The organism is Arsukibacterium tuosuense, assembly GCF_900215315.1.
In the GTDB taxonomy this organism is placed as follows: domain Bacteria; phylum Pseudomonadota; class Gammaproteobacteria; order Enterobacterales; family Alteromonadaceae; genus Alishewanella; species Alishewanella tuosuense.
In genome coordinates this window covers 1-57671 of sequence record NZ_OBEB01000009.1, presented here as the reverse complement: position 1 = coordinate 57671, position 57671 = coordinate 1, and the positions used below count along the sequence as shown (strand labels likewise).

At 49.5% G+C, this 57671-nt stretch carries 54 protein-coding genes (1 of these 54 running past the window's edge); 32 read left to right on the top strand and 22 right to left on the bottom strand.

Annotated features, from left to right (window positions below; all coding sequences use genetic code 11):
• A protein-coding gene (locus CRO03_RS16635; protein ID WP_097112792.1) for a putative metalloprotease CJM1_0395 family protein crosses the window boundary here: on the top strand, positions 1-330 show its 3' end. Its footprint begins 558 nt before the window's first position; the window shows 330 of its 888 coding nt (coding positions 559-888); its start codon lies off the left edge, out of view; it ends in the stop codon at positions 328-330.
• A gap of 27 nt (positions 331-357) precedes the next feature.
• On the opposite strand, the gene CRO03_RS16630 is transcribed toward CRO03_RS16635, so the two are convergent.
• Complete coding sequence (locus tag CRO03_RS16630; RefSeq protein WP_097112791.1) at positions 358-2679, bottom strand: Tex family protein; 2322 nt, start codon at positions 2677-2679, stop codon at positions 358-360.
• Between the two features lie 74 nt (positions 2680-2753).
• Between CRO03_RS16630 and greB the strand changes: the two genes are divergently transcribed.
• The 5 genes from greB (at position 2754) to CRO03_RS16605 (ending at position 9746) form a co-directional block, all read left to right on the top strand.
• On the top strand, positions 2754-3260 hold the full coding sequence (gene greB / locus CRO03_RS16625; RefSeq protein ID WP_212682442.1) for a transcription elongation factor GreB: 507 nt from the start codon (positions 2754-2756) through the stop codon (positions 3258-3260).
• A gap of 62 nt (positions 3261-3322) precedes the next feature.
• A complete protein-coding gene (locus CRO03_RS16620; protein ID WP_097112789.1) occupies positions 3323-3532 on the top strand; it encodes a hypothetical protein in 210 nt (69 codons plus the stop codon).
• A gap of 85 nt (positions 3533-3617) precedes the next feature.
• Positions 3618-4346, top strand: a complete 729-nt coding sequence (ompR, locus tag CRO03_RS16615; RefSeq protein WP_097112788.1) for an osmolarity response regulator transcription factor OmpR — start codon at positions 3618-3620, stop codon at positions 4344-4346.
• The gene (gene envZ / locus CRO03_RS16610; protein ID WP_097112786.1) at positions 4346-5659 is read left to right on the top strand and encodes a two-component system sensor histidine kinase EnvZ; all 1314 of its coding nucleotides are present in this window, start codon (positions 4346-4348) and stop codon (positions 5657-5659) included. The genes ompR and envZ overlap by 1 nt, the downstream gene beginning before the upstream one ends.
• A gap of 355 nt (positions 5660-6014) precedes the next feature.
• Positions 6015-9746 carry a S8 family serine peptidase gene (locus tag CRO03_RS16605; RefSeq protein ID WP_097112785.1) on the top strand — a complete coding sequence of 1244 codons (3732 nt, stop codon included), beginning with the start codon at positions 6015-6017 and terminating at the stop codon, positions 9744-9746.
• Positions 9747-9805: 59 nt separating this feature from the next.
• Here CRO03_RS16605 and hslO read toward each other — a convergent pair whose 3' ends face one another.
• Both hslO and hslR read right to left on the bottom strand, forming a co-directional pair.
• Positions 9806-10651, bottom strand: coding sequence for an Hsp33 family molecular chaperone HslO (gene hslO, locus CRO03_RS16600; RefSeq protein WP_097112783.1), 846 nt, complete (start codon positions 10649-10651; stop codon positions 9806-9808).
• Positions 10652-10661: 10 nt separating this feature from the next.
• Positions 10662-11072, bottom strand: a complete 411-nt coding sequence (gene hslR, locus CRO03_RS16595) for a ribosome-associated heat shock protein Hsp15 (protein WP_097112782.1) — start codon at positions 11070-11072, stop codon at positions 10662-10664.
• 168 nt (positions 11073-11240) lie between these two features.
• On the opposite strand from hslR, the gene gspC reads away from it, so the two are divergent.
• From gspC to CRO03_RS16535, 12 genes are read left to right on the top strand one after another with little or no spacing between them, the layout of a single operon-like run.
• Entirely contained in the window at positions 11241-12176 is a 936-nt protein-coding gene (gene gspC / locus CRO03_RS16590; protein ID WP_245861701.1) for a type II secretion system protein GspC, read from the top strand.
• Positions 12177-12206: 30 nt separating this feature from the next.
• Positions 12207-14315, top strand: a complete 2109-nt coding sequence (gspD, locus tag CRO03_RS16585; RefSeq protein WP_097112778.1) for a type II secretion system secretin GspD — start codon at positions 12207-12209, stop codon at positions 14313-14315.
• Positions 14315-15826 carry a type II secretion system ATPase GspE gene (gspE, locus tag CRO03_RS16580; protein WP_097112777.1) on the top strand — a complete coding sequence of 504 codons (1512 nt, stop codon included), beginning with the start codon at positions 14315-14317 and terminating at the stop codon, positions 15824-15826. Before gspD ends, gspE begins: the two co-directional genes overlap by 1 nt.
• Positions 15826-17046 (top strand): type II secretion system inner membrane protein GspF, encoded by a 1221-nt coding sequence (gspF, locus tag CRO03_RS16575; RefSeq protein WP_097112775.1) that lies wholly within the window; start codon positions 15826-15828, stop codon positions 17044-17046. Before gspE ends, gspF begins: the two co-directional genes overlap by 1 nt.
• 1 nt (position 17047) lies before the next feature.
• Positions 17048-17491, top strand: coding sequence for a type II secretion system major pseudopilin GspG (gene gspG, locus CRO03_RS16570; protein ID WP_097112774.1), 444 nt, complete (start codon positions 17048-17050; stop codon positions 17489-17491).
• Complete coding sequence (gene gspH / locus CRO03_RS16565) at positions 17491-18078, top strand: type II secretion system minor pseudopilin GspH (RefSeq protein ID WP_097112772.1); 588 nt, start codon at positions 17491-17493, stop codon at positions 18076-18078. The genes gspG and gspH overlap by 1 nt, the downstream gene beginning before the upstream one ends.
• The gene (gspI, locus tag CRO03_RS16560; protein ID WP_097112771.1) at positions 18078-18446 is read left to right on the top strand and encodes a type II secretion system minor pseudopilin GspI; all 369 of its coding nucleotides are present in this window, start codon (positions 18078-18080) and stop codon (positions 18444-18446) included. Before gspH ends, gspI begins: the two co-directional genes overlap by 1 nt.
• Entirely contained in the window at positions 18439-19167 is a 729-nt protein-coding gene (gspJ, locus tag CRO03_RS16555; RefSeq protein ID WP_097112770.1) for a type II secretion system minor pseudopilin GspJ, read from the top strand. The genes gspI and gspJ overlap by 8 nt, the downstream gene beginning before the upstream one ends.
• Entirely contained in the window at positions 19167-20153 is a 987-nt protein-coding gene (gene gspK, locus CRO03_RS16550) for a type II secretion system minor pseudopilin GspK (RefSeq protein ID WP_097112769.1), read from the top strand. Before gspJ ends, gspK begins: the two co-directional genes overlap by 1 nt.
• A complete protein-coding gene (gspL, locus tag CRO03_RS16545; RefSeq protein WP_097112767.1) occupies positions 20150-21340 on the top strand; it encodes a type II secretion system protein GspL in 1191 nt (396 codons plus the stop codon). The genes gspK and gspL overlap by 4 nt, the downstream gene beginning before the upstream one ends.
• Entirely contained in the window at positions 21337-21807 is a 471-nt protein-coding gene (gene gspM / locus CRO03_RS16540; protein WP_097112766.1) for a type II secretion system protein GspM, read from the top strand. The genes gspL and gspM overlap by 4 nt, the downstream gene beginning before the upstream one ends.
• 1 nt (position 21808) lies before the next feature.
• Positions 21809-22552, top strand: a complete 744-nt coding sequence (locus CRO03_RS16535; RefSeq protein ID WP_097112765.1) for a type II secretion system protein N — start codon at positions 21809-21811, stop codon at positions 22550-22552.
• 22 nt (positions 22553-22574) lie between these two features.
• On the opposite strand, the gene yrfG is transcribed toward CRO03_RS16535, so the two are convergent.
• Positions 22575-23264: a GMP/IMP nucleotidase gene (gene yrfG / locus CRO03_RS16530; RefSeq protein WP_097112763.1), complete on the bottom strand. Its 690-nt coding sequence runs from the start codon at positions 23262-23264 to the stop codon at positions 22575-22577.
• Between the two features lie 59 nt (positions 23265-23323).
• Here yrfG and nudE point away from each other — a divergent pair, with 59 nt between their 5' ends.
• From nudE to CRO03_RS16510, 4 genes are all read left to right on the top strand, one after another.
• Complete coding sequence (gene nudE / locus CRO03_RS16525; protein ID WP_097112762.1) at positions 23324-23911, top strand: ADP compounds hydrolase NudE; 588 nt, start codon at positions 23324-23326, stop codon at positions 23909-23911.
• The gene (gene cysQ, locus CRO03_RS16520) at positions 23889-24719 is read left to right on the top strand and encodes a 3'(2'),5'-bisphosphate nucleotidase CysQ (protein WP_097112761.1); all 831 of its coding nucleotides are present in this window, start codon (positions 23889-23891) and stop codon (positions 24717-24719) included. The genes nudE and cysQ overlap by 23 nt, the downstream gene beginning before the upstream one ends.
• A gap of 214 nt (positions 24720-24933) precedes the next feature.
• Positions 24934-26532, top strand: a complete 1599-nt coding sequence (gene pckA, locus CRO03_RS16515) for a phosphoenolpyruvate carboxykinase (ATP) (protein ID WP_097112760.1) — start codon at positions 24934-24936, stop codon at positions 26530-26532.
• A gap of 176 nt (positions 26533-26708) precedes the next feature.
• Positions 26709-27854: a Kelch repeat-containing protein gene (locus CRO03_RS16510; RefSeq protein ID WP_097112759.1), complete on the top strand. Its 1146-nt coding sequence runs from the start codon at positions 26709-26711 to the stop codon at positions 27852-27854.
• 10 nt (positions 27855-27864) lie between these two features.
• On the opposite strand, the gene CRO03_RS16505 is transcribed toward CRO03_RS16510, so the two are convergent.
• Both CRO03_RS16505 and CRO03_RS16500 read right to left on the bottom strand, forming a co-directional pair.
• Positions 27865-28887 (bottom strand): CNNM domain-containing protein, encoded by a 1023-nt coding sequence (locus tag CRO03_RS16505; RefSeq protein WP_097112758.1) that lies wholly within the window; start codon positions 28885-28887, stop codon positions 27865-27867.
• A 110-nt stretch (positions 28888-28997) separates the two neighbouring features.
• The gene (locus CRO03_RS16500) at positions 28998-31802 is read right to left on the bottom strand and encodes a TonB-dependent receptor (RefSeq protein ID WP_097112756.1); all 2805 of its coding nucleotides are present in this window, start codon (positions 31800-31802) and stop codon (positions 28998-29000) included.
• Positions 31803-31975: 173 nt separating this feature from the next.
• On the opposite strand from CRO03_RS16500, the gene CRO03_RS16495 reads away from it, so the two are divergent.
• On the top strand, positions 31976-33493 hold the full coding sequence (locus CRO03_RS16495; protein WP_097112755.1) for a ParB-like protein: 1518 nt from the start codon (positions 31976-31978) through the stop codon (positions 33491-33493).
• Here CRO03_RS16495 and CRO03_RS16490 read toward each other — a convergent pair.
• The 3 genes from CRO03_RS16490 to CRO03_RS16480 form a co-directional block, all read right to left on the bottom strand.
• Complete coding sequence (locus CRO03_RS16490) at positions 33490-34281, bottom strand: UDP-2,3-diacylglucosamine diphosphatase (RefSeq protein WP_097112753.1); 792 nt, start codon at positions 34279-34281, stop codon at positions 33490-33492. The two genes, CRO03_RS16495 and CRO03_RS16490, sit on opposite strands and share 4 nt — an antisense overlap.
• 114 nt (positions 34282-34395) lie before the next feature.
• The gene (locus tag CRO03_RS16485) at positions 34396-34629 is read right to left on the bottom strand and encodes a YheU family protein (protein WP_097112752.1); all 234 of its coding nucleotides are present in this window, start codon (positions 34627-34629) and stop codon (positions 34396-34398) included.
• The gene (locus CRO03_RS16480) at positions 34626-35651 is read right to left on the bottom strand and encodes a hydrolase (protein WP_097112751.1); all 1026 of its coding nucleotides are present in this window, start codon (positions 35649-35651) and stop codon (positions 34626-34628) included. The genes CRO03_RS16485 and CRO03_RS16480 overlap by 4 nt, the downstream gene beginning before the upstream one ends.
• Positions 35652-35703: 52 nt before the next feature.
• Here CRO03_RS16480 and CRO03_RS16475 point away from each other — a divergent pair, with 52 nt between their 5' ends.
• The 3 genes from CRO03_RS16475 (at position 35704) to CRO03_RS16465 (ending at position 39244) form a co-directional block, all read left to right on the top strand.
• The gene (locus CRO03_RS16475; protein WP_097112750.1) at positions 35704-36207 is read left to right on the top strand and encodes a hypothetical protein; all 504 of its coding nucleotides are present in this window, start codon (positions 35704-35706) and stop codon (positions 36205-36207) included.
• Positions 36207-37757 (top strand): GMC family oxidoreductase, encoded by a 1551-nt coding sequence (locus CRO03_RS16470; RefSeq protein ID WP_097112748.1) that lies wholly within the window; start codon positions 36207-36209, stop codon positions 37755-37757. The genes CRO03_RS16475 and CRO03_RS16470 overlap by 1 nt, the downstream gene beginning before the upstream one ends.
• 98 nt (positions 37758-37855) lie before the next feature.
• Entirely contained in the window at positions 37856-39244 is a 1389-nt protein-coding gene (locus CRO03_RS16465) for a GGDEF domain-containing protein (RefSeq protein ID WP_097112747.1), read from the top strand.
• A 7-nt stretch (positions 39245-39251) separates the two neighbouring features.
• Here the strand turns inward: CRO03_RS16465 and CRO03_RS16460 are convergent, their stop codons facing one another.
• Both CRO03_RS16460 and CRO03_RS16455 read right to left on the bottom strand, forming a co-directional pair.
• Positions 39252-40040: a CLCA_X family protein gene (locus tag CRO03_RS16460; protein WP_097112746.1), complete on the bottom strand. Its 789-nt coding sequence runs from the start codon at positions 40038-40040 to the stop codon at positions 39252-39254.
• Between the two features lie 5 nt (positions 40041-40045).
• Positions 40046-41704: an NAD(P)/FAD-dependent oxidoreductase gene (locus CRO03_RS16455; RefSeq protein ID WP_097112745.1), complete on the bottom strand. Its 1659-nt coding sequence runs from the start codon at positions 41702-41704 to the stop codon at positions 40046-40048.
• Between the two features lie 337 nt (positions 41705-42041).
• Between CRO03_RS16455 and fdxA the strand changes: the two genes are divergently transcribed.
• Positions 42042-42365 (top strand): ferredoxin FdxA, encoded by a 324-nt coding sequence (gene fdxA / locus CRO03_RS16450; RefSeq protein WP_097112744.1) that lies wholly within the window; start codon positions 42042-42044, stop codon positions 42363-42365.
• Positions 42366-42391: 26 nt separating this feature from the next.
• On the opposite strand, the gene CRO03_RS16445 is transcribed toward fdxA, so the two are convergent.
• From CRO03_RS16445 to CRO03_RS16435, 3 genes are all read right to left on the bottom strand, one after another.
• Positions 42392-42538: a DUF3149 domain-containing protein gene (locus CRO03_RS16445; RefSeq protein WP_097112893.1), complete on the bottom strand. Its 147-nt coding sequence runs from the start codon at positions 42536-42538 to the stop codon at positions 42392-42394.
• 102 nt (positions 42539-42640) lie between these two features.
• The gene (locus tag CRO03_RS16440) at positions 42641-43138 is read right to left on the bottom strand and encodes a TIGR02444 family protein (RefSeq protein WP_245861699.1); all 498 of its coding nucleotides are present in this window, start codon (positions 43136-43138) and stop codon (positions 42641-42643) included.
• A gap of 34 nt (positions 43139-43172) precedes the next feature.
• Positions 43173-45080 carry an ATP-binding cassette domain-containing protein gene (locus CRO03_RS16435; protein ID WP_097112742.1) on the bottom strand — a complete coding sequence of 636 codons (1908 nt, stop codon included), beginning with the start codon at positions 45078-45080 and terminating at the stop codon, positions 43173-43175.
• Between the two features lie 156 nt (positions 45081-45236).
• Here CRO03_RS16435 and CRO03_RS16430 point away from each other — a divergent pair, with 156 nt between their 5' ends.
• Positions 45237-45443, top strand: a complete 207-nt coding sequence (locus CRO03_RS16430; protein WP_097112741.1) for a YheV family putative zinc ribbon protein — start codon at positions 45237-45239, stop codon at positions 45441-45443.
• A 42-nt stretch (positions 45444-45485) separates the two neighbouring features.
• Here the strand turns inward: CRO03_RS16430 and CRO03_RS16425 are convergent, their stop codons facing one another.
• Positions 45486-45713 carry a SlyX family protein gene (locus CRO03_RS16425; RefSeq protein ID WP_097112739.1) on the bottom strand — a complete coding sequence of 76 codons (228 nt, stop codon included), beginning with the start codon at positions 45711-45713 and terminating at the stop codon, positions 45486-45488.
• Positions 45706-46677 carry a WD40 repeat domain-containing protein gene (locus CRO03_RS16420; RefSeq protein WP_097112738.1) on the bottom strand — a complete coding sequence of 324 codons (972 nt, stop codon included), beginning with the start codon at positions 46675-46677 and terminating at the stop codon, positions 45706-45708. Before CRO03_RS16420 ends, CRO03_RS16425 begins: the two co-directional genes overlap by 8 nt.
• 104 nt (positions 46678-46781) lie before the next feature.
• Between CRO03_RS16420 and bamJ the strand changes: the two genes are divergently transcribed.
• Positions 46782-47510: a BamJ family beta-barrel-assembly machinery protein gene (gene bamJ / locus CRO03_RS16415; protein ID WP_097112737.1), complete on the top strand. Its 729-nt coding sequence runs from the start codon at positions 46782-46784 to the stop codon at positions 47508-47510.
• 62 nt (positions 47511-47572) lie between these two features.
• On the opposite strand, the gene rsd is transcribed toward bamJ, so the two are convergent.
• Positions 47573-48058: a sigma D regulator gene (gene rsd, locus CRO03_RS16410; RefSeq protein WP_097112736.1), complete on the bottom strand. Its 486-nt coding sequence runs from the start codon at positions 48056-48058 to the stop codon at positions 47573-47575.
• Positions 48059-48221: 163 nt separating this feature from the next.
• On the opposite strand from rsd, the gene nudC reads away from it, so the two are divergent.
• Together nudC and hemE are read left to right on the top strand one after the other, a co-directional pair.
• Positions 48222-49019 (top strand): NAD(+) diphosphatase, encoded by a 798-nt coding sequence (gene nudC, locus CRO03_RS16405; RefSeq protein ID WP_097112735.1) that lies wholly within the window; start codon positions 48222-48224, stop codon positions 49017-49019.
• Positions 49020-49645: 626 nt separating this feature from the next.
• Positions 49646-50725: a uroporphyrinogen decarboxylase gene (gene hemE, locus CRO03_RS16400; protein ID WP_097112734.1), complete on the top strand. Its 1080-nt coding sequence runs from the start codon at positions 49646-49648 to the stop codon at positions 50723-50725.
• A gap of 42 nt (positions 50726-50767) precedes the next feature.
• On the opposite strand, the gene CRO03_RS16395 is transcribed toward hemE, so the two are convergent.
• The 3 genes from CRO03_RS16395 to CRO03_RS16385 all read right to left on the bottom strand — a co-directional run bounded on the left by CRO03_RS16395 (position 50768) and on the right by CRO03_RS16385 (position 54890).
• The gene (locus tag CRO03_RS16395; protein ID WP_097112733.1) at positions 50768-52135 is read right to left on the bottom strand and encodes a TonB family protein; all 1368 of its coding nucleotides are present in this window, start codon (positions 52133-52135) and stop codon (positions 50768-50770) included.
• A gap of 126 nt (positions 52136-52261) precedes the next feature.
• A complete protein-coding gene (gene sthA, locus CRO03_RS16390) occupies positions 52262-53683 on the bottom strand; it encodes a Si-specific NAD(P)(+) transhydrogenase (protein ID WP_097112732.1) in 1422 nt (473 codons plus the stop codon).
• Between the two features lie 88 nt (positions 53684-53771).
• Entirely contained in the window at positions 53772-54890 is a 1119-nt protein-coding gene (locus tag CRO03_RS16385) for an acyl-CoA desaturase (RefSeq protein WP_097112731.1), read from the bottom strand.
• Between the two features lie 95 nt (positions 54891-54985).
• Between CRO03_RS16385 and fabR the strand changes: the two genes are divergently transcribed.
• Entirely contained in the window at positions 54986-55597 is a 612-nt protein-coding gene (fabR, locus tag CRO03_RS16380; protein WP_097112729.1) for an HTH-type transcriptional repressor FabR, read from the top strand.
• Here fabR and trmA read toward each other — a convergent pair.
• Positions 55594-56682 carry a tRNA (uridine(54)-C5)-methyltransferase TrmA gene (trmA, locus tag CRO03_RS16375; RefSeq protein ID WP_097112891.1) on the bottom strand — a complete coding sequence of 363 codons (1089 nt, stop codon included), beginning with the start codon at positions 56680-56682 and terminating at the stop codon, positions 55594-55596. The genes fabR and trmA overlap by 4 nt on opposite strands.
• A 170-nt stretch (positions 56683-56852) precedes the next feature.
• Positions 56853-57326, bottom strand: coding sequence for an RNA recognition motif domain-containing protein (locus CRO03_RS16370; protein ID WP_097112727.1), 474 nt, complete (start codon positions 57324-57326; stop codon positions 56853-56855).
• Between the last annotated feature and the right edge of the window lie 345 nt (positions 57327-57671).

Sequence of the window (57671 nt, the reverse complement as noted above, 5' to 3'; positions counted from 1 at the left end):
CCCTCGTCAGCCGACCGGCGAATTGCTGCTGAAGCCAGTCAGCGTTTGCTGCAGGCGCAAACTGAACTCGTTGCAGAAAAAACGGCACCGGCACAGGCAAACGCTGCAAGCGGTGACCAGCCGGCAGCAGAGGGCCAGCCCAGCGCCGCCATTGATAACTCGCAAATTCGTTATGACAGTGAAGCAATCAACAACAATAGCTCAGCAGCAGGTTTGGTATTCCCTGAGTTTGATACGCTGGCTCAAATGCAGCGTCGTGGCCAGGTTATCAGCCGGTTTTATCAGTTGGCGACTGAACCAGCGCAGCGGCCACTGCGCCAGCAAGCCTGAGCAATTAGTCTTAGTAAATTAATCCCATCACTTTTTAAATTTTGCCAGCGCTTCAGCGAAGGCATTACCCATAGCTGCATTGGCAGGTTCGGCTTTGGCGGCTTTTGGGGCAGGCCGGTTGGTTTTGGCGTTACTCTGATTAGCCGTTTTAGCCGCAGGTTTGTCCTGGTTTTTAGGCTGAGGTTGCTCGTCCAGCCGCATCGTCAGGGCAATTCGTTTGCGGTTTATATCAACCTCAAGTACTTTTACTTTGACAATATCACCTGCTTTTACCACCTGATGCGGATCGCTGACAAACTTATCGGTTAACGATGAAATATGCACCAAGCCATCCTGATGCACTCCTATATCGACAAAAGCACCAAAATTCGTCACGTTGGTAATAACGCCTTCCAGCAGCATGCCCGGTTTCAGATCCTGCAGTGTTTCTACACCATCTTTAAAGCTGGCTGTTTTAAACTCAGGCCGTGGATCACGACCGGGTTTATCCAGCTCTTTTAAAATATCGCTGATAGTGGGCAAGCCAAAATGCTCGTCAACAAAGGCAGCCGGATCAATACTGTTTAAGAAGCTGCTGTTACCAATCACAGCATTCACGGGTTGTTGGGCAGTCTTTAGAATTTTCTCTACCAGTGGGTAAGCTTCAGGGTGCACTGCTGAGGCATCCAGCGGGTTTTTGCCATTGTTAATCCGTAAAAAGCCAGCCGCTTGCTCGTACGCTTTCGGCCCGAGCCGCGGCACTTTCAATAGTTCTTTTCGCTCATTAAAACGGCCATTTTCATCACGGTACTGCACGATATTTTGGGCCAGGGTTTTATTTAAACCGGCGACCCGGGCCAGCAACGCAGCAGAGGCCGTGTTTAAATCTACGCCAACAGCGGTAACACAATCTTCGACTACGGCGTCCAGCGAGCGGGTTAACAGGCTTTGGTTAACATCATGCTGATACTGACCCACCCCAATGGCTTTAGGCTCAATTTTTACCAGTTCGGCCAACGGGTCCTGCAAACGCCGGCCAATTGATACGGCCCCACGTAATGAAACATCGAGGTTCGGAAATTCCTGTGCTGCCAATTCTGATGCTGAATAGATTGAGGCTCCCGCCTCAGAGACCATTACTTTGCTCAGTTTATCACTACTAACCGCTTTAATAACGTCAGCAGCTAATTTGTCGGTTTCGCGCGACGCCGTGCCATTGCCAATGGCAATCAGTTCGATTTTATGTTGCTGACACAACTGACTGAGGGTGCGGACAGACTTATCCCATAAGTTTTGTGGTGCATGGGGGAAGATAGTGCTGTGGGTCAACAGCTTGCCGGTTTCATCAATCACTGTGCATTTCACACCGGTACGCAGACCCGGATCCAGCGCAAGGGTGCGGCGCATACCTGCTGGCGCCGCCATTAATAAATCGGCCATATTGCGGGCAAATACTTTAATGGCCTCTAACTCAGCACGCTCGCGCAGCTCACTGAGTAAGTCGTTTTCCAGGTGTAAATGTAGTTTTACTTTCCAGGTCCACTGTACTACCGTGCGTAAAAATGTATCGGCCGGGCGCTGTTGCTGGCGGATGTCAAAGTGGTCTGCCACCATTTGTTCACAAAGTGCATGGGCGTTGGCCTCGTCACTGTCAGGCAGTAACTGCAACTGCAACACACCTTCATTACGGCCACGAAACATCGCCAGGGCGCGATGCGATGGGATATTTTTCCAAAGTTCCGTGTGGCTGAAATAATCGCGAAATTTAGCGCCTTCCTGCTCCTTGCCGGCAACGACCGTACTTTTTAATACCGCATCACGGCTAAGCTTGGCCCGCAACCGGGCCAGCAAGGTGGCATCTTCGGCGAACCGCTCCATTAAAATAAACTTCACCCCGTCCAGTACGGCTTTGACATCAGCAAAGCCAGCATCGGCATTAAGATAGGCCGCAGCCTGCTGCTCAGGATCCTGCTCCGGGCTAGCAACAATTGCATCAGCTAACGGCGCCAAACCGGCTTCAATCGCCATCTGGCCTTTAGTGCGCCGTTTAGCCTTATAGGGCAGATACAAATCTTCCAGTCGGGTTTTGTTATCGGCGGCCAGAATATCCCGTTCCAGTTCTGCGCTAAGCTTACCTTGCTCGGCAATAGTTTTTAAAATAACCTGACGGCGCTCTTCCAGTTCGCGCAGATAATTCAGTCGTTGATCGAGTAAACGTAATTGCGTATCGTCCAGCGCGCCGGTGGCTTCTTTACGGTAGCGGGCAATAAAGGGCACAGTGGCGCCTTCATCTAAAAGAGCGATAGCGGCAGCCACCTGTTCTGGCCGGGCAGTAATTTCACTGGCTATTTGTTTAACAATCATTGACATAACTATAGAATCCTTCGACTTTACGGCCCCTGTGGCAGGCAAAGTATGATACGAAATATGAAGAGCAGGGTGAATTGTCTACTTTCAGCATCAAAAAATCCAATCTGATTACGCGTGAAGGCTACGAAATTCTGGAGCGGGAGTTACGTTACCTGTGGAAAGAAGAGCGGCCGCGGGTAACACAGCAGGTCGCTGATGCAGCGGCGCTGGGCGATCGCTCTGAAAACGCAGAGTATATTTATGGCAAAAAAAGGTTGCGGGAAATTGATCGGCGGGTGCGGTTTTTAACTAAGCGGCTGGAGCAACTGCAGGTAGTGTATCCGTCGTCAAAACAACAGGGTAAAGTGTACTTTGGTGCCTGGGTGCGGCTTGAAGACGAAGCAGGTGAATTAAAAAGTTACCGGCTGGTGGGCCCGGACGAGTTTGATTTACGTTTAAATAAACTGAGTATTGACTCGCCTCTGGCAAGATCACTGCTTGGTAAGACGCTCGACGATGAAGTAAAAGTGATGACGCCTGCTGGTGAGCATTGGTATTTAATTACCGCAATCAGCTATCAGCCTTTTACTGATAAGGATTAATTTGCTGGTTAAAAAATGTACTATACTTAGTCTGGATTTTAGCTTTATGGGAGGGCCTTAAGATGAAATCCCGTCGCCAGCTATACCTGCTTATACCAGCCGTTGTGTTAACGGCTTGCAGTAGTACGCCAGCACAGTATGTGATGGAACCCGATTACGACTATATCCAGAAAGTGGAAGCGTCCAGCAAATATAGTACGCATGCTGCCGAAATATACTGGGTAAACCCGCCAATGAAACGTCAGCAATTGCCGGAAACTCAGCAAGACTGAAAAGTTTTGTAACACAGTTTAACCGCCATGGTAGTAACAATGGCGGTTTTTTCGTTTATAGTGAGAAAAAACAACGGAAGCTTGCATGATGACCAGCCAGGAAACTCTGAAAATTATTGTAGTAGATGATGATTTACGTTTGCGCGCATTACTTGAGCGCTATCTGGTTGAGCAGGGTTATCAGGTGCGCAGCGTCGGAAATTATGAACAGATGCAGCGGTTGATGGAGCGTGAGCATTTTCATCTGGTGGTACTTGATTTGATGCTGCCGGGTGAAGACGGTTTGTCCATTTGCCGCAAGTTACGTCAGCAAAATAATGATGTACCCATTATTATGCTAACTGCCAAAGGTGATGAGGTAGACCGGATCATTGGCCTGGAAATGGGTGCCGACGATTATCTGCCTAAACCCTTTAACCCTCGCGAGTTGCTGGCGCGGATCCGAGCCGTATTGCGGCGTAAAAGTAAAGACTTACCAGGCGCACCATCGCAGGAAGAAACCGTTATCAGCTTTGGCCCGTTCACTTTTAATCTGGCGACCCGTGAAATGCGCAAAGGCGACCAGCCGCTGCCGCTGACCAGTGGTGAATATGCCGTGCTGAAAGTGCTGGTCAGCCATCCGCGTGAGCCGCTCTCCCGCGACAAACTAATGAATCAGGCGCGGGGCCGTGATTATTCTGCGATGGAACGCAGTATTGATGTACAGGTGTCACGATTAAGACGCATGCTGGAAGACGATGCCACTAACCCGCGCTATATTCAAACCGTCTGGGGGTTGGGCTATGTATTTGTGCCAGACGGCAGCATTGCCTGATGCGTTTGCTACCCCGTAGCGCCTTTGGTCAGACGGTATTTTTAATTGGTTTTTTATTACTGATTAATCAGCTGGTGTCCTATGTGTCGGTGGCACTGTATTTTATCAAACCCACCACGCAGCAAATAAACCACTTAATTGCCAAGCAAATTAAGGTGGTTTTTATCGACGTGGGCCAGAACACGCCGGTACTATCTGATGAACTGACCCGCCGTTTCAGTGCGGCAACCGGGATTGAGGTATACAACGAAGCCGATGCGCTGCAGTATGGGTTGGCCAATGCCCGCTACTATGGCTATTTTTCAGAGCAAATGTCGGCTGAGCTCGATGGTGAAGCCGAAGTGCGTATCGAGCAGGGCGATGCTTTTGCGTTCTGGGTCAAGCCACCACAAGCGCCAGACTACTGGGTAAAAGTGCCGTTATCTGGCCTGGACGAAACTGATTTCTCACCACTGACCTTTTATTTATTACTTATTGGTGTGTTAAGTGTTGGCGGCGCCTGGGTGTTCGCCCGGCATTTAAACCGGCCTTTAAAGTCGTTGCAACAAGCGGCGCTGCAGGTAGGCCGTGGCGATATTCCCCCGCCATTAAATGCAGATAAGGGTTCTACCGAAATTATCTCCGTGATCCGGGCCTTTAATTACATGGCAGAAGGTATAAAAAGGCTGGAACAGGACCGGGCATTGTTAATGGCCGGGGTATCACATGATTTAAGGACGCCCCTTACCCGGATAAGGCTGGCGTCAGAAATGATGGCTGAGCAGGACAGCTGGATCCGTGATGGTATCGTCAATGATATCGATGATATGAACGCCATTATTGACCAGTTTATTGATTTTTTACGCCACCATAAACAAGAAAGCCTGCAAAGTGTCAATTTAAACGAGTTGATTAATGAGCTGGTACTGGCCGAGCAGGTTCAGCAGCGGCATTTTATCACCGAGCTCGACCCGAAACTGCCGGCAATTATGCTGCGAAAAATAGCGATAAAACGGGTACTGAATAACCTGTTGGAAAATGCCTTACGCTATAGTGATGGTGATATTGAAATAAGTACCGGTTACGAGAAAAGTCGTAAACAGGTATATCTGGAAGTGCGGGATCACGGTCCGGGTATTCCGGAACATAAAATGGAGGCAATGTTTGCCCCTTTTACCCAGGGTGATGAAGCCCGCGGCAGTGGCGGTTCAGGTTTAGGCTTAGCCATCATAAAGAAAATTGTCGATACGCATCAGGGCAGCATCAGTTTATTTAACCATGCCCATGGTGGCCTGGTCGTAAGGGTTTATTTACCTGTTAAAGCAGCCGTTTAACATGTTTACATTTCATAATCATTTCTGTTGGCTACAGTCACTTTGCAGCACGAGCTCGACAGCTGCTGTCAACATTTAGTAACAATGGATGCAGTATTTTTGCCATTTTTTACACTGTTGTGTCGCAATTTCTTACAGTTTCAAAATTACATACCATTACATTTGTGATAAAAGAAAGCGGGCTCAATAAAGCTAAATTAACTTTATGGGCAAACTGCTTTTTTGTGTATTGATAAACACAGGAGCAAAAAACTCAACATTGTCTGCGCTTTTGGCCGTCCCTCTGCGGCAGCCAGCCAATGTCAAAATATATAAAAGTACGTATGCAGTACAATAGGAGTACACCTTGGGAACCATGAATAAAGCCTTACTGGCGACGGCTGTCAGCCTTGCCGTTTCAGGCACCGCAAACGCAGGTTTTGAGCAATATCGAGCTGGCTTTGGCCAGAGCGTCCATGAAGTTGTTGGTAATGTCACCGTTAGCATTGATCAACAGGAACAGGCTCCCAGCGCCTGGTTTATCGTATTAAATACCCAGGCCGCGGGTGCTGCACTATCAGCTACTGGTTTTGATCAGCAACGCGCCCAGCAATATGTTGTTGCAGCAGAGCAGGCCCAGCAGCAAATCAGTTCAGCATTAATGCAACTGGACGTAGATGCAAAGATTTTAACCACAACTAAAAATCTGGCCTCTGGTCTGGTGGTTAATGCTTCTGCAGACGCACTAAATGCCTTGCAGAAAAACCCGTTAGTTACATCAGTAATGCCTTTGTATGACAGCGAGTTGTATGTTGCTGATAGTGCGGCTTACATCAAAGCACTTGAGACAGTAGAGTCAGGCAAAGCAACAGGAGCAGGCATTAAAGTTGCTGTGCTGGATAGCGGTATCGACTTTACTCATGCTGCTTTCGGTGGTGAAGGGACAACCGAAGCTTACGCAGCAGCCTTTGCTGATCAAAATATGCCAGCCTGGCCTCAGGGGCAGGTCAAAGGTGGCTACGATTTTGTAAACGGCGACCCAAATCCAATTGATCCACCAACCGGTGGTCATGGTACCTCCGTTGCTCACTCAGTGACTGGTATTGCTCCGGACGTCGATTTATATGCTTATACGGTATGTACCGGAACCTGCAGTGCTGCAAATCAGATTGCAGCGCTGGAAGCGGCGATGGACCCTAATGGCGATGGTAACCTGGCAGATCGGGTCGACATCATCAATATGTCTCTTGGTGGCCAGTTTGGTTCAACCCAGACCCAATCTGGTACCCAGTACTTAATTCAGCGCGCTGCTGAATTAGGTGTAAATATGGTTATTTCTGCCGGCAATGACGGCAATGTGCCATTCAGAGTTGGCGGTCCCAGCACCACTCCAAATGCCCTTTCTGTTGGTGCAATGACCCATCCGGCGGCGCTGGTAGGGGCTTTTAACAGCGCCCAGATTGAAGGCGAAACGGTGGCGATGGTCTCAGCAGGCTTTAACCCAACCTTCGATTTTGCTTTTAATTCAGCTGAAACGCCGTTAGTACTGGTACCGGGTGATTACCTTGCCTGTGATGCACTGGCCGAGGATGCTGACCTAACTGGTAAGGCGGTATTACTGTCGCGGGGTGTTTGCCCGTTCTCCCAAAAAGTATTGAATGCCCAGGCGCGCGGTGCAGCCTTCGTCATTATTGCTAACAGTAACCCGGGCGAAGCGCCGATTGTTGCTGGTGGAGATGGCACCGGGATAACTATTCCAACTGTGATGATTACGAAAGAAGTTGGCGATGCTATTCAGGCTATGCTGCTGGACGAGCTGGAAGTTAGCTATGACATTAGCTCAGAAGCGAAATCTGGCGCTGGTGCCGCTGCTGGTTTCACTTCACGCGGGCCGTCAATGGATGGGTTATTAAAACCAGAAATTACGGCACCGGGCACAGATATCATGGTTGCTGATGTTGGCTCGGGTACGGGGCTGGCGCCAGCAACAGGCACATCGTTCTCCGGGCCAATTACCGCGGGTGCTGCAGCACTGGTGCGGGGGGCGCTGCCAGATCGGAATGCGTTTGAAGTAAAAGCAACCATGATGAATACGGCTAACATGACCGTATATCGTGAGCCGGTTGCAATAAACCCTGAGGCTGCTTTAGCACCCATCAGTATGATTGGTGCCGGTCTGGTAGATGTGGAAAAAGCAGTGAACAGCCCGGTTGCTGCCTGGGTATACAGTGCTGAACACAATACCCGCCAGGCTGCGTTGTCGTTTGGTTTACAGACATTGTCTGAAGCGACCAGCATGACCAAAACAGTCAGTCTGAAAAACTTCAGCGATGAAGCGAAAACGTATTCGTTGTCGATTAGTGACCGGTTTGCTGAAAAAACAGAGACCGCTGCATTAAGTTGGCAGCACCCTGCCACTGTAACCGTACAACCCGGTCAGACAGTGAACTTCGATGTGACGCTAACAGTTAATCCTGCAAATTTACCTGATTTTACGTTGTCCAACGGTGTCACCTGGATGGCACTGATGGCAGCGCAAATGATGGATCAGTCGGAATATGATGGTGCCTTAATCTTTAATGACAATAGCACTGATGCCGACCATGATTTGCACCTGGTGTATCATATTGTGCCAAAAGCGGCCGGGAAACTGGCACTCAGCAGTGAGATGGCGGATGACCAGATCGCAATGAAACTGACTAACACCGGCGTCATTGAGGTCGAACCTTTTGCGTCAGCATTGGTTGCAACTTCGCCTGCTGACCCGGCTTTACAGCCCATGCATGATATCCGGGCCATTACTATGGATATCGAAGAGGCGTCCTGGTGCAGCACCGGCTATGCGTTGTATCCAACCTTCCATCTGGAAGGTGGCGTAAACCACCTGTTACAGGGTAACTTTGCGCTGGATCTGGATATCAATAATGATGGTGTGCTTGACTACACCATGAATACCTTACTGGTAACTCGTCTGGGCCCAACTTATGATGCGTTCCCCGGAGTGATGGTGTCTTTCAATACGGTATATGGCACGCTGTCTGGTCAGTTAGGTGATGTGTATCACTATGCCGGTGGTAAGCAGATCACGCTGGAGTCTTGTTTTGAAGATGTTGGACTTACCGCTGCAGATATTGGCGGTACCTTTACGGCGCGTTTCCGTACCGATACTAACAGTTATTCACTAAATGCTAACTTTATCGCCGATCAGGTGATTGCGCCGATGCAGGTTGCATTCTCACCGGAAGTAGGATTAGTCAGTGAACTGCCAGTTGAACCTGCAACAGACGCGGCAAATGCGGACGACGAGGTTGATACTGCGGTGGAGGTGCTGGCACCAGGTGAGTCAGCGTTCATCATGCGCGACGGCGATGATAATCGCAGCTTCGTGATGATGTCTGGTCAGGCTGAAGCGGTTGCCATTGCAAATTATGCAGCGCCAATTGCACAACCAACCGTTGCCGCTGGTCAGACACTTAGTGTTAACGAAAATGCCGCTGCAGGGACCGTGGTAGGGCAGGTTTCTGCTACCGCTGATTTCCGTACCGCGATCACGGAGTTTGTTACGCTGGCCAGTTCGTCTGATGCAGTGATGCTGCAGGCTGATGGCTCAGTGGTTGTGGCTAATGCCGCAGTACTGGACTTTGAAGCTGGTTTGACCGAGGTGCAGATGGAAGTTGCTGTGCTGGATTCTAACGGTGGAGTTTCTGAGCCGGTTATGGTGACCGTTATGATCAATAACGTCGCTGATGAGCAACCTGAGGTAACTGTTAGTCTGACGACGTCTGAGCTACTAATCGGCAGTGCTGCCGGCACGGTGCTGGGTAACGTATCAGTTGCGGTAACTGAAGCTGATGCCAGCCTAGTGTCAGTCAGCACCAACAATCCGTTGTTTAAAGTTGAAAATGGCCAGTTGAAGTTGGCGAGAATGCCGGTCAAATCTGATGTTCGGGTGCACACATTAACAGTGACTGCAACGGACAGCTCGGGTATGCAAGGTTCGGCCAACGCCCAGGTAACAGTTAACAAAGGCTCGGGCGGCAGCTTTGGCATCTTTGGCTTGCTGTTACTGCCATTGGCATTGCTGCGCCGTCGTACTAAAACTAACTAAGTTTGTAAATAAACTACGTTAGTTAATGAATAACGCCCCGCCACTGCGGGGCGTTCTTATTACAGCTGATTGCTGATTTGCTGCAATTCATCTGCATTGAAATGATACTGCTGATTACAGTACTCGCAGGTCATCTCCAGCTTCCCTTCGGCAATATGCTCGTTCAGTGCATCTTTTCCGATACTATATAGCGCCGTTTCACATTTTTCTCTCGAGCAACCGCACACAAAACGTACATCCTGTGCCTGGAAAAGCTCTACTTGCTCCTGATGGAATAAACGATACAGCATTTGCTCAGCTGGCAGGGTTAGTAGTTCGTCCGCGGTAACAGTGTCGGCCAGTACTACCAACTCGGCAAAATCTGCAGCGGCCTTTTCCGGCTCAACCGGTAACACCTGCAGCATCAAGCCGGCGGCAGTGTTTTTGTCAGAAATGTCAGTAAAAATATACAAACGGGTAGGTAATTGTTCTGACTGGGCGAAGTAGCCTTCAAGGGTGCTGGTGAGGGTGTCGCCGGTTAGCGGGATAATACCCTGATAGCGTTCTCCCTGGCGGGGCGTAATGGTGACAATCATATAGCCCTCACCGATTAACTCACGAAAACTGCTACCGCTAAGTTCTGCCTGCAGCCTTACTACTGCCCGGAAGTTCTGTTGGTTGTCGCCATTTACTGCGGCGAATTTAACCGGTCCATCACCTTGTAACTGCACAGCAATTTCGCCATCAAATTTCAGGGTGGCGGTGATTAAGCTGGTTGCCACTACTAATTCAGCCAGTAGTTGTTTAACCGGCAACGGATAATCATGATTTTTCAGCATCTGGTCCAGGCTGTCTGCCACCTGCACCAACTCGCCTCTGACATGTTTTTGCTGAAACAAAAAGCGGTGTAATTTATCCGGATTCATAATATCTCTCTTACTGCTTGGATTTTAAAAGTAATAACTGGCGGCGCATTTTTTTGTCTGGCTTGGTGTCCGGGTGGGGGGCAAACAGGCTGTTGGTTTTACGTAGTTCAGCCCGGACCTGACGTTGTTCTGCACTGGCTTCAGTTTCCTGATATAAGGCCTGGGCCAGTGGTGCGGCCAGCCGCCTTTCTGACAGGCCCACTACAACTACCGTTTTTTCATCGCTACCCTGAGCCAGCTTAATGGTGGCGCCAATCTCGACCTGACGGCTTGCTTTGCAGCGCTGGTCATTGTAGTGTACTTTGCCGCCTTCAATCATGCTTTTAGCCAGGGCGCGGGTTTTATAAAAGCGGCACGCCCAAAGCCATTTATCCAGCCTGATGCTGTCATTTTGCTGTGTTTTGGCTTGCGTTGTTGTCATATTTAACCTGTATGCTGAACTGAATGTGCATTATAGTGCCAAACGACTGGCGAAGCGTAGTCCCGGTATTATTTTTGCTGTTAGTAAGTTGTGAAAATATGTGCAGGCTCTTGTTGGTAAGCCGACAACTGAGTAAGATGAAACCGAATTTATTATAAGAAAGCTGAAATGAACCTGTCCTTGTCGATGCAAGATTTTAACCGCTATAGCCAGCGTTTGCCGGTCAGTACTTTACGTAAGGTACTGAACCTGGTGCTGGTATTGTTGCTTGCCTGGTTGTTAGCGCGGTTAAGCTGGCAACTAGTGCCTGTTCCCGAGCTGGCAAGCTCGGGCCCGTTGCAACAGGCTGCGTTGAAAACAACAGGCCAGGCCACAACTTACCTCGATCAGCTGCTAAGTTATCCTCTTTTCGGCAAGGTTATAGCTGAGCCGGAGCAGGCCGCACCGGTAGTGACTGAAGCACCTAAAACCCAGTTGAATGTTAAGCTGACCGGTGTGGTTGCGCAGGCAGATCCAAACAGTGGCAGCGCTATTATTGAAAGCCGGGGCAGTGAAGGTACCTATGCTATTGATGACACTATCGACGGCACCAATGCAGTGCTGAAGCAGGTATTAATTGACCGGGTACTGATTCAGCAAGCCGGCCGTTTCGAAACATTGATGCTGGACGGCATTGAATATACCAAAATGGCCCAGGCCAATGCCGGGCTGGGACGGGAAGATAACCCCGAGCCAGCTTATGAAAATGAACTGGTAGCGCTGCCGCAAGCCGAAGCCCCGGCGCTGGATGAAAGTGATTTAGGCATAAGCCGCGATGAGTTGCTGGCAGAACCAATGAAATTTTTTGACTATGTCCGGGTGTCGCCACAGCATCGGAACGGTGAGTTGGTTGGCTATCGGTTAATGCCCGGTAAAGACCCGGCTTTATTTAATCAGTTGGGGTTGCAGCAAAATGATTTAGCGGTCGAGATCAATGGCATACCGCTTAATGACATGCAGCAGGCCATGCGGGTAATTAACGAACTCAGAGATGCCACTGAAGCGGCAATTAAAATAGAACGTGACGGCGAAACCAGAGATATTCTGTTTAGCCTGTCGCAATAAGATTATTAGATAACTATTGGTTAATTTCTCATGATATCAGGTGGTTTTTTCAGGGGTTCAGCGCGTGCTATAGCCGGTTTACTGGCTGGTGCTGTATTTAGTTTTGCGGTTTTGGCTGATACTGAACAAGTGCAGTATTCACCTAATTTTAAAGGCACTGATATTAACGAGTTTATCAATATCGTTGGTATGAACCTGAAAAAAACCATTATTGTCGACCCTCAGGTACGCGGGCGGATCAATGTCCGCAGTTATGAAATGCTGAACGAAGAGCAGTACTATCAGTTCTTTTTAAACGTACTGGAAGTATACAGCTTTGCCGTAGTGGAAATGGAAAGCGGCATTTTAAAAGTGGTTCGGAATAAAGATGCCAAGACCTCTAATATTCCAGTGGTGGGAGAGGGTGACCCGGGCTATGGCGATGAAATGGTGACCCGGGTAGTGCAGGTACGCAACGTATCTGTGCGCGAGTTGGCGCCTTTGCTGCGTCAGTTCAGCAACCAGGCGGGCGGTGGTCATGTGGTAAACTACGACCCATCCAACGTTATTATGATGACGGGGCCGGCAGCGGTGGTAAACCGGATAGTCGATATTATTCAACGGGTTGACAAAGCTGGCGATCAGGAGCTGGAAATATTAAAACTGGAATTTGCCTCAGCCGGTGAAATTGTCCGGATCCTGGAAAATATATATAAAAGTCAGGGCCGCGCGGAGCAGCCTGATTTTCTGATCCCGAAGATTGTGGCCGATGAGCGGACCAATAGCGTTATCGTCAGTGGTGAATTGCAAGCGCGGCAGCGGGTTATTGAACTGGCCAAGCGGCTGGATGCCGAGCTGAAAACCAGCGGCAATACCCGGGTTTATTATTTGAAATATGCCAAGGCTGAAGAGCTGGTGCCGGTATTAAAAGGCGTAAGCGATTCTATTGTTGCTGAAGTGCAGGGCGGCTCAGGCGCAGCTGGCGCTCAGGGCGCCCGACGCAGTCCGGGTACTGGCCGGGAGATCAGTATTGAAGCGCATGCTGACAGCAATTCGCTGGTGGTTACCGCCCAGCCCGATATGATGCGTTCGCTGGAAGATGTGATCCGCCAGCTGGATATTCGCCGCGCTCAGGTACTGGTAGAGGCCATTATTGTCGAAGTATTTGAAGGTGATGGTACTGACTTTGGTGTGCAATGGCTGAATGCCAATGGTGGTGGTACCAACTTCAGCAATGGTAATACTATCCCGATTATTGGCGTAGCGGCCGGGGCTGCCCAGGCATCACAGGTTACTCCGGGCTCAACCACTACCACTATTGTCGATGGTGTGCCGGTAACTCAAACTTCACCTGACTCCAACCGCGATTATTCCCTATTGGCTGACGTATTGGGTGGCCTGAATGGGGCTATGCTGGGTTTTTACCGCGGTGATTGGGCCGCCGTATTACAGGCAGTGCGCACCAGCACTAATTCTAATGTGTTGGCAACGCCCCATATTACTACCATGGACAACCAGGAAGCGTTTTTTCTGGTGGGGCAGGAAGTGCCGGTTATTACCGGTTCTACCACCGGGTCAAACAATACTAACCCGTTCCAGCAAGTCCAGCGGCAGGAAGTAGGCATTAAGCTTAAAGTGACCCCGCAGATTAACGAAGGCAACGCAGTACAACTGACTATTGAACAGGAAGTATCGAGCATCGGCGGTGCCACCGCGGTCGATATCACCATCAATAAACGTGAAATTAAAACCACGGTAATGACTGATGATGGCGCCACAGTGGTGCTTGGCGGTTTAATTGATGAAGATGTCCAGGAAAGTGAGTCGAAAGTGCCTATCCTCGGAGATATTCCGCTGCTAGGGCATTTATTCAAGTCAACCAGTGTCACCAAACAGAAGCGTAACCTGATGGTGTTTATTAAAGCGACCATCGTCAGGGAAGGCTCCGCTATCTCTGGTATTTCCAAGGCCAAATATAACCATATTCGTGCTGAGCAATTACTGCGTGATGAAGAGGGTATCCGCTTAATGCCGAATACCAAACAGGTGGTCTTACCGGAATGGGATGATTCATTAGCCCTGCCACCGACGTTCGATCGCTTTATGCAAGAGCAACAACAACCGGCTGAGCAGCAGCCCGCTACCGGAAACCGCGACTGATGGAAGACCTGGTAGCAGAAGAAGAGGTTAAGCCGGTTAGTAGCCGTATCAGGTTGCCATTCAGCTTTGCCAAACGCCATGGTGTGCTGCTGCAACAGCAGCAGGATGGCTGGTTGTTGTATGTGCAACCAACCACCCGGCCTGAATCAGTGCTGGAAGTCCGGCGCTTACTGGCAGAAAGCTTTTCCGTAACGTCGTTGTCAGCGACGGAATTTGAAGCCTTGCTGGAAGCCAGCTATCAGCGCGATTCTTCCGAGGCCCAGCAGCTGATGGAAGACATTGGCAACGAAGTTAATCTGGCGTCATTGGCTGATGATATTCCGGAGACAGAAGACTTACTGGAAAACGAAGACGACGCGCCAATTATTAAACTGATCAATGCCATGCTTGGTGAGGCGATTAAATTGGGTGCGTCGGATATTCACATTGAAACCTTTGAAAAAGCACTAATTATCCGCTTCCGGGTCGATGGCCTGCTTCGTGAAGTACTGCGGCCTAACCGGCGCTTATCCAGCTTGCTGGTGTCGCGGATTAAAGTGATGTCGAAAATGGATATCGCAGAAAAACGGGTGCCGCAGGATGGCCGGATCAGCCTGCGAATTGCCGGCCGCGCGGTCGATGTGCGGGTATCTACCATGCCGTCAAGTCATGGTGAGCGCGTGGTATTACGGTTACTGGATAAAAATAACTCTCATTTAAACCTGGCCGATTTAGGTATGACCCTGGCGGTCCAACAGGCCTTTTCCAAACTTATCCTTAAGCCTCATGGTATTATTCTGGTTACCGGCCCCACCGGCTCGGGTAAAAGTACTACCCTGTATGCCGGCTTAACTGAAATTAATACTAAAGACCGCAATATTCTGACTGTTGAAGACCCGATAGAGTATGAGCTGGAAGGCGTGGGCCAGACTCAGGTTAATACCAAGGTTAATATGACGTTTGCCCGCGGCCTGCGGGCCATTTTGCGTCAGGACCCGGACGTGGTGATGGTGGGGGAAATCCGCGACCTGGAAACGGCACAAATAGCAGTGCAGGCCAGCTTAACCGGCCACCTGGTATTGTCTACTCTGCACACCAACACAGCCGCCGGCGCTATTACCCGGCTGGAAGATATGGGGGTCGAGGCCTTTTTATTATCATCCAGCTTGCTGGGCGTGCTGGCCCAGCGGCTGGTCCGTACCCTGTGCAGCCATTGTAAAGAATTACACGAGCCCGACAAAGAAGAGCGCAATTTACTGGGTATCAGTAAAAAAGACGGCCAGCAGATTTTCCGTGCTAAGGGCTGTGAACATTGCAACTATACCGGTTACCGTGGCCGAACCGGCATCCATGAGCTGCTACAGGTTGATGAAACCATTCGCGAAATGATCCATAACGGCAAGGGCGAACAGTCTATTGAAAAGTATGCCCGGGCCCATTGTCCGAGTATCAGGGTAGATGGTTTTAGCAAGGTGCTGGCCGGCGAAACCACCCTGGAAGAGGTATTGCGGGTTACCCGCGAGGATGTGTAATGGCCGCATTTGAATATTTGGCGCTGGATTTACGCGGCAAGAAAAATAAAGGTGTGCTGGAGGCTGACAACGCCCGTCATGCCAGACAGATGTTGCGGGAACAAAAATTACAGCCGTTAAGTGTCGAGCTGGCGTCGCAACAGGAAAGACTGGTTGCGTCGGGCCGTAACTGGCTAAGCCGGAAAATTTCTGCAGCTGAGCTTGCGTTACTTACCCGCCAACTGGCGACGCTGGTTGAGGCCGCCCTGCCTATTGAAAGTGCCTTGTTAGCAGTGGCTGAGCAGTGTGAAAAGCCCCGCTTGCAAAACATGATGATGGCAGTGCGTTCCAAGGTAGTGGAAGGTTATACTCTTGCCGAAGGCCTGGCAGAATTCCCGCATGTATTTGATCATTTATTCCGCTCGATGGTGGCAGCCGGTGAAAAATCCGGCCATTTAGAGCAGGTGCTGAACCGGCTGGCCGACTATACTGAGCAACGTCAGCATATGCGCAGCCAGATTTTGCAGGCGTTGTTGTATCCGATAATTTTAACCTGCTTCGCGGTACTGGTAATCAGCATATTGCTGGCAGCAGTGGTGCCAAAAATAGTTGGTCAGTTTGAACACATGGGGCAGTCGTTACCCGGCACAACATTGTTCCTGATAGCCGCCAGTGATTTTATCCGTAACTACGGAATTTTAGTGCTGATAGCTATTATGCTGGCAGCCGTGTTCTGGCAGAGGGCGTTGCGCAAACCCGAGCTTAAATACCGCTGGGACCGCTTTACCTTGCGGCTGGGCATGTTCGGCAAGGTAAGCCGCGGTCTCAATACTGCCCGGTTCGCCCGCACCTTAAGTATCCTTAATGCCAGTTCAGTGCCGCTGTTGGAGGCCATGCGGATAAGTGCCGATGTGCTTAGTAATAGTTATATGAAAGAAGCGGTGGCAGACGCAACAGGCCGGGTACGTGAAGGCACCTCGCTTCGAAATGCGCTGGAACAGACCAAGATGTTTCCGCCGATGATGCTGCATATGATTGCCAGTGGTGAGAAAAGTGGGCAGCTGGATAGTATGCTGGAGCGGGCAGCAAACGCTCAGGATAAAGAATTTGAGTCGCTGGTAACGGTCTCGTTAAAAGTATTTGAACCTGTGCTGGTATCAGTTATGGCGGGCATGGTGTTATTTATTGTGATGGCAATATTACAGCCCATTTTAGCGTTAAATAATATGGTAGGTGGATAAGATGTTAAGGCAGATACAAAAAGGCTTTACCTTACTGGAGGTAATGGTAGTTATTGTTATTCTGGGCATTATTGCCAGTATGGTAGTACCTAATTTAATGGGTAACCAGGAGCAGGCAGCCCGTCAGAAAGTGGTGGTAGACATTCAGCAACTGGAAAGTGCGCTGGACATGTACCGGTTACGCAATGGTTTTTATCCTACTACCGAGCAGGGTATTGAATCGTTGGTCACGGCACCAACCTCGCAACCGGCACCACGCTCATTTCCCGAGGGCGGCTTTATTCGTCGGTTACCGAAAGATCCATGGAATGAAGACTATATTATGGTGAGTCCGGGCCAGCTGGGCCGGATTGATGTTTACAGCAAGGGCCCCGATCGGGTAGCCGGTACTGATGATGACATTGGTAACTGGAACCTGGACGCGGTTGAAAGCCGCGAAAATTAATGCCGACTCTGCTGCTTCGCCGGTTGCGCCAGACTGGTTTCACTTTGTTAGAAGTGATGCTGGTAATGCTGTTAATTGCCTTACTGGCCACTACTGTTGTGCTGAATTTCAGTGGTGACTCGCCAGAGCAGCGGCTTACTAAGGAAACTGAACGTTTCCAACAGGTTTTCCAGTTTATTGCTGAAACGGCGATGTTAAAGCAGCAGGAATGGGGCCTGGTATTACAGGAAGACAGCTACAGTTTTGTTTATTTTGACGGTGAAAAATGGCTGCAGGCAGACGAGCCGAAAGCGGCTGAGCCATACGAGTTAGCAGAGGATATCCGGCTGCAACTGGAACTGGAGGGGTTACCAGGGGCTGAGCTTAGCTTGTTAAGTCAGCTAAACTGGCAGCAAGATGACGAGTTTGAAAACAGCGACAGCGAGCAGCCACCAGTATTGCCTCAGGTGTTTATTTTATCCTCCGGCGAAGTCAGCCCATTCCGGTTAATGTTTCAACTGGGAGAGCGGTTAGAGCAGGTCAGTCAGACCGTTGGCACCGACTTCACCATACCCCTTACCCGTTCCGAAGTCATTGCGGTACGCTGATGAACAACCGCGGTTTTACCTTATTAGAGCTCCTGGTAGCAATGGCCATATTTGCCACTGCGGGTCTGGCTATTATGCAGGCCAGTGCAGGCCATATCCGGGCGCTTAGTCAGATAGAAGAACTTACCATAGCCGGTTATGTTGCTAACAACCAACTGCAACTGGCAATGCTGGAGCCCAACTGGCCACCAAAAGAGATTTTGCAGGGTGAAGTTGAAATGGCTAACCGCCAATGGTTATGGCGGCAGCAGGCCACTACCGTGCCCGATGCCGATTTGCGCCAGCTGGAAGTAAGTATCAGTCTGGCTGAGCAACCCGATGACGTGTTGCTTCAACTGACTACGTTTATAGGTAAACCCAGTGGTTAAACAACACGGCTTTACCTTTATTGAGATGTTGCTGGCTACCGCCATTTTTGCCATGGTAGGGTTGGCCTCTGTTGCGGTATTAACCAGCGTTACCAATAGCGATGAGCTATCGCAGGAGGCAACAGAAAGAATTCAGCAGTTGCAGCGGACTATGCTGATGCTCGAGCGGGACTTTATGCAAATCAGTACCCGCCACGTCCGGCTGGATGGTGAGGCACCGGTAAAATACCGGTTGTATGGTGAGCAGTATCTGCTGGAAAGTGAAGACCATGGTCTGAGTTTCACCCGCCAGGGCTGGCGCAACCCCGGACATATTCTGCCACGCGCCGAAGTACAATTAGTTGCTTACCGGCTGCAGCAGGGGGAGCTGCAACGTTTATTCAGCCTTTATCCGGATGCAGTCGCTGGCAGTGAGCCACTGGCCCAGGTGTTGCAGCAAGACCTGACAGCGTTTACCGTGAGCTACCTGCAGGGAGAAGAATGGCTGGAGAAGTGGCAGGACAGTGTCATGCCCAAAGCCGTAAAAGTAACCCTGACTCATGATTACCTTGGGGAAATAGAACGGATATTCACCTTGCCTTCCGGTATGGTAGTACAACGCACCGCCACTAACCCTGACGCTAATTCGCCCGGACAGAACCGGCAGAATAATAACCGGGACAGCCCGGCTAACCCAGATAACCCAGGGCAACCGAATGATCCGCGGCGGGGACAACGCTGATGCGACACGCTGAGCGCGGCGCGGCGCTGATCACCGTATTAATGATTGTGGCGATAGTGGTTGTGATAGCGGTCAATATGACCGGCCGCTTGCAATTACAGTTACAACGCCAGCAAAACCTGCAACAACAGCAGCAGGCTTTCTGGTACGCGATGGGCGCCGAACACTTTGCCCGGGTCCTGCTTAGCCGCAGCTTGAGCGGCGAGGAAACGGTTAACCTTGATCAGGACTGGGCCCAAAGCGGTGCCAGCTTTCCGGTAGCCGATGGGAATATCGCCGGGGAAATTACTGATTTGCAAGCGTGCTTTAATTTAAACGCGTTGCAACAAGCAGGCCAGCGCGGGCCATCTGGCCGGATTGAGCAAACCGCAGCGCAGCGCAGTTTTAATCGGTTGCTGGAGCTGGTTGCTCCGGATTTATCTATGCCCGCCGAATATTTGGTTGCACGGGTGCATGACTGGCTGGATGAAGACAGTCTGCTCAGCACTGCAGGCAGCGCCGAAGAAGATGATTACGCCGCACTACAGTTCCCTTATTACACCGCTAACTCGTTAATGGTATCGAGCAGTGAGTTGCGGCTGATGTTGGATATTACCCCGGCTGATATGCAACTGCTGCTGCCGTATATTTGCGTCATACCTGAAAATAGTCAGCTGCAGTTAAATATTAATACCCTGACGGAGGAAACGGCAGTATTGCTAGCGGCGTTGGTGCCGGAGCTTACCGAAGCTGACGCGGTCGATATGCTTGCAGAGCGGCCGGAAGGTGGCTTTAGTAGTGTTGATGAATTACTGGCCTTGCCGCAACTTGCCGGCGTTGAAATGGCAGATGACGTAAAATCGCTATTAACAGTAAAATCCAGTTACTTTCAGTTACTCGCAACCACTTCTTATCTGGAGAGTGGTTTCGTGCTAACGTCGATATTCAGAGTAGATGATGATAATACAGTCAGGGTATTGGCCCGGCGATTTGGAGGCCAGGGGTGAGTGAACAGTTAATTATCAGGCTTGGTAGCCGGGCTGGCCAAACTATAAGCTGGCTGGTTTGGGCCAGCCATAGTGATGAGGTAATAGCGTCAGGTGAAGTTGCTAATGCCGGAGAGCTGGGCCAGCTGGCAGAACGTCTGGGCACCAGACCTGTTGTTGCTCTGGTACCGGCGTCGGACGTTGTATTGAAACATGTTAGTCTGCCCACCCGGCCCACCCGGCAAATTTTGCAGGCGCTGCCTTATATGCTGGAAGATGAGCAGGCTGAGGATATTGATCAACTGTGGCTGGCACTAGGGCCGCTGGAGCAGCATGAGGGCCAGTATCAGCAACAAGTAGCCGTTGTGCAGCGCGAGCGAATGGACGGCTGGCTTAGTTGGCTGCAGGAGGCCGGCTTTAACGTGACGCGGATGTTGCCAGATGCACTATTGCTGCCTGATAATCCGTTGCCCGCCTGCATTGAACTGAGTGAACAGTGGCTGATCAAGCAGGGGCCCTGGCAGGCCAGTGCTATCGATAGTAGCTGGTGGCCTCAGTATTTAGCGTTAGCAGCCTTACCCAATATTGCCAGCTACAGCCCCTGGCCGGCTGATATTATGCAGTCCCAGCAGAGTATGGAGCCTGAACTGCCGTTGGCATTACTGGCCAGGCAGTTGCAGCACATTAGCTTTACCCTGCTGCAAGGCCCCTATGCACCAAAACGTCAGACCAACAAACACTGGCAACAGTGGCGTAGCACCGCGGCACTGGCCGGTGTTTGTTTAGTGGTTTACCTGTTGGTACAGGGGTTCTCAATTTGGCAACTGGATCGCCAGTTAACTCAGGTACAGCAGCAAAGTCTGGCTGAATACCAGCAAGCCTTTCCGGGCGAAACTATTGTTAATTTATCCCGCCAGGTTGAACAAAAGCTGGCTACCGTAGGCATGGGGGCTGAGTCCGCTAATTTCCTGAACCTATTAAACGCCTTACAACGCCAGTTGGCAGAAGTGGGTGATATTAACATTGATAGTTTAAGGTTCGATGCCGCCCGCACTGAGCTCAGGTTCTCTGCCAATGCAGGAGGTTTTCAAAATTTTGAACGCTTAAAAACGGCACTGGAAGGTGCTGGTTACATAATTGAACAAGGCGCATTAAGCAATGATGGCGCCAGAGTGCAGGGCACGGTAGTAATGCGGAGCAGAACATGAAGCAGCAAATGCAGAACTGGTGGGCCGGTTTAGCGTCCCGTGAGCAGCGGCTGGTCAGTATTGCGGCTGTGGTGCTGGGTGTTGGCGCCCTGTATTGGTTCATCTGGCAGCCACTGCAACAAGGTTACGTTAACAAGCGGGTGGCATTAACTCAGGCTCAGCTGCAGCTGGCAAAATTACAGCAAGCGCTGCCCCAGTTACAACAGGCTGGCGCCAGTGAGGGCAGAGTCGGCGGCAGTCTGGCGCAGATTGTCAGCAACAGTTCCCGTACCTATAACATCCGGGTTAGCCGGATGCAGCCACAAAATGAGCAATTGCAACTGGTGCTGGAAGACGTACCTTTTGAGCAGTTACTGCGCTGGCTGGCCCAGCTGCAAAGTAAGAATGGCGTAAAACTGGTCAGCCTGGATGTGGCAAATACCGACAGCAGCGGCATTGTGCGGGTAAGACGGATGGTAATCGAATAGTATGAAGTATTGGAAATTGACGGTAGTAGCTGTAATCGCGTATTTGTTTTTTATGCTGTACTTACTGCCTGCGGCCTGGGTGGTGCATTGGCTGGCTTTGCCCGCCAATATTCAGCTTGGCCAGGTGCAGGGCACGGTCTGGCAAGGTAGTGCTATGGTGGCCCAATATCAGAACTTACAGCTACAGCAGCTGCGCTGGCGCTTCAACGGCTGGTCACTTTTCCGGCTGGCACCACAAATTAACATCACGGCAGGCAGTATTGGTGAGCGAGAGCAGCCTTACGCTACTGCTAGTGTTGCCTACAGTTTTAGTGGCCTTAATATGGAGCAAGCGCTGCTGCGCATACCTGTCAGTCAGCTGTTGCCTTTATTAGAGTTACCCCTGCCAGTGGCGGCAACGGGTGAGTTGATGGTAGAGGTGCAGCAGTTTCAGCAGGGCAAACCCTGGTGTAGCAACCTTGCCGGTACTGCCAGCTGGTTGGATGCCAGGCTGCAACCGCCTACCGGCACCTGGCTGGAGCTTAACAGTATTGTTGCCGATTTACGCTGTGAGCAAGGCAGCCCGGTACTGGTAACCGATGGCAATAACAGCCTTGGCCTGGCTGTTACTGCGGCGGTTGAAAATAACCGTTTAACCGTAAATGGCAGCTTGAAACCTGATGCCAGCCTGCCGCAGGAAGTGCACCAGGCTATGCAGTTTGTCGGCCGACCAGATGAGCAGGGCCGTTATACCATCAGGTTCTAGCAACTACTGACAGTGCTGGCCGCTAATTGGCGGTTGCGCGCAGTTTCGAATGCGCCAGAATATCCTGCAACAGCGGGGTGTAATCAGTAATGGCCGGGAACTCGTTGATGGTTCTGGCGTGTTGCTGACTATCCGGGTTGGCCACTGCCAGTAAATGCTTAATGCCAAAGTTTTGGGCGGCCGTCAGGATTGGCAGGCTGTCGTCGACAAACAAGGTTGTGTCGTTATTAAAGCCCAGCCGTTGCTGCAGTTTTTGCCACAGTGCCCAGCTTTCTTTGGTGACCCCGAATTCATGAGTAGAAACAAGAGTGTCGATATATTTAGCTAAATCGGTTCGCTCCAGTTTTAACGATAAGCTGTCGGGGTGGGCATTGGTAACGAGGACGATGTCACGGCCAGATTGCTTCAGCGCCGTTAAAAAAGCCGGTACGTCAGGTCGCATCTGAATTTTATCCATTACCTCGCGTTTCAGTTCGGTAATAGGCAATTGCAGCCGCTCGCCCCAGTAGTCAAGACAATACCATTGGATTTTACCATTGAGTTCAGCATATTCACTTTGTAGCTGAGCTTTGGCATCGGCCAGCGAAATACCGCTGATTTCAGACCAGCGCAGGGGCAAATGTTCCAGCCAGAAATGATTGTCAAAGTGTAAATCGAGCAAAGTGCCATCCATATCCAGCAATACGGTATCAATTTGTGCCCAGTCCAGCATAGGTTTTTCCTGTCATTCGTTTTATAGTAACCACAGCAGATTGTAACAGAGGGCAAGTGATGACGCAGCGCCATACGAACAAACAGGTACCGGAAATTCTGGCGCAGGAAATCGTAGCCCAAAGCAGGTTATTCAAAATTGAGCAGTTGCAGCTGCGCTTCAGTAATGGTGAAGAGCGAACTTATGAGCGGATGCGTGGCTCAGGCCGGGGCGCGGTGATGATCATTGCTTGTCCCGATCCGGAACATTTTTACCTGATCCGCGAATACAGCGCTGGCACTCATGATTATCAACTTGGTTTTCCGAAGGGTTTAATTGATCCGGGCGAGGATATACTTACTGCAGCAAACCGGGAGCTGAAAGAAGAAATTGGTTTTGGAGCCGCTCGTTTTGTAACATTAAAGTCACTGGCACTCGCACCAGGATATTTTAATGCTACAATGCATATAGTTATGGCATTCGATTTGTATCCCGAGCAACAGCTGGGAGATGAACCTGAACCGCTGGAACTTATCAGTTGGGCGCGCGGAGATAGTGACTTGTTATTACAACAAGCAGACTTTACCGAAGCAAGGAGCGTAGCCGCCCTGTTACTGGCGCAGCAATACCTGGAAGCAAACCCGGATGTTTTTAAGCAAACTGCTTGAGAGTGTAAAACAGACCGCCCGCGAAGCCGGACAGCATTTATGGCAGCTATATCAAAGCGGCGACTTTGTTGCCGAACAAAAAGCCGATACCAGCCCGGTAACCTCAGCCGACCTTGCTGCCAACGCAATGATTATTGCCCGCCTATCGGATTTGACCCCGGATATCCCGATAATATCTGAAGAAACCGCCATTATGCCCCTGGCCCAGCGCCAGCAGTGGCCGCGATACTGGCTGATTGACCCGATGGACGGTACTCAGGAGTTTGTTGCCAGAAGCGGTGATTTTGCCGTAAGTATTGCGCTGGTAGAGCATGGCTGGCCCGCTCTGGGGGTTATTTACTGGCCCAAAGAAGATATTCTTTATTACGCCACCCGTGGTCACGGTTCTTTTAAACAGCAGCGTAATTTAATTAACCGGATGCAGGTGCATCAGCATCAGCAAGGAGAAGTATTGCGGATTGCCGTTAGCCGGCGTCAGCCTTTACAACCCATAGTTGCTTTATTAAGCGAAAGGCAGACTGTCGAGTATATTCCGCTGGGCAGTTGCTCACTGAAAAGTTGTCTGGTGGCTGAAGGCAAAGCCGATTGTTATTTGCGGCTCGGCCCAACCGGTGAATGGGACACCGGTGCAGTGCATATTATTGTTGAAGAAGCAGGTGGCAAAATTCTTGATAGTCAGTTTGCACCGCTGAGTTACAATCAGCGGGAAACGCTTGCTAACCCCGATTTTATGGTAATTGGCCAGGCAGACTTGCCTTGGCGGGAACTGATTCAGGCGAAGCCAACAACCAGGCCACTTTTATCATAAGCACCCAGTTATTTTGCATAACTTTGCTATAGGCCAAGCCTGGCGTGGTTTTCTACGATTTTAGCCGTATTCTCAACTATCTTTTTTACAGTGAAAACGCTAAGATAACGACGTATTTTTTGGACAAAAACCAGGCTGTTGCCCAAAAAATAACATAATTAATAAGTCCGCTAGAGACTGCACCCTTACCTACAGTACCCTTAGGAGTTACATCATGTCCGATCTGGATCTGGGCCAATACGGCATTACAGATGTCACGGAAATCGTTTATAACCCATCATATGATTTATTGTTTGCGGAAGAAACCCGCAGCGATTTGCAAGGTTATGAACAAGGCAAACTGACCAAGCTGGGCGCGGTTTCGGTTGATACCGGTATCTTCACCGGCCGCTCCCCGAAAGATAAGTATATCGTGCGGGATGACACCACCCGCGATACGGTGTGGTGGTCAGATCAAGGCAAAAACGACAATAAAGCGATCAGTACCGAAGTATGGTCTGAGCTAAAGTCACTGGTTACCAGTCAGTTATCGGGCAAACGTTTGTTTGTAGTCGATACTTATTGTGGCGCCAACGCTGATACCCGACTAGCGGTGCGCTTTATTACTGAAGTAGCCTGGCAGGCCCATTTCGTTAAAAACATGTTTATCCGGCCTACCGACGAAGAGCTGAAAAGCTACAAGCCAGACTTTATTGTAATGAACGGTGCCAAATGCACCAACCCGAACTGGCAGCAGCAGGGTTTAAACTCTGAAAATTTCGTGGCCTTTAACCTGACTGAGCGGGTTCAGCTGATTGGCGGCACCTGGTACGGCGGCGAAATGAAAAAAGGTATGTTCTCAATGATGAACTACTTTTTACCGTTAAAAGGTATAGCGTCGATGCACTGCTCCGCTAACGTCGGTAAAGACGGCGATGTTGCCGTATTCTTCGGCCTGTCCGGAACCGGTAAAACCACTCTGTCAACCGATCCTAAACGCCAGCTGATTGGTGATGATGAACACGGTTGGGACGACGATGGTGTGTTTAACTTCGAAGGTGGCTGCTACGCCAAAACCATCAATTTATCGCAGGAAAATGAGCCGGATATTTACCATGCTATCCGCCGTGATGCTCTGCTGGAAAATGTCAGTGTGGCCGCCGATGGCACTATCGATTTTGATGATGGTTCAAAAACTGAGAATACCCGGGTCTCTTACCCGATCTACCATATCGACAATATTGTTACCCCGGTATCAAAGGCCGGTCATGCTAAGAAAGTTATTTTCTTAACTGCTGATGCTTTTGGTGTGTTACCGCCAGTATCAAAGCTGACCAAAGAGCAGGCTAAGTATCACTTTTTATCAGGCTTTACTGCCAAACTGGCCGGTACTGAGCGGGGTATTACTGAGCCGACTCCTACCTTCTCAAGCTGTTTTGGTGCGGCCTTTTTAAGCCTGCACCCGACTCAGTATGCAGAAGTGCTGGGGAAGCGGATGGAAGCCGTGGGCGCCGAAGCCTACCTGGTCAATACCGGCTGGAACGGCACTGGTAAGCGCATTTCCATTAAAGCCACCCGGGCTATTATCGATGCGATTTTAGATAGCAGCATCGAGAACGCCGAGTTTGTCCAGTTACCGTACTTTAATCTGGCAATACCGAAACACTTGCACGACGTGCAGGATGGTATTCTGGACCCCCGCGCAACCTACAGCGATGCGGCAGACTGGGAAGTTAAGGCGAAAGATCTGGCGAAACGTTTTGTCGACAACTTTGCTAAGTTCACCGATAACGCCGAGGGCAAGGCGTTAGTCGCGGCCGGCCCGCAACTGTAAGCAGCCAATTTTGTTAATAAAAGCCAACCTTCGGGTTGGCTTTTTAGTTTCAGTTAACATCGAGAATTTGTCTTATTTGTCACTGTCAGTTCAGCTTTAACTTAGTATGCTTCATCTGATCCAAAGACGGCTGTATTTGAACTACACTCATCTGCTAATCCGCACAGGAGGTGTCAATGAAGATTTTTGTCAGTAGTGTTATCCCGGTTTGCGTCATTTTTCTGATTTTTTTGCAATTTTATAGCGCTGAACCGGTGGCAGATGATGTCACAACAACAGCCACCACCGTTACTCCGACAACATATCACAGTGGCTGGCAGCCGATACAGGGTACCACGCTGGTCGATCATTGCCCGGCCAACGATTTGTACGATTATCCCTTTGCTGATTACTGTCATAACGTGGTGTTTGCCTGGGGTGGTGCTGACCTGGATGAAAATACGGGGCGGCTATATATCTGGGGGGGCGGCCACAATGATTACTACGGCAATGAAGTGTATCAGCTGGATGCAATAAGCGCCGAGCTGCGCCGGCTGACCGAACCTGCACAACCGGCGGATCCGGATACGACACCAAGACTGACCGAACTGGCACCTTTTGATGGCAGCCAGCCAAACTCTCGTCATACCTATGATGGTATGGCGTTCATCGGTAACGAGGGGTTGCTGTGGGCGTTTTCCGGTGCGCTGGCGGGGCGGCATTCGGGTGGCGCAGATCCCAATACCTGGTTATTTAATCCCGCTTCCAGGCGTTGGCAAAGAGATGACGTCAGCGGTGATATTCCTCGTGGCGCCTTTGGTGTGGTGGCCGCTTACGACACTAAAACCGGTTTAGTGTTTTTACACGACAGAGCAGCATTATATAGTTATCAATATCAGGCTGATGGCGGTATTTATAAAAAACTGAATAGTAAAGGTGGTCTGGGGCTTGGGGTGAATGCGGCAATTGACCCGGATAACCGCAAGATGCTGATAATTGGACAGAAAAAACAAATACTTTATGATTTAACAGCTGAAACAGGTTATCGGCGTACCGTGTTGCCGTTAAAAGGTGATGCACAGTTTATCGAAAAGTTTCCGGCACCAGGCTTAACGTACAACAGTAAAGATGGCCACTTTTATGCCTGGCCCGGCGATGGCAAGTTATACAAGTTTGATTTAGCCAGCTTAAGCTGGCAGGGCATGGCAATTGAGAAAGATCCCGGGCCGCAGGTGCGGCACGGTACTTTTGGCCGGTTTGCGTATGTTAAAGCGCTGGATGGTTTTGTTTTGCTGAATAATCCGCGCCAGCCCGCTTATTTCTTAAAGCTGCCGGCGCAGTAATCACTGTTATTTAATCATCCGACAGGTTTTTCAGCCGGTGTTCCCAGCGTCTTTTCGCAAAGCGACGCATATTGGGAATATCGTCGGTTTCGTCCATAATGGGCTGGCCAATAATGGTTTCAATCACATCTTCCATGGTGACCAGACCCAGCCAGGTCCCGTATTCGTCGTACACCAGACACATATGCTGCCGTTCATGCATCAGCTGGGTCATCAGGTGTTCGGCGCTCATCTTATCTGAGATAACTTTTACCGGCTTCATTAAATCAGCTACTACCTGCTGGTCTGTAATATTCAGCATGTCGTAGCGAAACACGATGCCCAGCGGCGATTCACTTTTGTCTATTACCGGGTAGCGTGAAAACTGACCTATTTTAACCCGCTCGGCAAACTGCTCCAGTGGCTCGTCCGGGCTGGCGCTTTCACAGACAGTGCGCGGGGTCATAATATCGCGCACTTTAATATCGTGCAGGTCGAGAATATTGGCAATAACCCGCTGTTCATCTTCATCCAGTTTATTCATTTCCCGGCCCAGCACGGTAAGCGCTTTAATTTCCTGACGCAGGTCATGCTCGTGAGTGCCACCACCAAATAACTTCATTATCTGATCGGACAGCCAGATAAAGGGCCGTAATACGGTAATCATAATGTTCAGGGTTACCGGCAGCAGCGGCGCAAGAGCAGGCCAGTAACGGGCACCAATGGTTTTTGGAATAATTTCTGACAGCACTAAAATTAGCAGGGTCATTACCGCAGAAGCTATACCCAGATAGCCGTCGCCAAACACCAGGGTTACCTGAGCGCCGACACCGGTGGCACCAACAGTATGGGCGACGGTATTCAACGTGAGAATAGCCGCCAGCGGCTGGTCAATTTTTTCCTTTAAACCTTTCAGGGCGTCATAAAGCTTGGGTTTCTGAAGCTTTTGCTGCGCAATATAACTGGGAGTAATGGAGAGCAGGGCCGCTTCCAGAATGGAGCAAATAAAAGATACCGCGATGGATAGAACTGCAAACGCAATTAACAGGCTCATATAGGTTAGTTACAACACTCCGTTATGCTAAGGAAGCGGCAGTATAAAATGGCTAATACAAAAAAGCGAGCCACACTCAGTGCATGGCTCGCTCTAACGGTGTTCAGTGCTTAGAACCGGCCCTTGACACCCAGCGCAAAAGTCATACCATACTCTTCAAACTGGTAGGTATAGGCTGCATTACCCTGATAAAGCTCCAGCGGCTCATCAGTTAGGTTTATCAGCTCTGCCACCAATTCAACCTGTTTGCTTAGCTTATATGATGCCGTGATATCAACCTGAGTATGCGCCGCTACATAGATGTCATAGTTAACATCGTCGCCGACTTCACTGAGAAATTTGTCGCGGTAAGACACACTTATGCGGGTACTGAATTTGTTATCTTCATAACCGAGGTAAAAGTTACCGGCTTGTTCGGCCGATTCAGGCAGGCTGAAACTTTCACCTGGCCGCTCCAATACCGCTAAGTCGGTATCCAGCAGGGTAAAGTTGGCACCAACTAATACTCCGCTTAGTTGCGGCTGAGTAAAACTGTGCTGCCAGGCAAACTCTAAACCTTTGACACTGGCGCTTAGGGCATTGATTGGCCGGGTAACGTCAAAACCAGCAAACTCCGGCACGTCATTGTTGGTTAGTTCAACAATAAAGTTGTCAATATCTTTGTAGAATATCCCGGCTGATAGCAAACTGCCTTCATTGTAATACCAGTCCAGCAGCAAATCATAGTTGGTCGCTTCGTAGGGATCGAGATCCGGGTTGCCCAGTTCAACTTCATTATCTTCTAAATTGATTTCAGCCCGAGGTGAAATATCATTGAAGCTTGGGCGGGCAATAGTATTGGTCCATGCTGCCCGTAACATCAAATCATCCGCCAGCTCATAGCTGTAATGTAAGCCAGGCAGTACGTTGGTGTAATCGCTGCTGACACTGCGCTGGCTGATAGTTAATTCACCGTCCTCATCAAATGTCAGCTGGTTGCCGCTGGCGGAGTAATCTGTGCGTTCTACACGTATCCCGGCAATTAACCGGCTGCGTTCGCCATCGTAAGTGGCCATCAGATAACCTGCCTGGACATCTTCATCGGCGACAAAATCTTCACCAAGCGATAGTTGAGTATTTTCTGCAACGTCTTGAGGCCGCGCGGTAAAGTCTGCGCGGTTTTGATTAAAGAAATTAATGTAACCGGCCGAGCTGACACCCTGGCCTAAGTCACCTAAACCATAAGACGGCGTGCCAATAGTAAACTGGTCCAGCGTTGCATCCGGGGTACGGCGCAGTTCAACCTCATCCGTATCGGTATCTTTTTGCTTCCAGCGCAGGTCGACACCGGTTTTCAGGGTCAGATTATTATTACCAAAAGCATAGGGCAGTTCAAAATTTACACCCAGATTATATTCATCATCATCGATGACTTTTGGCTCTAATACGGCCCGGTCCAGTTCATAATTAGCGTTGTCCAGGTGGCTGGTGTCGGCCACGCCATTGTTGAAAATACCAAAGCCCGGGATGCCCTGGCCAATAACGTAAGTAGCATCTAACGGATCGCCAGTGTACTCAAAACGACCTTCATTTTCGTCCGGTACCCGTTCCCGCGTGGTGGAAACGCCGGCATAATAATCAAGGTTGTAGCTGCTGCGGCTATGCTCTGCGCCCAGGTTCAGCGCCAGGGTGTCCTGTTCTTTGGTGCGAAAGCGGATCCGGCGCCTGAATGCATCAGGCTCCATCTCTGTAACATAGGCATTATTGCCATCAAAGTCGCTCAGGGTGCCGTCTTCAAAGATAAAAATGCTGCGCTGGCGGGTTTCCGCATCACTGAAGCGGCTGAATACGGTATTGGCAAAGTACTTGTTGCTGGTGTCGGGGCGGTATTCCAGGTTCAGGTTGGCGCCGATGCGCTCGCGGTTTACATAGTATTTGCGTTGCTGCAGTTCAATCAGGCTGAATACTTCACCATCCTGAAAATCGACCATGTCGTATTCTGCTTCAACGTTATCTGACTCCAGTTTCCGGTCCAGATAATTCAGACCAACCGCTACACCAAAGTTTTTATTGTTATCACCATTGAGGCTAAACGTATCGCTGGCGTTCAGGCTCAGTTTCGGGCTGGTTTCACCACTTAGCTCATTGTAAGAGGCTTCTGCGCGATAACGGATTTGTCTGCCGTCGCGATCAAAAGCTGAGGCAGACTTTACTTCCACTGAGCCACCAATCGCATCACCCGGCATGTCTGGGGTAGGTGCTTTGGTTACTGAAATACCTTCGATAGAACCGGTTGGGATAACATCAAGCGGCACTGCCCGCGAGCTGCCTTCCGGCGTGCCTATCCGCATGCCATTAACCGTTACCGAGCTTAATCCGGCAGCAATACCACGAATACTGACAAAACGGCCTTCGCCCTGATCGCGGCTGATAGAGGTGCCTGGTAAGCGTTGCAATGATTCAGCGACGTTCTGATCGACAAACTGTCCCATGTCATCTGCAGCAATGTAATTGGTAATCGCATCAGAAGCGCGATACATATTCAGCGCTTTATTTTGCGCCTGGCGCTGACCAACCACAGCTAAGCGTTCCACGTCGGTCAGTTCAATGACTATGGCCTTGGTGCTGTTTTCGGTTACTGTGATTTGCTGACGCTGAGCGGGCAAGCCGATATAACTGATTTCCAGGGTTACTGTACCCGGATCCAGATTACGCAACACAAAACGACCTGAAGCATCAGTAAAAACCTGCTGCTGGCTATCTGCTACTTTAACCAGGGCGCCTGATAATACAGAACCACTGTCAGCTTTTTGTACCACACCTTCTATTACGGCGGCCGCCTGCACATAGGCAGCGATGGGTAGGGTGAGAGCCAGTAGCAGGCCGTTGACGATGGGCTTCTTATTGAAACGGGTTTTGCGCTTTGCAGCTAACATGCTGAGATCCTTTGCTTATTTTTAATGATTAGCGAATGTTAATGGCTGCAAATTGCAATAAGATGACGTTAAGATTTCACTGATATGACATTAACAGGGTTGGCTGATTGTCATGTTGTTGTCATTTTTTACTAGTATTATTATTGAAATTAATGGGTTAGGTAGATGATGCTATGGTGAAGTGGTGCCGTATATTTATATGGTTTTGTTGCCTGCTGCCGGCGCATAGCTATGCTCAGCAAGCCGGCATTGCAGCGGGAACTGTACTGGAGGTGCCACTGGCAGATTTACGGCCAACCCAGAGTGTTATTGCCCATGAGCAGGTGAACTACAAACTGGCCGTGTACCGTGGTAACCGCCAGCAACTGTTTGCTGATCTGTGTAAAAACGCGGGTTGGGGCCGGCAGGTGAGTTTTAATATACATTCTGTCCCTAATCAGCCTGATAGTTATCGTTGCAGCAATGCCGGTAACAAAGCGCGCAATATTAAGCAGTTAAAAACGGTGGTAGTGGGGGCAGATAACCAGCTGTACCTGACCGATGGTCATCATACCTTTTCTGCTTTTTATGATATGCCTGAGGGTGGCCCTGAGCTTAAGGTAACGGTGGTTGTGCAGGCCAGGCTGGAGTCGGCAGAGCCAACCGCATTCTGGCAACAGATGGTGCAGCAGGGTAATGCCTGGCTTTACGATGCCTCAGGCAGTCAAATCGGCTATCAGCAATTACCTGCCAATCTGGGCCGGGTACATTTGCAGAATGACCCTTACCGGGCGGCGCTGTATTTCCTGCGAGATGGGGTATGGGCCAAGCCGAAACCGGCCATTCCTTTTGTCGAGTTTTACTGGGCCCAGTATTTACGGCCGCAGAGCGAGTTGCAATTTCCCGGCTATTACAGTGCTGCTGAATATCTGCAGTGGCTGGAGCGAATTCATAGCCATTTATTACACCTGAATAAAGATAGCAGCATTTTTGGTGATTTTACCGCGGAGCAGTTAGGCTGGCGTGGTAAAACAGACTATGCCCGGCTTAGTCAGTTATTGTGCCAGCGCAAGCCTGAAGGAGAGAGCCCGGGGCCGCTTGGTATTGCGTTGAGCCAGCGTGGTATGCCTCTTCACTGTGACAAACGGCAATATTTAGATAGAGCCAAATTGGCTACCGGACTAGCGCAATTGCCAGCGCCCGTAAACGCGGATGGCAGTGTCAATGTGTTGATTGAAATTGCTGCCGGCAGCAATGCCAAATGGCAACAGGATAAAGCCGCGCCACTGCAACTGGAGTGGGAGCGGCAGCGGGGCAAGCTGCGGCAAATTCACTATCTGGCCTACCCGGCGAACTACGGGATTGTGACAAACACCCTGCTGGCAAAAGAGCAGGGAGGCGACGGTGATCCGCTGGATGTACTGGTGCTTGGTCAGGCGCTGCCGCAAGGCACGGTGCAGCAGGTGAGACTAGTAGCGGTAATGCGGATGCTGGATAACGGTGAGCAGGACGACAAACTACTGGCTGTGCCGTTAACCGGAATATTCTCCGACGTTACCGACCTGGCTGAGTTACAACGCCAGTTTCCGGGAGTAACAGAGCAACTGCAATACTGGTTTGAACATTACAAAGGCGCTGCTGGTGATATCAGTGTTCAGCGCATTGATGGCGCAGCGGCAGCAATGGCATTGTTAAAAGCCAGCCAGCTTTAGGCCGCTTTGGCTTTACTGGCCACGGCTTGTAATGGCAAGGATGCCAAACGCTGGGCTTGCTCGGTCCAGTGATATAGTGCCAGGCTACCATCAGTTTGCTCGACCAGCGCGGTGCAGTTATCAATCCAGTCGCCATCATTACAATAAATAATGCCCTGCTCCAGCCGGATTTCCGGATGATGAATATGGCCACAAACTACACCATCATAGCCACCTTTCAGCGCCTTATTTACAACCGCCTGCCGGTAACGGGCAATAGCCTTTTGCGCGCCTGGCACTTTGCGTTTAATGTAAGCTGCCAGGCTGAAATACTGACCACCAAACAACCGCCGGCTGCGATTAAACCAACGATTTAAGAATAATAAAAAGTCATACAGGGTGTCGCCAAGCCAGTTATGTAACGGGCCGAAACTGACTTGTTTATCAAATTCATCGCCATGTAACAACAGTAATTTTTTACCCTGCAAGGTGATATGGCTGCTGCGCAGCGCTATCTTAATATTGCCGAAACTCTTGCCGTGATAAAGCCGCAAGGCTTCATCATGATTGCCCGGCACGTAGATAATTTCGCAGCCCTGCTCAGCTTTATCCAGTAGCGCTTTAATCACCTGATTCTGATTTAGCTGCCAGTGCACCTGTTTACGCATGGCCCACAGGTCGATGATATCGCCAAGTAAATAAATTTTATCAGTCTGAGTCTGCTGCAAAAAGCTCAGCAGATAATCGGCCCGGCAGTCCTTGCAGCCCAAATGGACGTCGGAAATAAAAATAGCGCGGCATTCGAACATTGGTATTCCTTGCTCAGCAGCAATGCACGCATACTATTCCGTTAACAGATGGCAGCCTTATGACAGATATCTGACTGTTTATTGACAATTTACCCCGTGAGCGGGGCTCTAGGGTTACTCAGTGGCAGCCTGCTGCAAAAAAACCTGTTTCGGCATCAGGTTGACGGTTTCATGTAGCTCTGAATACACTATTACCACCTCACCACTTTTCAGCTGGCGCTTAACGCTAGATACTTTTTCAGATAAGGAAATTTCCTGCTCACCATAATCGGTGCCTTCACGTAGCACATAGTATTCAATCAGGTTATTCAGGGTCGCTTGATCGATATCGTTATAGGGAATAATCATAAATTCAACTGTTGTTTAATAAAGGCGGGAATACGCTGGTTTAACCAGAACTGCGGTTTTAGCGGGCTGCCATACACAAAACCAACGTGGCCACCACCATGGGTGAGCTCATACTGCACGTGCTGACTTAGCTCTGCTGGTGACGGGATCACCTCGTCACTTAAAAACGGGTCGTCTTTGGCGTGAATAATCAGGGTGGGTATCTGAATATGTTTTAAAAACGCTTTGCCGCTGGCACGTTGGTAATAATCCTGGGCATTTTTAAAGCCATGAATTGGTGCAGTAAAGTGCTCATCAAACTGCTCAATACTGGCAAAGCCCTGCACCTGCTCAGGTGTTAACGGCAGCGGAAAATCGGTAAATTGCTGCAGTTTTAATAAGGTGCTGCGCTTTAAGCGACCCAGTAAATAGCGTTGGTACAGTTTGCTGCTGCCGGTATTAATCCGTTTGGCACAAGCTGATAAAGACAAAGGCGGGCATACTGCTATCGCGGCAGCCAGCGGGTTTGCTGCAGCCTGTTCGCCACAATATTTCAGCAACACATTGCCACCCAGTGAATAGCCCACTGCTACCAATGGCCGGTTAGGGTAGCGACGTTTTATTTCATTAATTACCAGGGCAGCGTCAGCGGTATCGCCACTGTGATAAGCTCGGGGTAGTTTATTCGGTTTGCCATTGCAGCCACGAAAATGCAGTAACACTGCCGACCAGTTAAGCTCACGGCACTGCGCCAGCATCGCCTGAATGTAGTGGCTGTTAATGTCACCGGCCAGGCCATGCAATAAAACCAGCAGTGGCGTATCTGCTGTAGCGGTTTCACAATGCAACCAGTTTAGCTGCAGTTCATCACCATCGGCCAGGTTAAACATTTCAACGTCGGTTTTCAGCCGTTGTTTCGGGCTTAAATATTTGGCAAAAATAGTTTGCAGGTGGGCATGCCTGAGCCACCAGGCAGGTTGAAAAGGCGGCTGGTTGTAAGGCTGAGCGTGATGCTGAGGTACTGGTCTGAGCTGAGCTTGCAAATGCGCGTTTCCTGATAAACAATGGCTTAAATTTTACTGAGGGTGCAGCACTATGGATCGGCGGCATTTTGTTTTATCCGGTATCGCCTTAGCTGCTGCAGCCAGTATAGGCGCCACCCTCGGTATCTATGGCTGGCGGCAAAGCCTGAGCGCTGATGATAACAACCGTGAATTAGTGCTGTCGGCCGTATTGCCTGCGCTATTGTACGGCGCTTTACCCGAAGATGCGACCCTGGCTGCCGCTGAGCTTGCGCGAACTAAAGCGGCGGTCAATGATTTCCTACTTTTTTTGCCATTACGCCAGCAGCAGGAGCTGCATCAGCTGTTTAATCTGTTAGCTAACCGGTTCAGTCGGCTGGGAATGACTGGCCATTTAACTCAGCTGGCGGATTTAAGCATTCAGCAGCGCTTGGCCTTATTGGATAGCTGGCGCGACAGTTATCTTGAGGTATTGCAGCAAGCTTATCATGGCCTGCGCGAGCTGTTGTATGGCGCCTATTATGGCCAGCCAGAGCACTGGCAGGCGCTGGCTTATACTGCGCCGAGGTTTCGTTAATGACTAGTCACCTGGACGCCAGCCGGTTTACGCAGGATCAGCAGTTTGAAGCGGATATCGTGATTATCGGCTCTGGTGCTGGTGGTGGTATTGCCGCTGAGCAATTTGCTCAGGCCGGCCTTAAGGTGCTGTTGTTAGAAGAAGGCGCCTATTACACCCGCGATGATTTTGTGATGGAAGAGCGCTGGGCCTACCCGAACTTGTATCAGGAAGGCGCGGCCCGTAAAACCCGGGATCAGGCGATTGGCATTTTGCAAGGCCGCACCGTTGGTGGCTCTACCACCGTTAACTGGACTACCTCTATTCGTACCCCGCAGCCAACCCTGGATTACTGGCAAAGCGAGTTTGGCCTGAAATTTACTGGTGTTAACGAGTTAACCCCGTATTTTGAGAAAGCAGAGCAACGCTTGAATATCAAGCCATGGCCTGTAGCGCCTAATGCAAACAATAGTGTGGTCCAACATGGTTGCGAAGCGCTGGGGTGGCAGTACACCGTGATCAGCCGTAATGTAAATGGCTGCGCTAACCTCGGTTATTGCGGCATGGGCTGCCCGATAAATGGCAAGCAGTCGATGTTGGTCAGCACTATTCCGGCGGCGCTGGCATTGGGTGCGACCTTAATCTCACGGTTGTCGGTGCGTAAATTTAGCTGGCAGGGCGATAGCATCACCGGCCTTGACGCCGTGGCGGTCGATCAGCATTTTCAGCCACGCAGCGACATTAAGGTAAGTATTAAAGCGAAGCACTATATTCTGGCAGCGGGGGCTATTGGCTCGCCGGCTATTTTACTGCGCTCAGAAGTGCCAAACCCCTCCGGCCGGCTCGGTAAACATACTTATTTACACCCTTCGCTGATTAGCGGTGCATTGTTTGCTGAAGACATTAACGGCCATGCGGGGGCGCCGCAGTCGATATATTCTGATCAGTTTGTCTGGCCAGACAGTGACCACATTGGCTATAAACTGGAGGCGGCACCGGTGCACCCGGTATTAATGGCCACCAAACTGCTGGGCACGGGCGAGCAGCATGCGGCTTTAATGCAGCAGTTTAACCAGCTGCAGGTGACTATAGCGCTCATGCGCGATGGCTTTCATCCGCAAAGTCAGGGCGGCAGCGTGCTGCTTGATAATCAGCAGCAGCCGGTGCTGGATTATCCGATTACTGACTACCTGTGGCAGGGGGCCCGCCGGGCACTGATGTCGATGGCGGAGATGCAATTTGCCGCCGGTGCTAAGCAGGTATTACCCATTCATCATGACGCCAGGCTATATAACAGCTGGCATGAAGCCAGAGCAGCGATTGAACGCCTGCCTATGCAGAAGTACCGGCAAACCGTGGCATCAGCCCATGTAATGGGCGGCTGTAATATGAGTGCCAATCCGGCCAAAGGTGTGGTTAACCAACAGGGCCGTCATCATCAGCTGCAAAACCTGTCGATATTCGATGGTTCTATTTTACCTACCAGCTTAGGTGCCAACCCGCAACTAACTATATATGGCATGACCTGGCTCAATTGTCAGCGCTTGCTGGCTGAGCTGGCCAAGGTGTAAGGCATAGTTTGCCTTAGCTTATTTCATGCTATTGTTAAACCCAAAAGCCGGGGCTGACACCCGGGTAACAGCGATTTTACTCTGTGAAGCTGAATAAAATGACTGAGTCTAGCTATACGGTGTTAAGTAACTACATTGATTTACTGCTGGATGCTATCTGTGTGGTGGATAAGCAGGGCTGCTTTGAATATATCAGCCCGGGCGCTGAGCGCATTTTTGGTTATACACCGCAGGAAATGATTGGTCATTCCATGCTGGAGTTTATTCACCCTGATGACCAGCCGCTAACCCTGACTACTGCCGAGCAAATTAACCAGGGCGCGGTAAAACTGGACTTTGAAAACCGCTATATTCGCAAAGACGGCACAGTGGTGCATTTGCTCTGGTCGGCCCGCTGGTCTGAAGATAAGCAGCAACGGGTTGCTGTCGCCCGCGATATCAGCAACCTGAAACACGTGCAGCGCCGTGAGGCAGCGTTGTATGCAATATCAGAGGCCGCCTTTGCCGCAGAAAACATTGAGCAGTTGTATCAGCAAATCCATCAGATCATTGCCGGCTTAATGCCGATACAGAGCTTCGTTATTGCCCGCTATGATATCCAGCACGGTATCAGTTTTGGTTATAACAACGCTGATAGCACATCATCAGCTACTTACGTAAGCCCTGACGCTAAGACTACTGAGCTTTGTCATCAGGTTATCAGTAGCGGCCAGAGTTTACTGTTTTGTAATGCGCAGCAACCTTCAAAAAGTGATAGAAAGAAGCTGACAGCCGTTCAACCAGAGTTGAACGCGTTAGTGGTGCCGTTAAAAACGCATAGCGGCATTATTGGTGCACTATTAGCACATAATACTTCATATGCGCCTTGTTACAGCAATGCTGAACTGGAAATGCTGGAGTTTGTCGCAACCCAGGTGGCGGTTTCAATAGAGCGCAAACAAATGCTGGCCAGGCTGAAGTTTCATGCGCTGTATGATCAACTCACCCGTCTGCCTAATCGAGAGTTATTTCAGGACAGAATGTTTTCGGCTCTGGCACGGGCAGGGCGTGAGCAGGGCATGTTAGCGCTGCTTTATCTGGATTTAGACAAGTTTAAGCAGGTAAATGACGATTTCGGCCACAATATCGGCGACGAGCTGCTGCAACAAACGGCGCTGCGACTACAGCAGGCAATCCGCCAGACCGATACCGCAGCCCGTTTTGGTGGCGATGAATTTGTGATTTTGCTGGAGCAGGTATCAGGGGTAGAGACAGCTATGCTGTTGGCAGAAAAAATCCGGTTGGCGTTATGTCAGCCCTATCAAATTGATAGTCAGCGGCTGACTATTAACCCCAGTATCGGCGTTGCCTTGTACCCGCAACATGGAACAGTGCAAAAAGAGCTGGTGCTAAATGCTGATGAAGCCATGTATCTGGCCAAAAAGGCTGGTGGTAACCGGGTAGTGCTTAGCGACGGTAAATTATTGTTAAACCGGGCGGCCAGGTAAGCGCTACTCAACTAATTTTTCGTCGCAGGCTCTGCCCCAGAGCCTGAAAATACGGCAACCACAGCTTGCTGAGGCAATAGCTTAATTGCTCATCCGGGTAAGCACCAAGTTTAGCCGCCTTACTTTGCAAGGTGCCAGAAACTAAAAAGCTGTTTTTCAGGCCCTGGCGCTGCAGCATGTTTTCAAAAGCACGGGCCGCCATTTCTTCCGGCATCGCCAGATAAAGCTGCTGCCGCTGTGCATCCAGCTTACGGCAATGCTGGAAATAATCGCTCTCAGCGTTACCATCAGCTGACAAAAACAGGCTGATAAAGGCCTGATCTAACAACGCATTTAATGGATGTTGATGTTGCGGTAGCGACTCCAGCCAGCAGCGGCTGGCAAAGCGGTTAGCTGGCGGGGCCGGGCTGAACATTTTGCTGGCAATATAGTGATCAAACGCATGAAACCATTCATGCGCCAGGCTACCACCGCCGGCGTTTTTCGCCAGCGCTAAAATACGACCCTGTGGCTGGTAGTGGGCACAGACGCCACGCTGACCGCCTATGCCGTAGGTCAATGCCAGGCTGCCATTAAGCGAAATCACCTGCTCGGGTACCTGCAGCAACTGCTGCAAATCGCACAGCGCATCAAAAAATAAATTGGCCGCCTGCTGTTGCTCGGCGCTTTGCACCCAGCGGCCAATATGAATACTGTTAAAACCAAATATTTTAACTAAATCACCGAAGCTGACATCGGCGCCGGCCCGGTGTGGCGGGCCATTGCGGTAGTATTGCCGGCTAAGTCCGTCTGCCACAGTGGTTAATCAGTCGTGCTGTTATCAGCAACAGAATCAGCAATAGAATCAGTATCAGAAACAGTATCCAGCATGGCCAGCGCCAGCGCTTCGGCTACTTTAATACCATCAATGCCGGCTGATAAAATACCGCCGGCATAACCTGCGCCTTCACCTGCCGGGTACAGGCCTTTAATGTTGACGCTTTGATAATCGCTACCGCGTTTAATACAAATGGGCGATGAGGTGCGGGTTTCCACCCCGGTCAGCAAACCATCGGCTTTGGCAAAGCCCCGGATTTGCCGGTCAAACGCCGGTATCGCTTCCCTGATAGCCGCGATGGCGAAGTCGGGTAGCACTTTGGATAAATCAGTCAGGGTAATGCCGGGGGTATAGGAGGGTTTCACCTCGCCCAGTTCAGCCGATGGCTTACCCTTTAAAAAGTCGCCAATTAACTGTGCCGGCGCATGATAGCTTGCACCACCCAGTGCAAAGGCCTGCTCTTCCAACTGGCGCTGCAGAGCAATACCGGCCAATGGGTGGCCGGGGTAGTCACGCTCTGGGTCTATGCCTACCACGATGGCGCTATTGGCATTGCGCTCGTGCCGGGAGTACTGGCTCATGCCATTGGTAACCACCCGGCCTTGCTCAGAGGCTGCAGCGACTACTGTGCCACCAGGGCACATACAAAAGCTGTAAACAGTGCGGTTATTGCTGCAATGGTGCACCAGCTTGTAGTCGGCCGCGCCTAAAATTGGGTTGCCGGCATTGGGGCCAAAGCGGCACTCGTCAATCATTGATTGCTCATGCTCAATCCGAAAACCAATCGAAAACGGCTTGGCTTCAATATAGACACCCTGCTCATAGAGCATTTCAAAGGTATCACGGGCACTGTGGCCAACGGCCAACACTACGTGTTTACTGTGCAGCTGCTCGCCGTTAGCCAGGGTTAAGCCAGTCAGCTGACCATTATCGATATGCAGCTTATCTACTCTGCTGCTGAAGCGAATTTCACCGCCCAGCTCGATAATTTTTGCCCGCATTTTTTCCACCATCGCCACCAGCTTAAAGGTACCGATATGCGGCTTACTGACATACATAATCTCATCCGGCGCGCCGGCAGCAACAAATTCGCTCATTACCTTGCGGCCATAATGCTTTGGGTCTTTTACCTGGCTGTAAAGCTTGCCATCAGAAAAAGTGCCGGCACCGCCTTCGCCATACTGCACATTCGATTCGGGGTTAAGCTCTTTACCGCGCCAGAAACCGAAGGTGTCTTTGGTGCGCTCACGGACTTCTTTACCGCGCTCTAAAATAATCGGTTTAAAACCCATTTGCGCCAGCAATAAACCGGCAAACAAACCACAGGGGCCAAGACCAATTACAACTGGCCGCTCCGTTAATTCAGTCGGTGCCCGGGCGACAAACTTGTAGCTGGTATCAGGTGAGGGCTTAATGTGCGGGTCTTTGGCAAAGGTATTCAGCAGCGCCGCTTCATTGTCTACGTCTATATCCAGGGTGTAGATAAGCTGAATATCGGTCTTCTTGCGGGCATCAAAGCCGCGTTTAAATACGCTAAAGCTGTGCAGCTGCTCAGGCATTAACTGCAGTTTGCTTAAAATGGCGGCAGTTAGCGCATTTTCGTCATGGTTTAACGGGAGTTTAATTTCAGTAAGGCGCAGCATAGAGGTTCCGTATCGGTGTCATTGCGACCAGGCAACAGGCCAGCCGCTCACAAGATGGTTCTATTTTACGCCAAGCTGACTCGATTGTCCGCAAGGGTTTATATGAGATGACTGAATTGTCTGGCGAGAACCGATTTACTCTAAGCTAACCGTTGAAGCCCTGGACGGGCGGAAACGAGCCCCCATGGATGGGTTTACGGCGTGTTAGCGTGAGTAAATGGGTTCGAAGCTTGCACACCTGTTCTTTATGTAGGCATGGACAGAGGTAGTTGCGGGTTTGATTTTTCTCTGTGCTACAGTATGATCCGCATCCTGTAAATTATGGAGCCGCTACCTTATGGCCTTTGTGGTGCTTGATAACTGTATTAAATGCAAATACACCGACTGCGTAGCAGTGTGCCCGGTAGATGCATTTTTTGAAGGGCCCAATTTTCTGGCAATAAGTCCGACTATTTGTATCGACTGCGCGCTGTGCGAGCCAGAGTGCCCGGCTAATGCCATAGTGCAGGAAGACAAAGTACCCGCAGCGCAGCAAAGCTTTATTCAGCTTAATGCCGAACTGGCCGAGCTCTGGCCCAATATCCGCGAAGTAAAAGCCCCGCCAGCCGATGCCGACAGCTGGAATGGCGTGCCGGATAAAATAGCCTATCTGGAAACTTAGCTTAAAACTGCTGTTGCCGGCCAGGCTCAGTGTTGCTTTGAGTCTGGCGTATCGTGGTCAATTTTATAGATGAAATAGACCGCGTAAAACAGACATAAGCCAATAACAATGGCTAAACCACTAAACGAAATAAAAATCACCGGATCATTTAAAAATTCATGCCACAGGTTCATAACCTTACCCTCTTTTGTTGCCATAACTGACGTGTCGATGCATCAAGTTTAGGCAGGGTTGCGGGGGTAGGAACTGATACAGATCAAACTTTAACGGCTGCTTTAGTTGAGTTGTTGCAGCGCTTGACGCAGATCAATAATTTGCGCTGTTAGCAGCGGATCGTTGGCGTTAAGCTGTGCCAGATACAGCTCAATCAGTGGTTGTGCGGTAGCCGTTAAAGGAGGGCAATATTCCAACAGCAGTTGTTGTTCTAACTGTTCCAGCGACAGCTCGGCCTGCAGCAACGTTTGCTTAAGGTGTTGCTGTTGGTTAGCAGCCAGGCTGGCGCCGCTGCTATTACGGCGTAGTGTTCGCAGCGGCTGGGTAAACTGGCAGCTGAAGTTGTTTAGTTTAGCGGCCAGTTGCAGTAGCTGCTGCGAAGTAAGGCTAAGCTGCTGTTGCTCCAGATAGCAGAGCAATAGCAGCAGATTAACATTAAGCCTGAAGTCATCCTGCCACTGCAGACACAGCGGCTGGACTTTCGGATACAACGCCAGACTGAATTGCCAGAGCTGCTGCTCAGTCGGGGCTGGTGCTATTGTTTTGCCGCTGTTAGCCATTGTTTTGCTGCTCTTAACCGTAGTTCTGCCGCTTTTAGTTGTTACTTTTCAAAAAACGCTCAGTTTGTTGCTCTAACTCATCCTGCGCCATAAACCAGTCTTCTTCAATGCTGCTCAGGCTACTGCTGGCAGAGGCTTGTTTTGCCAACAAGGCAGTAAGTTCAGCTTTACGTTCTGCGCTGTAAATATCCGCATCAGCCAGCTGCTGTTCAATGCTGGCCAGTTGCTCTGTCAGCTTTTGCTGCTGTTGTTCCAGCTTTTCGACTTTTTGTTTAAGGGGTCTGAGTAAATTACGCAGCTCGGCTTCCAGCCGTTTCTGATCTTTGCGAACAACATTGCTGCTTGCTGGTGCCTCCGCCTGGTTGCTATTACTGCTTTGCCGGGCATCCTGCTGCAGCCATTGGTAGTAGTCTGCTAAGTCGCCATCAAAAGGTGCCACCCGACCATGCGCGACCAGATAAAACTCGTCAGTACAGCTACTGAGCAAATGGCGGTCGTGCGAGACAATAACAATAGCACCTTCGAACTCCTGCAGCGCCATCACAATGGCTTCGCGCATATCCAGGTCAAGGTGATTGGTCGGCTCATCCAGTAATAACAGGTTCGGCCGCTGATAAACGATTAACGCCAGCACCAACCGGGCTTTTTCACCGCCGGAAAAGGGCGCACAGGCTTCCAGCGCTTTATCGCCATGAAAACCAAAGCCGCCCAGAAAATCGCGTAGCTTTTGCTCGGGCACCAGTGGGTCCAGCCGGACCAGATGCTGCAAGGGTGAATCTTGCGGGCGCAGGGTTTCCAGTTGGTGCTGGGCAAAATAACCGAGGCTTACGCCATTGGCATACCAGATGTCGCCACTTTGCGGCTGCATGCCGCCTGATAGCAATTTAATTAAGGTGGATTTACCGGCACCATTGCGGCCGAGCAAGCCAATGCGGCTGCCGGGCAGTAGCTGAAACTTAATCTGGCTTAGGATCACATGGTCGGCATAGCCCGCCTGGACGTTTTCCATTTTCAGCAGTGGGTTGGGCAGCGTTTTCGGTTCACGAAAACTAAAACTAAAGGGCGAGTCGACATGAGCAGGTGCCAGGATGGTCATCCGCTCCAGCGCTTTAATCCGGCTTTGCGCCTGGCGGGCTTTGGTAGCCTGAGCTTTAAAGCGGTCGATAAATTTTTGCAGGTGGGCCACCTGGCGTTGTTGTTTGTCAAAGTTTGCCTGATGCTGCGATAGCTGCTCGGCGCGCTGACGCTCGAACTGGCTGTAATTACCTTTGTATAAGGTCAGAGTCTGGCGTTCGATATGGACAATGTTGTCGGTAACCGCATCCAGAAAATCGCGGTCATGGCTTATTAGCAACAAGGTGCCCGAATAGTTAGCCAGATATTTCTCCAGCCACAGTACGGCATCTAAATCAAGGTGGTTAGTGGGTTCATCCAGCAGCAGTAATTCGGCTGGTTGCATTAGCGCTTTCGCCAGATTCAGGCGCATGCGCCAACCACCAGAGAACGATTTAACCGGCTGTTGCTGGGCATCACCGCTAAAACCCAGGCCATCAAGTAGCACCCCGGCTTTCGCCTCAGCCCGGTAGCCATCCAGTGCTTCAATTTGTAAATGCACTGCCGCTAAATCCGTCTCGCTGCATTGACTGCGGGCTTTCATCAGTAACGGAAATAACTTTTCATCGCCTTGCAACACATAATCCATGGCGCTGCAGTCCAGTGCCGGGGTTTCCTGGGCAACGGTAGAGATAACCCAACGCTCCGGAATATTAATATTGCCGGCATCAGCATGCAGTTTTCCCTGCAGCATCGCGAACAGACTGGACTTGCCGCAACCATTGGCACCAATAATTCCGACTTTTTGGCCCGGAAATACGGTAAGATCGGCATTGCTAAACAAAGCCAGTGGGCCGCGGCGCAGTTCAACCTGCTGTAACTGAATCATGCTTTTACCTGTAATACTGAACTAGGCTGCCAATTTTACGCTATAACCATAAGATACCCAAACAACTTCAAGATGCTCTTAAGCTTGCATCTTGAAGTTGTCTGGGTATAAACCAAGGGCTAAGCTGAAAATTGCTGCTAATGAAATGAGATGACTATGACTGTTCGCAAGAAAAAACGCTTTATCGCTGGTGCCAGCTGCCCGAAATGTCATGCTGTAGACACTATGATGTTATTTCTGGAAAACAACGTGGAAAAAGTAGAGTGTGTCAGCTGCGGCCATCAGATGGTACAGCCAGACCAGCAGGTAACGAAAGCCAGCCGCGCCAGTGAGCAGGTTATTGGCGTTTTTAAACCAGACTAATGATCCTAAGCAGGTTACCGCAGCCACAACCTGCTTTATCAATTAGTAATGTGGTGGAGGTGGTTCTTCCTCTGCTGACAGGATGCCCTGATCATCGGGCAGCTGTCGCAGTTTTTCAGCCAGCAACATTACCTGTTGCTGTAGTTTTTCTATCCGGACCTGATGTTGGTGTAGTTCATTGTTCAGGCTGTTAACGGTGTCTTCCTGAAACGCCAGTTTACTTTCCAGCTCAATTAATTGTTGCTGCATTGCAGCATCTCGTTCAGTCATAATTTATTTCCCATACCTCGGCGTAACCACTGGAACTTTCACTGATTATACGTGTTGGGCTTAAGAATGCTACTGCATGCACCACAGCGCTGGCCGGACGACTGCCCTGACGCGGCGCTACCCGCCAGCGCTGTAATTCCTGGCCGTCACTGACGCGCCATAACACCAGATTGCGGGTTGGCGCGCCGGTAAGTAGATGATCGCCATCGTCGCTAAAACGTACTGCGCTGAATACCTGCTGCCTGGCGGTAATTTGTAAGGTGCTGACTAAAGCACCGGTTTGTATATCCCATATTCTGGCTAGGCTTTGACTGTCCGCAGTGAAGGCAAAGCGGCCTTGTGGGTCCAGTGCCACTTTACTTACCCGGCTGGGATGGCTGAAAGTATGAATAATCTGTGCGCTGTCGGTGTCCCACAGATAGGCCTGGTAGTCATTACCACCGGATAGGGCATAACGGCCGTTAGGCGACATGGCGACGCTGTTGATTTTTTCACTGTGGCCCAGAAACTCCAGGCGCCTGCCGCTGGAGAGTGTAATGTGCTGCACGGCACCATCACTTTTGCCAATCAGCATATGGGCACCATCGGCAGAGACGGCAATGTCCCGCACGGTCGACTGATCAAGTTGCCAGAAACCAACATTCTGACCGGTGTCAGTACGCCACAAGGCAAAATTTTGTTGATCAGCGCTCAGCACATGGCTGTTGTCCGGACTAATCGCCAGATTGAATACCAGATTTTCCTGCTCAGGGTCATGCTGCCACTGATATTTAAGCGCGTTCTGCTCAAGGTCCCAAAATGCCAGACCGTCTTGCACTGATGATACAACAGCATAACGGCCATCTTGAGCGATTTCGGCGGCATAGCTGCCCTGGGCAACATGTTGCCACTGCTGTAGTGCTGTTGTTTCTACTTTTGTACATGAAGCGATTAAAAAAGTAAGAAAAAGCACAGGATATTTCATTGTGGGTGTTAACCTCATTCGCACAAACCGTTAGTATAGGGCAGAACCTGACTAATTATTAAAACACATTTTTGCAGCCAGGCTGCCAACAATTGGAGAATTGAATGCGTGTAACAACCAAATTATCACTGATCGCCGTAGCAATGTTAACTTTAACTGCCTGCCAGCAAGAACAGCAGCCTGAAGCGCCGGCATTAGATACAGAACAAGCTAAGCAAGCATACAGCCTTGGTGTGTCAGCCGGTCGTTATCTGGAAAGCACTATTCAGGAATATGAAAAAATTGCTGTAGAGTTGGACAGTGAATTAATCATGCAAGGTGTAAAAGATGGCTTGGCGGGCAATTCCAGCGTTAGTGATGATGAAATTCAGCAGCTGCTAGCCACTCTGGACGAGCAGTATCGGGCGAAGCAAGCTGAAATTGCTGCAGCAGAATCTGAAGCTGTGATCGCGGCTGGTAAAGCTTATTTAGAGCAAAATGCTGGCAAAGAAGGCGTAACTGTTACTGATTCAGGTTTACAGTATGAAGTGCTGGAGCAAGGTGACGGCGCTAAACCGGTAGCCACTGATGTCGTAAAAGTTCACTACACTGGTACATTAACAGATGGCACTAAATTTGACAGTTCTTACGATCGCGATGCACCTGCTGAATTCCCATTAAACCGGGTTATTCCGGGTTGGACAGAGGGTGTGCAGCTGATGAATGTGGGCTCAAAGTATAAGTTTACCATTCCGTCTGAGCTGGCTTATGGTGAGCGCGACATGGGCGTAATTACCCCACACAGCGTTTTAGTATTTGAAGTTGAATTGCTGGAAATTGTTGCTGGCGAATAATCACAACAATGGCAGCGACAACACCGTTGTTGTCGCTGCTGCTATCTTCAGTTTTTCATTTCTCAGGCTGAGACACCAGCGTCAGTATGCTTAGCGTGCAAAGTGTCAATCAGCTCGTCTTCCAGTTCAAAGCGCTCTTCTAACGCCTGACCCAGTTCAGAAAGCTCCCGGTCGAATGCTGCGCTGTTACGTGTACTTAAATGATCAGCATAGGCATCATTAAAACTCAGAGCCAAATCCGTTGATACCGAAATTTTTGGATACAAGCTATCGGCTAATTTACGAGAGTCTGTACCATTTACTGTGCACTGGTCGACTATACGTTCATAGACTTCAAAATGCCCTGCTGACAAATAGTCCATCAGCAATTGACAGAATTCACGAATTTTTTCCTGAGCAGGCAGCGTATGGCGGTCCTTCTCAAATGGTGGCAAGCCGGCTAACTTGCAATAACAGACGATAAGCTGCTGACGCTCGTCAAGCCAGTTGTCTATAGCAGTTAACGACCCTCCCCATTTTTTTTGCGCTTGTTGCACACGACGGTACATTGCCTTCTCCTTAAGAGCAGTAAAGTTCTGCTACCTATAATTAAAAGAAATTCACACGAAAGATCAACCATTTTTTTATTGGTCAGCCCAGTACTCTAGCCGTATCATAACAACAGCACACTGATATGTAACTGAATAAAGTTCGTCAATTAAGGACCTTAACATGATTAAGCACAGTATAACGCTGACAAACGACAAACCGGGCTTTTGGTTTATTGTCAATAAAGGGCGATTATATCTGACAAGCGATAGTCAGGTGCCACAAGGGACGTTAGCAACGTTAGCGGTAGCGGTTGAACCTGAGCAAATTTGCTGGTTGGGGGATTATCAACAACAACCCTGCTATCTGGTGATTGATCATGATCAGATTGTTGATGAGTCATCCTGGCATTCGGCCCGCAGCTTGCTTACCAAGAATGAGATATTGTTCCAGTTTGCGGCAAGAGCCTTACAGGTTGCGTTGTTTCTGCAAACCCATCGCTTTTGTGGCCAATGTGGCAGCGCTATGCATTTAGTTAACTGGGAGCTGGCAGCACTATGTAGCAAATGTGGCCATCGTTGTTACCCACGAATCGCTCCTTGTGTGCTGGTAGGCATTACCCGGCCGGGACAAATACTGCTGGCACGGTCTACCCGTCATAAAGCCGGCTTTTTTTCCATACTTGCTGGTTTTGTTGAGTCAGCCGAAACGTTGGAGCAAGCGGCTGTGCGTGAAGTGAAAGAAGAGGTGGGAGTCGACATTGTCAATCTGTCTTACATCGGCAGCCAGCCGTGGCCTTTCCCTCACTCGTTAATGACTGGATTTACGGCAGACTATCTCAGTGGTGAAATTGTTTGTCAGCCGAATGAAATTGCTGAAGCGGCCTGGTTCGATTTAAATGACTTACCTGAAGTGCCACCTGCCGAAACATTGTCCGGTCGGATTATCAGGCAATTACAGCAAAGAAATATGCAGGGGTGATTTTATCAATGCGGAGCGTTGGCCCCAAGGGTCTGCGCCAAGGATGGCAGCAAATAAAAAATCTTCTGGAAAGGTTTTTAACAATGCGGAGCGTTGGCCCGTAAGGGTTTGCGCCATGGATGGCAGCAAATAAAAAAGCCACATAATGTGGCTTAACTTAGTACAGCACGGTCCTGTGAAACAGGCTTCTCGCTTATAATTCTTCACTAGCGCGAGTATTTTATAACAGATAGTGTTAATGGATACAAGCGTTGATCCTAAAAAACATGAACTGCAGATTAATGGCCTAGGGCGTGTTGACGTTTGGTGGTTGTTTTTGCAGCTGAGTGGCTGGTATTTATACAAGGCAGAGCTTGTGATGTGTAGTTATTCTACATGAACAAGCGATAACGCAGTAGAAATGCCAGCCACACGCTGCCCGTAGGGCTCATCTGGCGACGCTTTGCTCTTTGTCACTCGTCGCTTATTTAGAATGGCTAAACCGGGTACCGCGTACGGCGTTCCTCGTTTCGCGAGAAAAACGTCGCCAAAGCGAACAAAATCTCATCAGCAAACGTCAACACGCCCTAGAGTCGGGCGGACACAGATGGTAAACTTGCGTAGTTTTTATTGAAGGCGAATGAATTATGCAGTTACAAAACGACCGTTATCTGCGAGCACTGCTAAAACAGCCAGTTGATCGTACACCGGTTTGGATGATGCGACAGGCAGGCCGTTATTTGCCAGAGTATCGTGCCACAAGAGCAGTGGCAGGTGACTTTATGTCACTGTGTAAGAATCCCGAACTGGCGTGTGAAGTAACGCTGCAGCCGCTACGTCGTTATCCATTGGATGCCGCCATTCTGTTTAGTGATATTTTAACCATTCCAGATGCTATGGGCTTGGGGCTGTACTTTGGTGAGGGTGAGGGGCCTAAGTTTCAGCGGCCTATCCGTGATTTTATGGACGTGGTAAATTTACCAGTGCCTGACCCGGAACAAGAGTTAAGGTATGTAATGGATGCAGTACGTACCATTCGACGTGAGTTAAATGGTAGTGTGCCATTGATCGGGTTTTCGGGCAGTCCCTGGACCCTGGCGACCTACATGGTGGAGGGGAGTGGCAGCAAAACCTTTAGCATCATTAAGAAAATGATGTACAGCGAGCCAGAAGTACTACACATGCTATTAGATAAACTGGCGCAAAGTGTGGTGCTGTATCTGAATGCCCAGATTGCTGCAGGTGCTCAGTCAGTAATGATATTTGATACCTGGGGTGGCATTTTGACACCGCGCGATTATAAAGAGTTTTCACTAAGCTATATGCAAACTATTGTTAATGGCTTAACGCGCGAGGCCGACGGTCGTAAGGTACCAGTTACTTTGTTCACTAAAAATGGTGGTCAGTGGCTGGAAGTGATTGCCGCCACGGGCTGCGATGGTGTTGGTCTGGACTGGACAACGGATGTTGGTAGTGCCCGTGCCAGAATAGGCAACAAAGTTGCATTGCAGGGTAACATGGACCCATCGGTGTTACTTGGCTCGCCGGAACGGATCCGCCAGGAAGTACAATCTATACTGGATAGTTTTGGTCAGGGCTCGGGACACGTGTTTAATTTAGGGCACGGTATTACCCCTGACGTTGACCCTGAAAAAGCAGGAATATTTATTGATGCGGTGCAGTCGTTAAGCCGCACATATCATTTGGATACCAGTGATAAAGAATAAAGATAAAAATAACGTTAAGGCCATCATCTGATGGCCTTATATTTAATTCATCCCAGCGACAGACGTCTGATAATCAAGCAATAAATCCTCAAAGTTTTGGGTTGCCCAGTTACGTTTTCTTGCTTCAGTTATTGCCTGTTGCAGCATCGCTTCTCCCCGCCCTTGCTGGCCAAGTTCAATAAAAGCAACACCCAGAGTAGATAATAAATCCGGGTGATTGGGATCGATAGCGCGTCCCTGTTCGGCAAGACTGACTGCTTTATTGGGGTTATAGATTTGAGGATCATCTGACATTGCCAACAGTGACGCATAGTCTGCTATAGCAGGCATGTATTCCTGTAACGCCGCCAGTTCCAGATAACGGGCTGCTTTACGTGGCTCGAAATTGACATTGTTACTGTCTAGTAGCTCCTGCGCAAGCAAATAGGCTGCTTTGGGGTTGCCGCCTTCAGCTGCCACGGCCAGCCAGTTTATCGCTTTGCTGCGGTCCTTGTCGCAACCATTACCGGTGATCAGACATTGTGCTAAGCGGTACTGAGCAGTCTGATGGCCATTAATCGCCGCTTTCTGATACCACTCCAACGGGTTTTCAGTTTTTAGGATGTTACTTTCAGCGAGGATGGCATATAAATACTGGTACTCCGCAAACTCAGCCCGGGCCGCTGCGGCTATTGCATCCAGATATTCCTGATTGTCACGATTGAAGCGGCGTGATTGTGAGCCCTGAGCGGCGTTAATTTGAAAGCTATGCAGCTGCATTTCAAGGCGCATCGTGTCGCCATATAAGTCCCGTGGCGGCTCAAAACGCCAGCTGTTGACAGCCCGCAGGACATATTCATTGATACCGTCTACCGGAAAGGATGCGATTACTTTGGCATTCTCTACTTTGCCATCTTCATTTATATCATAGTGCACTACAGCCCAGGCCGACACGCCGCCACGTTCAAAATAACTGGGAAAGTTTGGTTCGTCCTGGCGAATCGCTTTGATCTTTGCGCCACTACCCACTACAAATCTGTTTGCAATGGGATATAAGTTGCCGAAAAGAGCATCTTCACCAAATTTGCTGTTAAGTTCGCTAAAAGCTTCCTTACCATCGCGGCGAGACTCAAGTTTTCGTCTTAACGCTAAATATTGTTTTGCTGCTTCCGGATGATCGCGGTCACGGGCAATAAGTGTCCAGGCGTAAGCTTTATTAATGTCTATTTCAGTGCCCAGTCCTTCAGCATATATTCTGGAGACCAAAAACTGTGCTTCAACATGACCCAGCTCAGCCAGCTTTTCCAGCCTGGGTTTTGCCAGCTGATATTCCTGTTTTTCAAACAGCGATTTCGCAGTAGGAAAATCTGCAAATGCATGCCAGGAGAAGCAGATTGCAATCCAAGCCAGACTAATACGAACTAATGGCATAACAGGTCTCCACGACTTTCCTACAAAATTTTATTCTTTCATTGAGTTTACAATGATTTATCAGTCAAAACAAAAATAATTATATTGTTTTATTTCAAATGGTTATAAGGCAATCTTGTATGTAAATCAAAAAAGTCTGTTGAGACCATTTAATGCTGCAACCCGGTATGCTTCAGCCATAGTAGGGTAATTAAAAGTCGTATGAACAAAATAGTTAAGACTATTGCCGCCGTTTGTTTGCATCATAATAGCCTGACCTATATGGACTATTTCTGCAGCGCGCTCCCCAAAACAGTGAATACCAAGTATTTCCAGCGTGTCGCGATGGAACAGTAATTTCAGACTGCCAACGCTGGTATTTGCGATCTGTGCTCTGGCCAGGTGTTTAAACTGGGCTCTGCCCACCTCATAAGGAATTTTAGCATTGGTCAGTTCCTGCTCAGTCTTACCCACTGAACTCATTTCCGGAATGGTATAAATACCGACGGGAATATCAGCAATCAGATGACCATCCAGATTACCTTTTACAATGGCTTCACCGGCCAGCCGGCCCTGGTCGTAAGCTGCACTGGCCAGACTGGGATAGCCAATTACATCGCCAACGGCATAAATATTGTCAATACTGGTTTGATAACGGGCATTTACTTTCACTAAACCGCGGCTGTCTGAGTCCAGATTTATCGCTGCGAGATTCAACATATCCGTATTGCCGGTGCGGCCATTGGCAAACAAAAAGCAATCTGCTTTCATTTTTTTGCCTGATTGTAGGTGCAGAACGACGCCATCTTCATGACCTTCTATTTGCGCAAACTCTTCGCCGTGTCGGATCGTCATGCCGGAATTCCAGAAATGATAACTAAGCGAATCTGAAATCTCTGCATCCATAAAAGACAGCAAGCGATCCCGGGTATTTACCAGGTCAACTCTTACGCCAAGTCCACGGAAGATCGATGCATACTCACAGCCAATGACGCCGGCGCCATAAATGATAATGTGTTTAGGTTCATGAGCCAGTGATAAAATGGTATCACTGTCATAAATACGAGAGTGGTTAAAGTCTACCTGAGGCGGACGATAGGGTCTGGACCCGGTGGCAATAACAATAGTCTCGGCAGTCAGGTTGTAACAACTGCCATCTTTGTCAGCAACTTCCAGAGTATGGGCGTCTATAAAGCGTGCCTCACCCTGATGAATCTTCACCAGATTGCGATCGTAAAAGCCTGCTCTTAGTTTCACCTGTTTGCGAATGACGCCGGCAGCATGTTTCAGGATCTGGGAAAAAGTCAGTCGGGTAAGCTGGTCATCTAATTGGAACAACGGGTTTTCATTAAACTCTATCAGCCGGCTAACGGAGTGCCGTAATGCTTTTGACGGTATTGTGCCCCAATGAGTACAGCCACCACCAACCGATTTATAACGTTCAATGGCTGCTACCCGTTTACCACTTTTTGCCAGATACATGGCCGCGCCTTCACCGCCCGGGCCAGTGCCGATAACAATGGCGTCATAATCATATGCTGTTTTTTTTGATTTGTTTTTTTCGGTCACAAGTACTGCCTTGTTCAATAAAAACCACTGCTTATCAGCATAACAGGTCTTTATAACAAAAAAAGAGGCCGTAGCCTCTTTTTCAGTATCATTGGAAAGCTGCAGTCAGCCTTTGCCAATGCTGATGTTGTTGTTGCAAATGATATTTAAATTCGCGGTAGCGCTGTTTAAAATCAGCAGATTGATATTGCTCAATCAAGGCTTGCTTTTTCTGTACAACAAATTGCTTTTTAAGCTGATAGAAATCCTGCATTCTGGCAACCAGTAACTCATACTCTCGTTCCAGTAATTGTAACAACTGTTCAGAATTGGGTAGTAACTGGGCTTTTTGCTGGGCACGTAGCAATTGCATTTTAGCTTTTGCCAGGGCAACACGTTCTTCCGGTACAACACGTAAGTTACGGGTCAGGCCAACAAAACTGGCAGATTTTATCAACCATTTTGTCGGGTCAAACTGCCACCATCTGATACCATTTCTGTAATCATATTCAAATATATGGTGGTAATTGTGATATCCCTCGCCATAAGTAACAAATGCCAACACACCATTGTCACGGGCTGAGTTTTTGTCAGTATATGGTTGGCTACCCCAGATGTGAGCCAACGAATTAATAAAGAAAGTGAAATGATGACTTAACACCAGCCTCAACACGCCGACACTCAGGATCATGCCTAGCATATTGCCACTTATCCAGCCGAGTATTAGCGGAATACCGATGTTAGTGGCTATTGTCAGTGCTAAATAATGTTTGTGCTGCCATGCAACAACCCGGTTCTTTTGTAAATCACGAACATTGGAGTAATCGTTGTATACATCGCCCTGGTAATCGCGCAACATCCAGCCGATGTGGCTGTACCAGAATCCGCGACCCGCAGAGTAGGGATCTTTGTCGTTGTTATCGACATGGCGATGATGATCCCGATGATCTGACGACCAATGCAGAGCGCTATTCTGCAGAGCGAAAGCGCCGCCAATAGCAAAGGCCCATTGCAGAATGGGATGCGCATCGTAGGTTTTATGTGCCCACAACCTGTGATAACCGGCAGTAATAGACATACCACAATAGCCGAGAGCTAAAATGGTAGCGATAATTTCAAACCAGCCAAATCCCACCGCAACGGCATACCAGGGAACAGCGATAGCCGCAACCAGGAAAGTCAGGCTGAATAAGATGGTGGTGGTCCAGATAATGGGAGCTTTTTTCATATAGGGCACTTTGAGCTTACAACTGTACGCCAATTTAACTAGCCAGCAGAGTCAGGTCAAGGTATATAATAGCTATTTTTTCGATAGGACGTGCCGTGAGCAGAGCGCAGCAGAAGGAAAGAACGCGTAAAGCTATAATAGAAGCTGCTTTTTCTCAACTAAGTGCAGAAAAAAGCTTTGCCAGCTTAAGTTTGCGCGAAGTTGCCCGGGAGGCCGGGATAGCACCTACTTCATTTTACCGCCACTTTGCGGATATGGATGAATTAGGCTTAACATTGGTAGATGAAGCCGGCTTAATGCTGCGCCAGTTAATGCGCCAGGCCCGACAGCGCATTGAAAATAACGGTAGTGTTATCAGCACGTCCATTGAAACTTTCATGGAGTTTGTCACCGGTAACAGTAATGTCTTTCGCCTGTTGTTACGTGAGCGCTCTGGCACCTCCGCTGCTTTCCGTGCCGCTGTAGCACGCGAGATTCAGCATTTCTCAGCGGAGCTGGCGCACTACTTGCGAAAGGAAACGGCTTGTCCCGATGAGCTGGCGCAACTTCAGGCAGAGGCGATGGTAACCTTGGTATTCCACACCGGCGCTGACGCCCTGGATGCACCGCCGGAGCAGTATGCCAGTTTAACCAGCCGCACCGTCACTCAATTGCGGTGGCTGGCACATGGTGCGGCCAGCTATGGCAGAAATAAAGTGAAAAGTTAACGCTTTTGCAGCCAGAGCCCGGTTTCAACATGATGACTGTAAGGGAACTGATCAAATAGTGCTGAGCTGACAATCCGATGAGTTTTATTCAACTTCTGCAGGTTATCGGCCAGCGTTTCCGGGTTGCAGGAGATATATATAATATCGTTGAAACGACTGACCAACTGCAATGTATCCGGGTCTAAACCTGCGCGCGGAGGATCAACTAACACAGTATTCAGCGTCATGCTCGCCAATTCGATATGCTTTAACGCGGTACCGCTAACCAATGCTTTTGACACATCTTCGGCGGACATTTGCAACACCTGAACATTATCAATGTTGTTTAATTCGATATTGTACTGAGCTGACTTTATTGAGTTTCTTGAAATCTCAGTCGCTACTACCTGATTGAAATAACTCGCTAAAGCCAGAGAGAAATTGGCATTACCGCAATACAGCTCAAGTAAATCACCATTAAGCCGACTGGCTACTTGTGCCGCCCAACTCAACATGTGCTGATTTACGCCCGCATTCGGCTGAGTAAAGCTGCCTTCTACTTGTTGGTACGCCAGTGTTTTAGTGCCCACCGTAAAACGTTCCGTGACAAAGTCTTCCTTCACAACAATTTTTTGCTTCCTGGCCCGGCCAATAATTTTAACTGGCCATTCAGGCAATAACTCAGCCGTTAACGCTTTTGCCGCTTCGAGCCACTGCTCGTCGAGTTGTCTTTTATATATCATACTGATAAGAAGCTCGCCTGATAGCGTTGCCAGGTAGTCCAGTTGATACAACTTATAACGTAAGGCTTGATTAAACTGAATTTTGCTGAGTAGCACCGGCATAAAATCTGCAATCAACTTTGCTGCCACCGGAAAGTAATCAATTCTGACTTTTTGCTTGGTGGTGGGATCAAACATTGCGTGGTAGATGTCGTCGCCATCGTGCCAGATACGGAATTCAGCTCGTTGGCGGTAGTGGCTGGATTCAGATCGGAAAATGTCGATATCAGGTAAGTTATAAGGAGCAAGAAGCTGGGTTAACAGCGTCTTCTTATTGTCTAGTTGGGTGTCATACTCAGCGGGAAATACCTGACCTATTTGCATAATCGTCTCTGCTTGCTTTAAAGGCGGTATTTTAGGTGTTTTTACATGTGACGCAAATCTTAGTTTGGCTTTCAGCTGCTGCTCACTAAAGAAGGCAGTGCTATAACGCCGGCTTAACACCGGCGTGGTAAAGTAGAACTTAGAAGATAATAAGATTACTTCTGTTCTATTTATTCCTGGTTATCGTCTTCCTGGCGCTCTTTTGCTTCGCGTACTTTTAATGTTCTTTCCTGAAATTCGAAATCGTTAAGTTTATTAATCATTTTAGCAGCGTCTTTAGCCGAAACTTCCACAAAACCAAAACCACGCCGACGCCCAGTCTGTCGATCTTTCATCAAACGGACATTCTTAACTGCACCATAAGAAGAAAATAACTCTTTAACTGCGTCTTCATTTGCCCGGTAAGGCAGATTGCCAACATATAAAGTTGCTGTGTCGCCGCTGAATTCTTGTCTGGTGACACTGGGGCTGGCAGCCGCACCTTTGACATCAACCAGAACGGGGACCAGAATACCAGCAAGCATAACACCTATAACGACGAACCAAGCCTGGTTGATTTCCAGAGTAAAGAATGCAAAAGCGAAATAAGCCAGCACAGCCAATGCCAGAGTATAAGGTAATGAAGCACGTAAAGTTGGTAACATAATCAATTCCTAAATACAGAGAATAAAAAAGGGCCTATTTATAATAAGCGAAACTATATTAACGGTTAGATCTTAAGCAGCCAATAGAAAAAATTCTTTAATTTAAATAACATTGCTCTGAAACTACCCAAAAAGTGTGATTTATAAGCAGTTGCAAGCTAAAACCACTTTTTTGAGATGTAATTCCTTGCACCACAATTAAAACGCCCTATAATGCGCGCCATGCCAAGGGGTGCTGCGCTAAGCAGGGTTCAGGTGAGATAAGCCGGATTGCAAAAATCTTTAAAAAAGACCCTTGACAGTCAGGTTTAAATCACTAAAATGGCGCCCTCGCTTCAGGGAGGT

Bases quoted from the DNA above. Each gene is read 5' to 3' on its own strand.
- envZ (WP_097112786.1), top strand. From the start codon at position 4,346: ATGCGTTTGCTACCCCGTAGCGCCTTTGGTCAGACGGTATTTTTAATT.
- CRO03_RS16445 (WP_097112893.1), bottom strand. From the start codon at position 42,538: ATGAACCTGTGGCATGAATTTTTAAATGATCCGGTGATTTTTATTTCG.
- gspK (WP_097112769.1), top strand. From the start codon at position 19,167: ATGCGACACGCTGAGCGCGGCGCGGCGCTGATCACCGTATTAATGATT.
- yrfG (WP_097112763.1), bottom strand. From the start codon at position 23,264: ATGCTGGACTGGGCACAAATTGATACCGTATTGCTGGATATGGATGGC.
- bamJ (WP_097112737.1), top strand. From the start codon at position 46,782: ATGCGTGTAACAACCAAATTATCACTGATCGCCGTAGCAATGTTAACT.
- pckA (WP_097112760.1), top strand. From the start codon at position 24,934: ATGTCCGATCTGGATCTGGGCCAATACGGCATTACAGATGTCACGGAA.
- gspC (WP_245861701.1), top strand. From the start codon at position 11,241: ATGAACCTGTCCTTGTCGATGCAAGATTTTAACCGCTATAGCCAGCGT.
- gspF (WP_097112775.1), top strand. From the start codon at position 15,826: ATGGCCGCATTTGAATATTTGGCGCTGGATTTACGCGGCAAGAAAAAT.
- CRO03_RS16475 (WP_097112750.1), top strand. From the start codon at position 35,704: ATGGATCGGCGGCATTTTGTTTTATCCGGTATCGCCTTAGCTGCTGCA.
- CRO03_RS16620 (WP_097112789.1), top strand. From the start codon at position 3,323: ATGAAATCCCGTCGCCAGCTATACCTGCTTATACCAGCCGTTGTGTTA.
- CRO03_RS16605 (WP_097112785.1), top strand. From the start codon at position 6,015: ATGAATAAAGCCTTACTGGCGACGGCTGTCAGCCTTGCCGTTTCAGGC.
- CRO03_RS16630 (WP_097112791.1), bottom strand. From the start codon at position 2,679: ATGTCAATGATTGTTAAACAAATAGCCAGTGAAATTACTGCCCGGCCA.
- CRO03_RS16440 (WP_245861699.1), bottom strand. From the start codon at position 43,138: ATGGCTAACAGCGGCAAAACAATAGCACCAGCCCCGACTGAGCAGCAG.
- CRO03_RS16455 (WP_097112745.1), bottom strand. From the start codon at position 41,704: ATGCTGCGCCTTACTGAAATTAAACTCCCGTTAAACCATGACGAAAAT.
- CRO03_RS16485 (WP_097112752.1), bottom strand. From the start codon at position 34,629: ATGATTATTCCCTATAACGATATCGATCAAGCGACCCTGAATAACCTG.
- CRO03_RS16500 (WP_097112756.1), bottom strand. From the start codon at position 31,802: ATGTTAGCTGCAAAGCGCAAAACCCGTTTCAATAAGAAGCCCATCGTC.
- CRO03_RS16465 (WP_097112747.1), top strand. From the start codon at position 37,856: ATGACTGAGTCTAGCTATACGGTGTTAAGTAACTACATTGATTTACTG.
- hslR (WP_097112782.1), bottom strand. From the start codon at position 11,072: ATGACAACAACGCAAGCCAAAACACAGCAAAATGACAGCATCAGGCTG.
- gspH (WP_097112772.1), top strand. From the start codon at position 17,491: ATGCCGACTCTGCTGCTTCGCCGGTTGCGCCAGACTGGTTTCACTTTG.
- hemE (WP_097112734.1), top strand. From the start codon at position 49,646: ATGCAGTTACAAAACGACCGTTATCTGCGAGCACTGCTAAAACAGCCA.
- CRO03_RS16430 (WP_097112741.1), top strand. From the start codon at position 45,237: ATGACTGTTCGCAAGAAAAAACGCTTTATCGCTGGTGCCAGCTGCCCG.
- CRO03_RS16470 (WP_097112748.1), top strand. From the start codon at position 36,207: ATGACTAGTCACCTGGACGCCAGCCGGTTTACGCAGGATCAGCAGTTT.
- CRO03_RS16535 (WP_097112765.1), top strand. From the start codon at position 21,809: ATGAAGTATTGGAAATTGACGGTAGTAGCTGTAATCGCGTATTTGTTT.
- CRO03_RS16510 (WP_097112759.1), top strand. From the start codon at position 26,709: ATGAAGATTTTTGTCAGTAGTGTTATCCCGGTTTGCGTCATTTTTCTG.
- gspD (WP_097112778.1), top strand. From the start codon at position 12,207: ATGATATCAGGTGGTTTTTTCAGGGGTTCAGCGCGTGCTATAGCCGGT.
- gspE (WP_097112777.1), top strand. From the start codon at position 14,315: ATGGAAGACCTGGTAGCAGAAGAAGAGGTTAAGCCGGTTAGTAGCCGT.
- CRO03_RS16370 (WP_097112727.1), bottom strand. From the start codon at position 57,326: ATGTTACCAACTTTACGTGCTTCATTACCTTATACTCTGGCATTGGCT.
- gspG (WP_097112774.1), top strand. From the start codon at position 17,048: ATGTTAAGGCAGATACAAAAAGGCTTTACCTTACTGGAGGTAATGGTA.
- trmA (WP_097112891.1), bottom strand. From the start codon at position 56,682: ATGCAAATAGGTCAGGTATTTCCCGCTGAGTATGACACCCAACTAGAC.
- CRO03_RS16425 (WP_097112739.1), bottom strand. From the start codon at position 45,713: ATGACTGAACGAGATGCTGCAATGCAGCAACAATTAATTGAGCTGGAA.
- ompR (WP_097112788.1), top strand. From the start codon at position 3,618: ATGATGACCAGCCAGGAAACTCTGAAAATTATTGTAGTAGATGATGAT.
- nudE (WP_097112762.1), top strand. From the start codon at position 23,324: ATGACGCAGCGCCATACGAACAAACAGGTACCGGAAATTCTGGCGCAG.
- rsd (WP_097112736.1), bottom strand. From the start codon at position 48,058: ATGTACCGTCGTGTGCAACAAGCGCAAAAAAAATGGGGAGGGTCGTTA.
- CRO03_RS16385 (WP_097112731.1), bottom strand. From the start codon at position 54,890: ATGAAAAAAGCTCCCATTATCTGGACCACCACCATCTTATTCAGCCTG.
- CRO03_RS16420 (WP_097112738.1), bottom strand. From the start codon at position 46,677: ATGAAATATCCTGTGCTTTTTCTTACTTTTTTAATCGCTTCATGTACA.
- CRO03_RS16505 (WP_097112758.1), bottom strand. From the start codon at position 28,887: ATGAGCCTGTTAATTGCGTTTGCAGTTCTATCCATCGCGGTATCTTTT.
- fdxA (WP_097112744.1), top strand. From the start codon at position 42,042: ATGGCCTTTGTGGTGCTTGATAACTGTATTAAATGCAAATACACCGAC.
- hslO (WP_097112783.1), bottom strand. From the start codon at position 10,651: ATGAATCCGGATAAATTACACCGCTTTTTGTTTCAGCAAAAACATGTC.
- CRO03_RS16435 (WP_097112742.1), bottom strand. From the start codon at position 45,080: ATGATTCAGTTACAGCAGGTTGAACTGCGCCGCGGCCCACTGGCTTTG.
- nudC (WP_097112735.1), top strand. From the start codon at position 48,222: ATGATTAAGCACAGTATAACGCTGACAAACGACAAACCGGGCTTTTGG.
- CRO03_RS16490 (WP_097112753.1), bottom strand. From the start codon at position 34,281: ATGTTCGAATGCCGCGCTATTTTTATTTCCGACGTCCATTTGGGCTGC.
- CRO03_RS16495 (WP_097112755.1), top strand. From the start codon at position 31,976: ATGGTGAAGTGGTGCCGTATATTTATATGGTTTTGTTGCCTGCTGCCG.
- CRO03_RS16395 (WP_097112733.1), bottom strand. From the start codon at position 52,135: ATGCCATTAGTTCGTATTAGTCTGGCTTGGATTGCAATCTGCTTCTCC.
- gspM (WP_097112766.1), top strand. From the start codon at position 21,337: ATGAAGCAGCAAATGCAGAACTGGTGGGCCGGTTTAGCGTCCCGTGAG.
- gspI (WP_097112771.1), top strand. From the start codon at position 18,078: ATGAACAACCGCGGTTTTACCTTATTAGAGCTCCTGGTAGCAATGGCC.
- cysQ (WP_097112761.1), top strand. From the start codon at position 23,889: ATGTTTTTAAGCAAACTGCTTGAGAGTGTAAAACAGACCGCCCGCGAA.